This window comes from Asaia platycodi JCM 25414 (genome assembly GCF_000614545.1).
In the GTDB taxonomy this organism is placed as follows: domain Bacteria; phylum Pseudomonadota; class Alphaproteobacteria; order Acetobacterales; family Acetobacteraceae; genus Asaia; species Asaia platycodi.
Map to the genome: position 1 here is coordinate 57,672 of NZ_BAKW01000004.1, position 57,671 is coordinate 115,342.

General features: G+C 60.8%; 43 protein-coding genes and 19 pseudogenes (1 of these 62 only partly in view). 19 read left to right on the forward strand and 43 right to left on the reverse strand.

Features of this window, described 5'->3' with window-relative positions; translation table 11 throughout:
- The 3 genes from JCM25414_RS04735 to JCM25414_RS24525 form a co-directional block, all read left to right on the forward strand.
- Nucleotides 1–739 carry the 3' portion of a hypothetical protein gene (locus tag JCM25414_RS04735; protein WP_148300951.1) on the forward strand. Its footprint begins 701 nt before the window's first position, so 739 of the gene's 1,440 nt are visible here — the last part of the coding sequence; its start codon lies off the left edge, out of view; its stop codon occupies nt 737–739.
- A gap of 80 nt (nt 740–819) precedes the next feature.
- Nucleotides 820–2,631 (forward strand): M16 family metallopeptidase, encoded by a 1,812-nt coding sequence (locus JCM25414_RS17235; RefSeq protein ID WP_242403355.1) that lies wholly within the window; start codon nt 820–822, stop codon nt 2,629–2,631.
- Nucleotides 2,628–3,518, forward strand: coding sequence for a M16 family metallopeptidase (locus JCM25414_RS24525; protein ID WP_242403356.1), 891 nt, complete (start codon nt 2,628–2,630; stop codon nt 3,516–3,518). The genes JCM25414_RS17235 and JCM25414_RS24525 overlap by 4 nt, the downstream gene beginning before the upstream one ends.
- 121 nt (nt 3,519–3,639) lie before the next feature.
- On the opposite strand, the gene JCM25414_RS04745 is transcribed toward JCM25414_RS24525, so the two are convergent.
- The 4 genes from JCM25414_RS04745 to JCM25414_RS04760 are packed head-to-tail and all read right to left on the reverse strand — an operon-like array spanning nt 3,640 to nt 5,921.
- The gene (locus tag JCM25414_RS04745) at nt 3,640–3,867 is read right to left on the reverse strand and encodes a hypothetical protein (RefSeq protein ID WP_025840885.1); all 228 of its coding nucleotides are present in this window, start codon (nt 3,865–3,867) and stop codon (nt 3,640–3,642) included.
- 2 nt (nt 3,868–3,869) lie between these two features.
- Nucleotides 3,870–4,511: a uracil phosphoribosyltransferase gene (upp, locus tag JCM25414_RS04750; RefSeq protein ID WP_025840886.1), complete on the reverse strand. Its 642-nt coding sequence runs from the start codon at nt 4,509–4,511 to the stop codon at nt 3,870–3,872.
- 32 nt (nt 4,512–4,543) lie between these two features.
- Nucleotides 4,544–4,930: a peptide-methionine (R)-S-oxide reductase MsrB gene (msrB, locus tag JCM25414_RS04755; RefSeq protein ID WP_025840887.1), complete on the reverse strand. Its 387-nt coding sequence runs from the start codon at nt 4,928–4,930 to the stop codon at nt 4,544–4,546.
- Between the two features lie 55 nt (nt 4,931–4,985).
- Entirely contained in the window at nt 4,986–5,921 is a 936-nt protein-coding gene (locus tag JCM25414_RS04760; protein ID WP_025840888.1) for a LysR family transcriptional regulator, read from the reverse strand.
- Between the two features lie 128 nt (nt 5,922–6,049).
- On the opposite strand from JCM25414_RS04760, the gene JCM25414_RS04765 reads away from it, so the two are divergent.
- The 4 genes and pseudogenes from JCM25414_RS04765 to JCM25414_RS17245 all read left to right on the forward strand — a co-directional run bounded on the left by JCM25414_RS04765 (nt 6,050) and on the right by JCM25414_RS17245 (nt 10,787).
- Complete coding sequence (locus JCM25414_RS04765; protein WP_025840889.1) at nt 6,050–6,928, forward strand: 3-hydroxyacyl-CoA dehydrogenase family protein; 879 nt, start codon at nt 6,050–6,052, stop codon at nt 6,926–6,928.
- Entirely contained in the window at nt 6,925–7,803 is an 879-nt protein-coding gene (locus JCM25414_RS04770; RefSeq protein ID WP_051535692.1) for an SMP-30/gluconolactonase/LRE family protein, read from the forward strand. The genes JCM25414_RS04765 and JCM25414_RS04770 overlap by 4 nt, the downstream gene beginning before the upstream one ends.
- Nucleotides 7,804–7,969: 166 nt before the next feature.
- Nucleotides 7,970–9,507: pseudogene (gene gpmI / locus JCM25414_RS17240) on the forward strand (2,3-bisphosphoglycerate-independent phosphoglycerate mutase).
- Between the two features lie 8 nt (nt 9,508–9,515).
- Complete coding sequence (locus JCM25414_RS17245; protein ID WP_159101714.1) at nt 9,516–10,787, forward strand: murein hydrolase activator EnvC family protein; 1,272 nt, start codon at nt 9,516–9,518, stop codon at nt 10,785–10,787.
- 141 nt (nt 10,788–10,928) lie between these two features.
- Here the strand turns inward: JCM25414_RS17245 and JCM25414_RS04785 are convergent, their stop codons facing one another.
- Nucleotides 10,929–12,824 (reverse strand): hypothetical protein, encoded by a 1,896-nt coding sequence (locus JCM25414_RS04785; protein ID WP_025840892.1) that lies wholly within the window; start codon nt 12,822–12,824, stop codon nt 10,929–10,931.
- A 324-nt stretch (nt 12,825–13,148) separates the two neighbouring features.
- Between JCM25414_RS04785 and JCM25414_RS17250 the strand changes: the two are divergent.
- Both JCM25414_RS17250 and JCM25414_RS04805 read left to right on the forward strand, forming a co-directional pair.
- Nucleotides 13,149–14,632 (forward strand): annotated as a pseudogene (locus tag JCM25414_RS17250) (S41 family peptidase).
- Between the two features lie 56 nt (nt 14,633–14,688).
- A complete protein-coding gene (locus JCM25414_RS04805) occupies nt 14,689–15,174 on the forward strand; it encodes an RNA pyrophosphohydrolase (RefSeq protein WP_025840895.1) in 486 nt (161 codons plus the stop codon).
- Nucleotides 15,175–15,236: 62 nt separating this feature from the next.
- On the opposite strand, the pseudogene JCM25414_RS17255 reads toward JCM25414_RS04805, so the two are convergent.
- The 3 genes and pseudogenes from JCM25414_RS17255 to JCM25414_RS04830 all read right to left on the reverse strand — a co-directional run.
- Nucleotides 15,237–16,940 (reverse strand): annotated as a pseudogene (locus JCM25414_RS17255) (ABC transporter ATP-binding protein); the annotation flags it as partial.
- A gap of 81 nt (nt 16,941–17,021) precedes the next feature.
- A complete protein-coding gene (locus JCM25414_RS04825; protein WP_242403357.1) occupies nt 17,022–18,269 on the reverse strand; it encodes a CCA tRNA nucleotidyltransferase in 1,248 nt (415 codons plus the stop codon).
- Between the two features lie 45 nt (nt 18,270–18,314).
- Complete coding sequence (locus tag JCM25414_RS04830) at nt 18,315–18,890, reverse strand: DUF1285 domain-containing protein (protein ID WP_025840900.1); 576 nt, start codon at nt 18,888–18,890, stop codon at nt 18,315–18,317.
- 157 nt (nt 18,891–19,047) lie between these two features.
- Here JCM25414_RS04830 and JCM25414_RS17260 point away from each other — a divergent pair.
- From JCM25414_RS17260 to JCM25414_RS04855, 6 genes and pseudogenes are all read left to right on the forward strand, one after another.
- Nucleotides 19,048–20,042: pseudogene (locus JCM25414_RS17260) on the forward strand (AAA family ATPase); the annotation flags it as partial.
- Nucleotides 20,043–20,061: 19 nt separating this feature from the next.
- Nucleotides 20,062–20,988 (forward strand): DUF58 domain-containing protein, encoded by a 927-nt coding sequence (locus tag JCM25414_RS04840; RefSeq protein ID WP_025840901.1) that lies wholly within the window; start codon nt 20,062–20,064, stop codon nt 20,986–20,988.
- Complete coding sequence (locus JCM25414_RS24530) at nt 20,985–21,947, forward strand: BatA domain-containing protein (protein ID WP_242403358.1); 963 nt, start codon at nt 20,985–20,987, stop codon at nt 21,945–21,947. Before JCM25414_RS04840 ends, JCM25414_RS24530 begins: the two co-directional genes overlap by 4 nt.
- Nucleotides 21,948–22,953: 1,006 nt before the next feature.
- Nucleotides 22,954–23,732: pseudogene (locus tag JCM25414_RS24535) on the forward strand (DUF4159 domain-containing protein).
- Nucleotides 23,729–25,787: pseudogene (locus JCM25414_RS17270) on the forward strand (VWA domain-containing protein). Before JCM25414_RS24535 ends, JCM25414_RS17270 begins: the two co-directional pseudogenes overlap by 4 nt.
- An 87-nt stretch (nt 25,788–25,874) precedes the next feature.
- Nucleotides 25,875–26,465, forward strand: coding sequence for an ankyrin repeat domain-containing protein (locus JCM25414_RS04855; protein ID WP_242403378.1), 591 nt, complete (start codon nt 25,875–25,877; stop codon nt 26,463–26,465).
- A 139-nt stretch (nt 26,466–26,604) separates the two neighbouring features.
- Here the strand turns inward: JCM25414_RS04855 and JCM25414_RS04860 are convergent, their stop codons facing one another.
- From JCM25414_RS04860 to JCM25414_RS04870, 3 genes are all read right to left on the reverse strand, one after another.
- A complete protein-coding gene (locus JCM25414_RS04860) occupies nt 26,605–27,693 on the reverse strand; it encodes a site-specific DNA-methyltransferase (protein ID WP_025840903.1) in 1,089 nt (362 codons plus the stop codon).
- Nucleotides 27,693–28,334 (reverse strand): ribonuclease HII, encoded by a 642-nt coding sequence (locus JCM25414_RS04865; protein ID WP_025840904.1) that lies wholly within the window; start codon nt 28,332–28,334, stop codon nt 27,693–27,695. The genes JCM25414_RS04860 and JCM25414_RS04865 overlap by 1 nt, the downstream gene beginning before the upstream one ends.
- 200 nt (nt 28,335–28,534) lie before the next feature.
- Nucleotides 28,535–28,828 carry a CsbD family protein gene (locus JCM25414_RS04870; RefSeq protein ID WP_025840905.1) on the reverse strand — a complete coding sequence of 98 codons (294 nt, stop codon included), beginning with the start codon at nt 28,826–28,828 and terminating at the stop codon, nt 28,535–28,537.
- 264 nt (nt 28,829–29,092) lie between these two features.
- On the opposite strand from JCM25414_RS04870, the gene JCM25414_RS04875 reads away from it, so the two are divergent.
- From JCM25414_RS04875 to JCM25414_RS17285, 4 genes and pseudogenes are all read left to right on the forward strand, one after another.
- On the forward strand, nt 29,093–30,406 hold the full coding sequence (locus JCM25414_RS04875) for an MdtA/MuxA family multidrug efflux RND transporter periplasmic adaptor subunit (RefSeq protein WP_025840906.1): 1,314 nt from the start codon (nt 29,093–29,095) through the stop codon (nt 30,404–30,406).
- 8 nt (nt 30,407–30,414) lie between these two features.
- Nucleotides 30,415–33,593: pseudogene (locus JCM25414_RS17275) on the forward strand (efflux RND transporter permease subunit).
- Nucleotides 33,590–36,867 (forward strand): annotated as a pseudogene (locus JCM25414_RS24540) (efflux RND transporter permease subunit). The pseudogenes JCM25414_RS17275 and JCM25414_RS24540 overlap by 4 nt, the downstream one beginning before the upstream one ends.
- Nucleotides 36,864–38,400, forward strand: a pseudogene (locus JCM25414_RS17285) (efflux transporter outer membrane subunit). Before JCM25414_RS24540 ends, JCM25414_RS17285 begins: the two co-directional pseudogenes overlap by 4 nt.
- A 92-nt stretch (nt 38,401–38,492) precedes the next feature.
- Here the strand turns inward: JCM25414_RS17285 and JCM25414_RS22310 are convergent.
- The 32 genes and pseudogenes from JCM25414_RS22310 to rpsL form a co-directional block, all read right to left on the reverse strand.
- Nucleotides 38,493–38,666 carry a DUF1328 domain-containing protein gene (locus JCM25414_RS22310; protein WP_023978976.1) on the reverse strand — a complete coding sequence of 58 codons (174 nt, stop codon included), beginning with the start codon at nt 38,664–38,666 and terminating at the stop codon, nt 38,493–38,495.
- 529 nt (nt 38,667–39,195) lie between these two features.
- Nucleotides 39,196–40,555: pseudogene (locus JCM25414_RS17290) on the reverse strand (MFS transporter).
- A gap of 297 nt (nt 40,556–40,852) precedes the next feature.
- Nucleotides 40,853–41,277: pseudogene (gene rplQ, locus JCM25414_RS17295) on the reverse strand (50S ribosomal protein L17).
- Between the two features lie 38 nt (nt 41,278–41,315).
- A pseudogene (locus tag JCM25414_RS17300) lies at nt 41,316–42,334 on the reverse strand (DNA-directed RNA polymerase subunit alpha).
- Between the two features lie 156 nt (nt 42,335–42,490).
- Nucleotides 42,491–42,883 carry a 30S ribosomal protein S11 gene (gene rpsK / locus JCM25414_RS04915; RefSeq protein WP_023978981.1) on the reverse strand — a complete coding sequence of 131 codons (393 nt, stop codon included), beginning with the start codon at nt 42,881–42,883 and terminating at the stop codon, nt 42,491–42,493.
- Between the two features lie 93 nt (nt 42,884–42,976).
- Nucleotides 42,977–43,354: a 30S ribosomal protein S13 gene (rpsM, locus tag JCM25414_RS04920; protein WP_023978982.1), complete on the reverse strand. Its 378-nt coding sequence runs from the start codon at nt 43,352–43,354 to the stop codon at nt 42,977–42,979.
- A 224-nt stretch (nt 43,355–43,578) separates the two neighbouring features.
- Nucleotides 43,579–44,154 (reverse strand): adenylate kinase, encoded by a 576-nt coding sequence (locus JCM25414_RS04925; RefSeq protein WP_025840907.1) that lies wholly within the window; start codon nt 44,152–44,154, stop codon nt 43,579–43,581.
- Nucleotides 44,151–45,527, reverse strand: coding sequence for a preprotein translocase subunit SecY (gene secY, locus JCM25414_RS04930; protein WP_025840908.1), 1,377 nt, complete (start codon nt 45,525–45,527; stop codon nt 44,151–44,153). The genes JCM25414_RS04925 and secY overlap by 4 nt, the downstream gene beginning before the upstream one ends.
- 110 nt (nt 45,528–45,637) lie before the next feature.
- Nucleotides 45,638–46,123, reverse strand: coding sequence for a 50S ribosomal protein L15 (gene rplO, locus JCM25414_RS04935; RefSeq protein ID WP_025840909.1), 486 nt, complete (start codon nt 46,121–46,123; stop codon nt 45,638–45,640).
- 1 nt (nt 46,124) lies between these two features.
- The gene (gene rpmD, locus JCM25414_RS26475) at nt 46,125–46,310 is read right to left on the reverse strand and encodes a 50S ribosomal protein L30 (RefSeq protein ID WP_025840910.1); all 186 of its coding nucleotides are present in this window, start codon (nt 46,308–46,310) and stop codon (nt 46,125–46,127) included.
- Nucleotides 46,303–46,889 (reverse strand): annotated as a pseudogene (gene rpsE, locus JCM25414_RS04945) (30S ribosomal protein S5). The gene rpmD and the pseudogene rpsE overlap by 8 nt, the downstream one beginning before the upstream one ends.
- A gap of 6 nt (nt 46,890–46,895) precedes the next feature.
- Nucleotides 46,896–47,257 (reverse strand): annotated as a pseudogene (gene rplR / locus JCM25414_RS04950) (50S ribosomal protein L18).
- Nucleotides 47,257–47,792: pseudogene (gene rplF, locus JCM25414_RS04955) on the reverse strand (50S ribosomal protein L6). Before rplF ends, rplR begins: the two co-directional pseudogenes overlap by 1 nt.
- A gap of 10 nt (nt 47,793–47,802) precedes the next feature.
- Nucleotides 47,803–48,200 (reverse strand): annotated as a pseudogene (rpsH, locus tag JCM25414_RS04960) (30S ribosomal protein S8).
- Between the two features lie 11 nt (nt 48,201–48,211).
- Nucleotides 48,212–48,517, reverse strand: coding sequence for a 30S ribosomal protein S14 (rpsN, locus tag JCM25414_RS04965; RefSeq protein WP_025840915.1), 306 nt, complete (start codon nt 48,515–48,517; stop codon nt 48,212–48,214).
- 115 nt (nt 48,518–48,632) lie between these two features.
- Nucleotides 48,633–49,197 (reverse strand): annotated as a pseudogene (rplE, locus tag JCM25414_RS04970) (50S ribosomal protein L5).
- Nucleotides 49,198–49,207: 10 nt separating this feature from the next.
- On the reverse strand, nt 49,208–49,528 hold the full coding sequence (rplX, locus tag JCM25414_RS04975; RefSeq protein WP_025840917.1) for a 50S ribosomal protein L24: 321 nt from the start codon (nt 49,526–49,528) through the stop codon (nt 49,208–49,210).
- Nucleotides 49,528–49,896 (reverse strand): 50S ribosomal protein L14, encoded by a 369-nt coding sequence (gene rplN, locus JCM25414_RS04980; RefSeq protein WP_025822040.1) that lies wholly within the window; start codon nt 49,894–49,896, stop codon nt 49,528–49,530. Before rplN ends, rplX begins: the two co-directional genes overlap by 1 nt.
- 14 nt (nt 49,897–49,910) lie before the next feature.
- Entirely contained in the window at nt 49,911–50,177 is a 267-nt protein-coding gene (gene rpsQ / locus JCM25414_RS17305) for a 30S ribosomal protein S17 (protein ID WP_035442659.1), read from the reverse strand.
- Between the two features lie 27 nt (nt 50,178–50,204).
- Nucleotides 50,205–50,438, reverse strand: coding sequence for a 50S ribosomal protein L29 (rpmC, locus tag JCM25414_RS17310; RefSeq protein ID WP_025822036.1), 234 nt, complete (start codon nt 50,436–50,438; stop codon nt 50,205–50,207).
- 2 nt (nt 50,439–50,440) lie between these two features.
- Nucleotides 50,441–50,856, reverse strand: a pseudogene (rplP, locus tag JCM25414_RS04990) (50S ribosomal protein L16).
- 47 nt (nt 50,857–50,903) lie between these two features.
- On the reverse strand, nt 50,904–51,581 hold the full coding sequence (gene rpsC / locus JCM25414_RS04995) for a 30S ribosomal protein S3 (protein WP_025840919.1): 678 nt from the start codon (nt 51,579–51,581) through the stop codon (nt 50,904–50,906).
- A 1-nt stretch (nt 51,582) separates the two neighbouring features.
- Nucleotides 51,583–52,013, reverse strand: a pseudogene (rplV, locus tag JCM25414_RS17315) (50S ribosomal protein L22).
- Nucleotides 52,014–52,015: 2 nt separating this feature from the next.
- A complete protein-coding gene (gene rpsS / locus JCM25414_RS05005; RefSeq protein WP_023979000.1) occupies nt 52,016–52,294 on the reverse strand; it encodes a 30S ribosomal protein S19 in 279 nt (92 codons plus the stop codon).
- A 17-nt stretch (nt 52,295–52,311) separates the two neighbouring features.
- Nucleotides 52,312–53,142 (reverse strand): 50S ribosomal protein L2, encoded by an 831-nt coding sequence (gene rplB, locus JCM25414_RS05010; RefSeq protein WP_025840921.1) that lies wholly within the window; start codon nt 53,140–53,142, stop codon nt 52,312–52,314.
- Between the two features lie 16 nt (nt 53,143–53,158).
- Entirely contained in the window at nt 53,159–53,455 is a 297-nt protein-coding gene (locus JCM25414_RS05015; RefSeq protein WP_188426281.1) for a 50S ribosomal protein L23, read from the reverse strand.
- A 41-nt stretch (nt 53,456–53,496) separates the two neighbouring features.
- A complete protein-coding gene (gene rplD / locus JCM25414_RS05020) occupies nt 53,497–54,111 on the reverse strand; it encodes a 50S ribosomal protein L4 (protein ID WP_025840923.1) in 615 nt (204 codons plus the stop codon).
- A gap of 12 nt (nt 54,112–54,123) precedes the next feature.
- On the reverse strand, nt 54,124–54,807 hold the full coding sequence (gene rplC / locus JCM25414_RS05025; protein ID WP_025840924.1) for a 50S ribosomal protein L3: 684 nt from the start codon (nt 54,805–54,807) through the stop codon (nt 54,124–54,126).
- 10 nt (nt 54,808–54,817) lie between these two features.
- Nucleotides 54,818–55,126 (reverse strand): 30S ribosomal protein S10, encoded by a 309-nt coding sequence (gene rpsJ, locus JCM25414_RS05030; protein ID WP_007282720.1) that lies wholly within the window; start codon nt 55,124–55,126, stop codon nt 54,818–54,820.
- A 123-nt stretch (nt 55,127–55,249) separates the two neighbouring features.
- Nucleotides 55,250–56,440, reverse strand: a complete 1,191-nt coding sequence (gene tuf, locus JCM25414_RS05035; RefSeq protein ID WP_025840925.1) for an elongation factor Tu — start codon at nt 56,438–56,440, stop codon at nt 55,250–55,252.
- 105 nt (nt 56,441–56,545) lie between these two features.
- Entirely contained in the window at nt 56,546–57,022 is a 477-nt protein-coding gene (gene rpsG / locus JCM25414_RS05040) for a 30S ribosomal protein S7 (RefSeq protein ID WP_025822017.1), read from the reverse strand.
- Between the two features lie 14 nt (nt 57,023–57,036).
- Nucleotides 57,037–57,408, reverse strand: coding sequence for a 30S ribosomal protein S12 (gene rpsL, locus JCM25414_RS05045; protein ID WP_023979007.1), 372 nt, complete (start codon nt 57,406–57,408; stop codon nt 57,037–57,039).
- Between the last annotated feature and the right edge of the window lie 263 nt (nt 57,409–57,671).

Here is a 57,671-nt window from a genome sequence, read left to right on the forward strand (position 1 = left end):
TGAAACTCTTTCCACCCCCGTGGAACGTGTCGCCTCCTTCATTCTATGGCGCCCGTCACGGCTTGTACGCCTGCCCCTTGCCGATCCAGTGCATACTGGCAGTCCGATTGCCGTTGCCTTGCTGGTTGTCGGTTCGACGCTGATTTTCGGCTGTCTCGCTGAATTCATCGCCTGGATAGCGGATGGAGTCATCCCGTCTCCAATCGCTTTGCGTCATAGGCTGCCCAATCTGTCACGTCAGAGCCTCTTCCTGATTGGCGTGAGTCTTTCCGCATGGATGACCCAGCACGGAGACTGGCCCTTTCTCCTGACGCTCGGGCCTTATGGCGAGAAACGCATCTTTGCCCGCGCCGTCTATCGCCTCCATTTGCAGCGCGCCTTACAAGCCGGTCTCATCGCCGGTACGATGATCGCTCTGACCACATGGTTCGATGAGCGGATGGCTCTCGGACCGGCTCTGGCGGCAGGCTGGGCATGCGGGCTATTTCTAACAGGCGCCAGTTGCCTGCCGACACTCGCGTTTCTCGTTCCGCGGTTCAATCGCCCGCCAACGATCGCCGTTCTCAATATCGGCGCCATGCTACTGGGCATGCAATTCGCAACGACGCTCGTAATGCAGACAGGGTTCTGGTGGCGCTGGCTGCTGACACCCGGCTCACTTCTATTCGCCCTGCTGTGCTTTTTCCTTATCCCACCACGCCTTGCCGCGCAGGACTGGCCTATAGAACCACCCCGCTAACCGCGGGCAACATGGACAGGCTGCGACAAGCTGTTACGCTGCCTGCTTTCTTTCGCGTTTCCTGCCATCAGGAGTTTGTCATGGTCGTGCTGCCTCATCTGCGCAAAATGCTTCTCGCATCGAGCCTGCTCGTCGCCCCAGCGCTTTCTCTCCCCGCTCTGGCAGCGCCCGCCACTCCCCCCGCTCATGCGGCTACCGCGATGGACAGCGCCCTGAAGGCCACTTTGCCGAACGGGCTGCGCGTCGTGATCGTGCCCGACAGGCTTGCCCCCGTGGTGCAGACGCAGATCATCTATCTCGCCGGTTCGGCAGCCGCACCGAACGGCTTTCCCGGCACAGCACACGCGCTCGAACACATGATGTTCAACGGCTCGAAGGCACTCAGCCGCGACCAGCTCTCGACCGTCAGCGCGCGCATCGGCAATGTCAGCAACGCGTTCACCACCGAAGACACGACACAGTTCTATTTTCAGGCGCCCGCGCATTATCTCGATCTCCTGCTCAAGATCGAAGCCGACCGCATGCGCAATGTCCTACTGTCCGATACCGATTGGGGGCATGAACGCGGCGCCATCGAGCAGGAGGTCGCGCGCGACCTTTCGATGCCTTTCCAACGCTACACGATCGCACTGAACCGCGCCCTGTTTGCAGGCACACCCTACGAGCACGACGCACTCGGCACGCGTGAATCCTTCGACAAGACCGACGCGAAACTGCTGCGCGGATTTTATGACAGCTGGTACCAGCCGAACAACGCCATTCTGCTCATCGTCGGCGACGTCGATCCTGCGAGCACGCTTGACAAGGTACGCAGCCAGTTCAGCGCCATTCCCTCGGGCAAGCTCCCTGCGCGCCCCGTGGTCGAACCGGCCCCCGCCGAGGCGCAGACCATCAAGATCGACAGCGACTATGCTACGGGCATTCTGAGCATCGCCTATCGCATGCCCGGATCACAAAGTCCTGACTACGCCGCAGCGCAAATTCTCGCAGATGTGCTGGCCAGCCAGCGCGGCGCGCTTTTCGCCCTTGTGCCCCAAGGCAAGGCGCTTGGGACCGAATTTTCCTATAACGCACGCGTTCATGCCGGTGTCGGCAGCGCTCTGGCCGCTTTCCCCAAGGGTCAGGACCCCAGCGCCCTGCTTGGAGAAGTCCGTGGCATTCTCGAGACGATACGTCAGAAAGGCGTTCCTGCCGATCTGGTCGAGGCCGCCAAACGCAAGGAAATCGCCGCTCTCGAATTCAATGCCAATGGCATCACCGATCTGACCCAGAGCTGGGCCGATGCGCTGGCCTATAGCGGCGTGAATTCGCCCGCCGATCTGGTGAAAGCCTATAACGGCGTCACGCTCGAGCAGGTCAATGCTCTTGCCGCCCGCCTGCTCGACCCCGCCCATGCCGTTACCGGCATTCTGACACCCTCTGGCGGCAAGTCACCCGATATTGGCGGTGCAAAGGGCCCGGAATCACTTTTGCCCCCTCCCAGCAAAAACATCGCCCTGCCTGACTGGGCCGCAACCGCTCTGGCCGATCTGCCCAAGCCCGAGCCGCTCAGCCTGCCTGCGCGCTACACGCTCAAGAATGGCATCACCCTTCTGGTGCAGCCTGAGCATGTCAGCCACACGATCCGCCTTTACGGCTCCATTCGTCACAACAGCTATCTGCAACAGCCCAAAGGCAAGGAAGGCGTCGCCGACCTGACGAGCGATCTCTTCCTTTTTGGTAGCACAAACCACGATCGCCTCGCTTTCGCAGCGGCCCTCGATGCGCTGGCTTCGGATGCGAATGGCGGCGTATCCTTTTCGCTCAGCACGCTCAGCGCCAATTTCGACAAGACGCTTGCCCTTCTCGCTGAAAACGAGCTGCACCCTGCCTTCCCTGCGCAGCTTTCATGATCCTGAAACAGCAGGCCATCGCCACACAGGCCGGCGTTCTGCAATCGCCCGGCTATCGTTTCCAGCGCGCCGTGACCAAGGCCCTCGACCAGGCCGACGACCCCTCACTGCGCGAAACCACGCCCCAGACGCTGTCGTCGATTTCACTGGCTGACGTGCAGAACTTCTACAAGGCAGCCTATCGTCCCGACCTGACCACCATCGTCGTGATCGGTGACATCACCCCTGAAAAAGCAAGAGCTTCGATCGAAGCTGCGTTCGGCGCCTGGTCTGCGACCGGCCCGCAGCCTGTGGTCGATCTGCCTGCACGCCCCCAGAGCAAGCATTCGCAGGCAGTTATTGACGATCCCGGCCGTCTACAGGATTCAGTCTATCTCGCCCAGACCGTCGCCAGTGGTGTGAAAAACCCCGATCGCTACGCACTCGAAGTGGGCAATGAGGTGCTCGGCTCCGGCTTCTCTTCGCGTCTGATGCAGGATCTGCGCGTGCGCACCGGCATGGTCTACACCGCAGGCTCCGACTTTGCCTGGTCGGCCAATCGGGGTGCTTTCATGATCTCCTATGGCTCGGATCCCGACAAGACGAACAAGGCCCGCGATGCGGCCCTGCGCAACGTCACGTCCATGCAGTCCAGCCCGGTTTCCGATGACGAATTGCTCAACGCCAAGGCATCGATCCTGCGTGCCATCCCCATGGAGCGTGCCAGCTTCGGCGGTATCGCCGGGCAGTATCTGTCGCTCATCGATCTCGGCCTGCCCCTGACCGAACCCGATGACCGCGCCAAAGCCGTTTACGCCATGAGTGCAAAACAGGTGCAGGACGCGTTCCATCACTGGGTGCGCCCCGAAGACATGGCCCAGATCATTCGTGGGCCGGCGCCGAAGTAATGGGCAGTCTCGGGGCTTTGCCCCGAAACCTGCAACGGGGTCGGCGCCCTTTGATTACCCGTCGGTCGAAGAAATTGAAGGGGGGTGCCCTTTTCCGGAGAAGGGGCAAAGCCTCGCAGGCCTAGAAGTCCGAGGGAGCTTCGCTCGAAGCTTCCGCAATCGCAGCGGCCTCTTCTTCAAGATAGGCTGCCAGATCGCCACCCGTGGCCGCGTTCAGATCGCGCTCGGCAATGCCGGCCTTCATCGCTGCCGAGAGGCAGGCTTGAGCTGCCTGATCGGGCGCGCCCCAGCTTTGATAGTGCTCTTCGACCCAGCTATCGAGCCACTCGTCGAGATCTTCGCCCGTCATGATCAGCGAGTACCGAAGAGACGGTCGCCTGCATCGCCAAGACCGGGGCGGATATAGCCCTTTTCGTCCAGACCGCGATCGATCGCACAGGTCACGACACGCACATCGGGGTGACGCTCGGCGAGGCAGGCCACCCCCTCGGGCGCGGCAAGCAGACAGACGAAGATGATCTTGCGCACACCGCTGGCCTTGATGCGATCGATGGCAGCCGCCGCGCTGTGACCTGTGGCGAGCATGGGGTCGACCACGATGCAGTCGCGCTCGGCCACGTCGTCGGGAAGCTTCATGTAATATTCGACCGCTTCGAGCGTATCGTGATCGCGGTATAGCCCGACATGACCCACGCGGGCGGCGGGGATGAGATCGAGCATACCGTCGAGAATGCCGTTACCCGCACGCAGAATCGACACGAAGCAAAGCTTCTTGCCAGAGAGCTGACGCCCCTCCATGCGCTCGAGCGGGGTGTCGATCTCGACCGGCTCGGTGCTGAGGTCCCGCGTGGCCTCGTAGCACATCAGCAGGCTCAGTTCGCGCGTAAGCCGCCTGAACCCGGCGGTCGAGGTCGAGACCTGACGCAAACGGGTCAGTTTGTGTTGAACGAGCGGGTGGTCGAGCACGACCAGGGAGGGAGGAAGGGCTGTCATAGCGCGATCCTTAGCGAAAAATCGTTGCGCTGTCAGCTTGGTTCGAAACGAAGCGCCACACCGTTCATGCAAAAGCGCAATCCTGTTGGTTTGGGGCCATCGGGAAAGACATGACCGAGATGACCCTTGCACTGCGCGCAATGCACCTCAATGCGTGTCATGCCGAGCGTCTTGTCGACCGTGGTCTCGGTCATGCCTTCACGTGGCTTGAAAAAGGACGGCCAGCCGCTACCGCTCTCGTATTTGGTCGACGAATCGAACAAAGGCGCCTCGCATCCGGCACAATGATAGACCCCCTCGCGCTTTTCATCGTTGAGCGGGCTCGAGCCGGGGCGTTCCGTGCCATGCTCGCGCAGCACGCGATGCTGTTCGGGGGTTAGAGGCAGGCCACAGCTTGGCATCTGGATATTGTCGCTCATGGAAAAAGTCCTTTTCCGGGCCGGGAAGACAGGAGAATACGCCTGATATGGCACCTCAGCGTATTTTTTCCAGCGCCTCAGCCTGCTTCCGGTTCAGTTTCAGCCGTTCGACAAGGTGGGTGAGAAAGGCCTCGGCGACGGGACGCGTGTGATGTCTGACAGGCTGAGCAGCATAGAGCGTGCCCGAGGGCAGACGATATGCGGGCAGCACACGCACGAGCCTGCCCTCTGCCAGAGGCACGGCACATAATTCGCGGCTGGCCGCAATGATACCGCTTCCGGCACAGGCGAAATCGAGACGGATCGGCGCCGGGGTGGCGGCGATACGGCTGTCGAGCGGGATATCGATCGGTTCTCGGGCCAATGGCCCTTCCACCCCCTCGACCGGCATGAGCGTCCACGCCTGTTCGCCAGGGCGGGTGAGACAGGGAAACGAGGCGAGATCCTGCGGTATCAGCGGATGGCCCTTGATCGCCAGCAATTCCGGAGAGGCAAAAAGCGCAATATCGTACATGCCTATACGCCTGATGCGATAATCGCCTTCGTTCATTTCGTCACGACGATGGCTGAGAAAAATGTCGCACTCTGCACGCTTGAAATCGGGCAGGCTGACGCTTGCCTCAAGCGACACACGCAAAGCAGGATTCTGCGACAGCATCTCCCTGACAATCGGGTTGACGCAGGAAATGAGAATTTCGGGTGGGGCTGCGATACGCAACACGCCACCACCACCTACATCGCGACAGAGCGCGGCCACGCCATGGTCGAGCGTATCCAGCAAGGGCGCCACAAAGGCGCTGAGACGCTCGCCGGCTTCGGTCAGACGCAGCCCCTCAGCGCCTGTCTCGACAAGATTCAGCCCAAGACGGGTCTCCAGCCGCTCGACACCGCGCGAAACGCTCGTTGCATGCACACCCAGCCGCTTTGCAGCGCGCGTGTAGCTCAGACTGTCAGCAACGGCGATGAAAAGACTGTATTCGTTCCGACTCATGCCTGAATTTATGCAGTCACGCTCTGCGTTATTGCAAGATTTCAGCGTGTCGAAGCGCGTTATGATGCCTCGAATTCAATCAAGGTAGCGTCACTTTTTGACGCTTCCTGACTGGAGGGAGAATCTTCGTGACAAACACTGTGACTGAACGAGCCAGAACGCGCCCCGCAACAGTTATCGGCGCCGGAACGCTCGGACGACGCATTGCCCTGATGCTCGCAACGCGTGGCGGACAGGTGCGGCTATTCGATAGAGACGCCGGTGCGACACAGGCCGGACTCGATTATGCACGCGCAGCGCTGCCGGGCCTCGTTAAAACCCTCGAAGGCGGCATAGCCGGTCAGATCGACAGCGTAGCCACGCTTGAGGCCGCCATCGACGACGCCTGGCTGATTGTCGAGGCGCTGCCGGAGCGGCTGGACCTCAAAATTTCTCTTTTCGGTACGCTGTCGCAGAAAGCGGCTCCTGACGCGATTTTTGCCACCAATTCGTCCTCCTATCCGTCAAGCACAATGGTGGCAGAAGTAACGGACAGAACGCGTGTTCTGAATACGCATTTCATGATGCCGCCGGAGCAGCGTGCCGTGGAACTCATGTCCTGCGGCACCACGCGTCCGGGCTTGATGGAAGACCTCGCCGCCTATTTCTCGACGCTGGGGCTTTCGCCCTACATCGCCCAAAAAGAGAGCATTGGCTTTATCGAAAACCGCATCTGGGCAGCCATCAAGCGTGAGGCGCTCTGCGTTGCAGCTGAGGGCGTCGCGTCTCCCGAAGTGATCGACCGCATCTATTGCGAGACGCAGGGAACGCCAATGGGGCCGTTTCGGGCGATGGATCGGGTCGGTCTCGATATCGTGCTGCAAATCGAAGAGCATTATGCGCGCGCCTACCCCCATCTGCCTGAGGCGCCACGCAAGCTTCTGAAGACGATGATCGCCGAAAATCGGCTCGGCCTGAAAACGGGTCGTGGATTTTACGATTACAGCGAAAAGGGACGCGCATCATGAGCAACGATCCGATCCTCTACACACTCGAAACCGCGCCACCGGCCATCACCGCGCTTTCGACCCGTGACGGGCATGTGGTCGCGCGGTTCGATGCCCGGTGGGGGACCCCCGATGGCCTCTGGGTAGACCCCGTTGCAGGCCAGATTACCTGGACGAATATGGGCGCGGATTGGGAGGCCGCCGACGGCACGATCGAACGCGCACGGCTGGATGGCAGTCAGCACGAGGTTCTGGTCGGCAAGGGACAGATCGTCACGCCCAAGCAGCTTGCTGTCGATCGGGCGGAAGGTCATCTTTACTGGTGCGACCGCGAGGGCATGAGGATCATGCGCAGCAATCTCGACGGAACGGCAATCGAGGTGCTGCTGAAACGCGGAAACTATCCGCAGGACATGCCTGATTTCTCGCGGCAATGCGTGGGTATTACTCTCGACCTGATTACCAGACAGATCTACTGGACGCAGAAAGGCTCCCCCAAAGGCGGCATCGGGCGCATTTTCCGCATGCCCATGGCCATGCCCGAAGGCTCCGATCCGTCGAGCCGGACCGATATCGAGACTTTGGCCGATCACCTGCCCGAACCCATCGACCTGCATGTCTGCCCCGGCTCGAATCGCCTTTACTGGACCGATCGCGGTGCGGCACCCGACGGCAACAGCCTCAACATGGCGCGCATTGGGGCCAGGGGGCTGCTCGAACACAAGGTCATTCTGCGTGGTCTCAATGAGGGTATCGGCCTTGCCATCGACAAGACGGAGACATCGGCCTTCGTCAGCGATCTGGGCGGCACGATCAGGGTGGTCGATCTCAAGACCGGAGAGAGCCACGTGCTTCGCCAGCAATCGGCCACGACAGGCATCTATCTCGTCGAGTAGCCGGCGCAATCGTTGAAAATCGTGCTGTGAGGGGCCGACAGAGCGTCGCCCCTCACCTTTCTTGTGATCGCCCCAATGCCGGGAAAATCGCGCTGCGCCCTAGGGGGAGAGTTCGCACGCGCGTCAAAATGCGTCATGATATGCCCAAATTTGCAGGAGACTTCTCATGTCCGCATCGCATTCCGGCACACCGCGCCCGGTCATGCTCGTCATTCTCGACGGGTTCGGTGACAGCGCAACCCGTGAAGACAACGCCGTTGCCCTCGCCAACACGCCAAATTTCGACCGCCTTTGGGCCAGTTCACCCCATGCTTATCTCAGAGCCTGCGGCGAGGATGTGGGACTGCCAGAGGGTCAGATGGGCAATTCCGAAGTCGGCCATCTCAATATCGGTGCCGGACGTGTGGTCATGCAGGATCTGCCACGCATCACACGCGCTGCCCGTGACGGATCTCTGGCTCAGAACCCGTCTCTCTGTGCCTTCATCGACGCGCTCAAAGCCAGCGGCGGCACCTGTCATCTCGTGGGCCTCGTCTCGCCCGGCGGTGTTCATGCCCATATGGACCATATCGCCGCGCTGGCGAAAATCGTGGCCGCAGCCGGTGTGAAAGTTGCGCTGCACGTATTCTCCGACGGGCGCGATACGGCGCCTGATTCGGGCGATGGCTATATCCGCACGCTTGCCGCCGAGCTGCCGGAAGGCGCGTCGATTGCGACCGTGAGCGGACGCTATTACGCCATGGACCGCGATAACCGCTGGGAACGTGTCAGCCTTGCCTATGATGCGATCGTCTCGGCCAAAGGGGAGCACGCCGCCGATGCGCTGTCCGTTCTGCCTGGGAGCCAGGCAAAGGGCGTGACCGACGAGTTCGTCGTGCCGACTGTGATCGGCGATTACGCCGGAATGAAGGATGGCGACGGCATTCTGTCGGCCAATTTCCGTGCGGATCGCATCCGCGAATTGCTCGACGCCATGCTCTTTCCCGATTTCGACGGGTTTGTGCGTTCGAAAATTGTGAAATTTGCCTCTGTCTGCGGCATGACCGCCTATAGCTCGGCTCTGGCGCCGTTCATGAGTGTCATGTTTCCCAAACAGTCGATGGACCATTTGCTGGGTGATGTCGTGTCGCAGGCCGGTCTGGCACAGCTGCGCATGGCCGAAACCGAAAAATACCCGCATGTGACGTATTTCCTCAATGGCGGACGCGAAGCCATTCTGCCGGGCGAAGAGCGTATTCTGGTGCCGTCGCCCAAGGTCGCGACCTATGATCTCCAGCCCGAAATGTCGCGCCCGAACTGACCGATCATGCGGTCAGATCGATCGAGAGCGGCAAATTCGACCTGATCGTGCTGAACTTCGCCAATCCCGACATGGTGGGCCATACCGGCGTGCTCTCTGCCGCGATCAAGGCCTGCGAGACGGTGGATACCGGGCTCGGGCGCATTGTCGACGCCATCGACAAGATGGGCGGCGCGCTGATCGTCACCGCCGATCATGGCAATTGCGAAACCATGCGCGACCCGGTGACGGGTGGGGTGCATACCGCCCATACGCTTAATCGCGTGCCGGTGATCCTGCATGGCGGGCGCGGTGTCACCGCCATTCATGACGGTCGTCTGGCCGATCTGGCCCCGACGCTTCTGACGCTGATGAACCTGCAAAAGCCGGCGGACATGACCGGCAAATGCCTCATCAACGGCTGAGCCAGCCCATGCCGGTCAAAAAACTGCTCCTGACCGGCATTCTGCTGACCGGAGCCTGTCTCGTGGGGCAGGCCCCGGCTCTTGCGGCCTCCCACACAAGACATGCCGCGCCGAGCGCCAGCCAAAAGGCACTCGACAAGGCGAAACAGGACCGCGAGGCCCTGCTCTCGCGCAAGGCAAGAGAAGCCGCGCTGATCGACACCCAGCGTAAGGCGCAGACGAAGGCCGCACAGGAAGCGGCGCTTCAGGCGGAACGCGTACGCCATTTCTCGGCCCTGACGGACCAGGCCGCAGCGGAACTCGCTGCGACAGAAAAACAGATCGACAGTCTCACTCAGGACATTGCCCGGTTGACCGAGCAGCAAACCCGACAACGGGCGGCCCTCGCCCGCAGACGGGCAAGCCTGCAAGCTATTCTGCCGGTGGCGCTGCGCCTTGCGCGCTATCCAAGTACGTCTTTTGTTGCCCTTTCCGGTCAGGCAGACAAGTCCGTTCAGGGACTGAGCCTGATTGCCGGGCTGACCCGCCTCACCACGCGGCAGGCAGACGATCTGCGCGGGCAGCAGGCGCTTCTCGATCAGACCGCGCAGCAGCTCGCCGAGCGCAATGACGCGCTCGAAAAAGCCCAAAAGACGCAGGCGAGATTGCGCGACGTCAATGCCCGCAAGATGGATGCGGCGACAAAACAGCAGGAAGAGGCGGAGTCCCGCCTGAAACAGGCTCGTGCCGAAATCGCCTCTGCTACGGCCAAGGCGGCAACGCTCGACGACGCCCTCACCGCCATAGACAAGACCCAGGCCCGTCTGCGCGCGCGTATGGAGGAAGAAGCAAAGGCCCTTGCGCTGCAAAACCAGAAAGAAAAGTCACAGGCCATGAGCAGCCAGGCCAAACGCCTGAGCGGTTCGACAGGCAGCGGCGTCAGTCATGGCGGCGGCCACGGCCCCGTTGCGGGCAGTATCGCGACCGCCTGGCATCAGGACACCGAGAGCGGCCCCGCCACGGGCATTACCTATGAGGCGCGCGCATCGAGCCCGGTAAGCGCGCCCTGCGCCGGTCAGGTCGATTTTGCCGGGCCGTTCCGTTCCTTCGGCAATATGATCATTCTCGATTGCGGTCGTCATTACCGCTTTGTGCTCTCCGGCATCGGCCAGCTCGCCGTTGCAAGCGGACAAAGTGTCGGCCGCAACGCAACGCTGGGCGCCATGGACGCTGCAGGCGGACGGCTCTTCGTTCAATTACGCTCTGGCAGCAAGATTATCGATCCGCGTCCTTACTTCTAGGTGCCGAACAAATGACGCCTGTTCGACGCCATCTCCCTTACCGGGCATGCCAACGCGACTGGCAGCAGAATGCACGACAAGGCAGGCGACCTCTCGCTCCGTTGACGTCATCTGCTCCGCAGCGGCGCAGAGAGGCGCTGATCAAAATGCCTCCAGCCTGACGCGCTTCCACCGATCCTTGGCAACGCAGACATAGTGATAATTCTCGTCATCCGTGAAATCTCCAGCGGTACAGGGCGCGTTGCCGGAGACCGGTGTGGACAGAACCTCGTGATAATGCCTGGCGGCGAGATCACCCCCCACTGCCAGTTTTCTAGCATCGATCGTGAGCTGCCTCTGGTCTCCCGAATAGATCTGGACAACCTGCGATGGGTTTCTGCCGACGAAAAGCAGCTTGCCACCCGCGAGCAGGATCTCTGTTTTGGCATAAGCGCCCCCGCCGACCAGAAGCGTGCCACGCAAAGAGGCATTCCCCTGATCGGAAAGAACAAAACAAGAGGCACTCTTGTCAGCAACGCTGCGAGCGGGGGGCGTGTCGAGGTCTCCGCAGAGAGAAACACCGTTTTTTGCCCAGCCCGGATTGAAGACGATGCTGCCCCCGGTTCGACCGGCATCGCTCATCCGATAGAAACTATCGCCATAGCGAGGGCCCAGCCACCATGACGTGTCATGCTGGTTTTGCAGATGGCGGGCATCGCCATAACCGTTGCTGTCGACCTGCTGCCACATCTTGAATTGCGACGTCCAACCCGCATCGCGAAACGGCTCTTCGTTGAATTCGAAAACTTCCTGCCTCGCGCCGATTATGGGCGATGGGCCAAGCTTCGGCACGACCTTGAACGCATCTCCGTCGAAATCCATGCTCGAACTCACAAGGTTGACGCGTATGCCTGTCGGCCATTGGCTGGCGATAGCCAATCCGTAGCTGTCCGTGCTCACCTTGTTCGTGAAGCCGCTTCCTATCGTGAGGCCATGCATCGTCGCCTCATAATCGGGGCCGGAATACCAGTTATCGAGTTCCTCATCGCAGGATCGCGACGGTGACAGGTTCTTCGGGTCAGAACGATCCTTCGTTATCTGCACGGAGCATGTGGTGTTTCGGGTGAAATGCTTGACGTAGATACCGATCTCTATGAATGGATGCGTGTAACCGGGCCAATAGGTCGTATCGAGCCTGTCGCGGCTATCCGGTCTCATGGCAATATTGTTCGACCCAATGGCTGGCGCATGTCCCGGATCGACAGCGGTCGCTCCATTGGCAAGCCTGGAGAGAAATGGCTGCCACTGCCCTCTCATGGTCAGAACGGTAAAACTGCCGTTTTTATCCGAGCCCTCGTGCCAGCCAATCAGATCCTGGGCGTAAAGCGGGTTTGAAAGCCCACGATGCGCCTCGACGCCATCGAAAGCTGGCCAGCCATCCCTGAAAACCGGGCCCGCCGCCATATTGGTGATTACATGAGCGCCACCATGCATGAAGGCGCGATAGCTTGCGGGAAGGGCGGGTCTGAGGATCGCCTCGCGGGATGTGAACGAAACCTCATGAGAGACGCCGTTCTCGTCCCTGAAATCGGCGCCGGCGACGTACCAGGGCGGATTGTTGATCGCCAGCGTGTAATCCGCGACGGCTTCATACGCGCCAGCGCCGCAATTGGTGCCGGTCAGCGGTGCGAAAGACATCAGAACCGAAAAGACGCAGCCACCATTATCGCCAGCTCCGTAGGGCAAGGCGGTGAATTTGGAAAAGACGCTGTCCAGCAAGGTGTGCCCACCGACGAGCATGAGTTCGGGCGCCATGTATTTATACTGCACCCCGAATGTGAATTTTCGCGCGGGCTGGTGTACTGCGGGGTTATCCGTCCATCCGAGATTGGGAGCGGGCAGATCGGGTATGCGTGGGGCCTCCATCGCCGAGAGTGACTTCGTGGTGTCGATGGACCGGTCTGTTGTGCCACCGAAAGGTGAAGGAGATGCCTGTTGCGCCGATGCATCTGATGGACAGGCCAGAAGCAGGGCAGCGACGATAGACAGTTTTTTCATGCCTGGTTCTCCCTCACGACATTCCTGCGGTTTCGGGCCTGTTGTTTGTTTCCGGAATCTCCGTGAGCCCTTCGACGCATCGGGGGTCACCGCCTGACGGTCAAGACAAATCCACGAAATAAGCAAGAAGCTGGGCGCAGCTGTCGCCAGAACCGCGCTGTCAACGCAGGATCCCGCTTGGCGATTCTGTGTTGTTTCGACAGAGTGCTTCAAGACGGTTATAGATTTCAGACTTCAGGTTGGACCGGATCCATGGGCTCGGGTTCTGCCGCCAGAAAGATGCTAACAGGATCGGCTCCGGGCCGGATTCAAGGGATGAATTGCATGAAGCTCCGCACTGGTCTGCTGCTCGGAACGGCATTCCTGGCCGGAATCACCGCCGGTCCGACGTTGGAAGCCCTGATGGCGCCAAGCCTTGGCCAGATGATCAGCAGCAAGGCCTTCGCCAAGGAGGTCGCCGCCGACCCCGACAACCACAGCGAAACCCTTCGCCTGCTGACCCTGTTCGGTACCGTTCTCGATCTGGTGCGTGCCGAATATGTCGAGCCGGTCAGTGACAAGGATCTGATCAACAACGCACTCGACGGCATGGTCGGCGGTCTCGATCCGCACAGCTCCTACATGAACGAAAAGCAGTTCAAGGAAATGCAGATCCAGATCAGCGGCAAGTTCGGCGGTCTGGGCGTTCAGGTCCAGCAGCAGAACGGCCATATCCGCGTGGTCTCGCCGATCGATGGCACCCCCGCCTCTCGCGCAGGCTCAAGCCCGGTGACTACATCACCGAGGTCGATGGCAAGTCTCTCGAAGGGATGACGCTCGATCAGGCTGTTACCAAAATGCGAGGCGATCCGGGCACCAAGATCACGCTGACGATCATCCGCGCCAAGGAGCCCAAGCCGCTCAAGGTCACCATGACGCGCGAAGTCGTGCATGTTCAGGTCGTGCGTTCGGCGCTCTATGGCAATATCGGCTATATCCGCATCTCCGAATTCGATGACGACACTGAAACCGCGATGCATGAGCCTTCGACAAGCTCAAGGCCAAGGCGGGCGGCAAGCTTCAGGGCCTCGTGCTCGATCTGCGTCTCAATCCGGGCGGCAAGCTCGATCAGGCGATTTCGGTCAGCGACGATTTCATCCCTGAGGGAGAAATCGTCTCGATCCGTGGGCGTCATGCCGAAAACAACCGTCGCTGGGATGCCAAGGGTACCGATATCACCGGCAAGCTGCCGATCGTTGTGCTGATCGATGGCGGTTCAGCCTCGCGTCGGAAATCGTCGCCGGTGCGTTGCAGGATCATCGTCGCGCCGTGCTTCTGGGCGAGAAATCCTTCGGCAAGGGCTCGGTGCAGTCTCTCATTCCCGTTCCCGGCCATGGCGCCGTACGTCTGACCACGGCGCGCTATTACACGCCATCTGGCCGCTCGATCCAGGCGCTGGGTATCGCCCCGGACATTCTGGTCAAGGAAAGCAAGGACGACGATGGCTACGGCTATCGCGAAGCCGACCTCGCCATATCATCACCAATACGGGCGGCAACAAGAACAAGGCGCCTGTACGCACCGACCTGCCATCGATCTCGACCAGCATCCCCAGCGCACCGCCGGAAAACTGGCCGCGCTTCGAGCTGGCCAAGCCAGCGACGGATTTCCAGCTTCAGCAGGGTCTGCGCGTGGTGCGCGCCATGGCCTCCCTCCCCGATGAGGCTTTCCCTCTCGGTCAGCCGCCTGCCGACAAGCCGTCGGACAAGAAGGATCAGAAACCGGCCCCGGCACCCGCCGCTCCGCCGGCACCCTCACCCAAGCACTGATCTCCCCCTCTCCGGCCCCCTCAGTGGGGCCGGTTCCTTATGAGCCGCATCACGCCATGATCGATCCCGAAACCCTTCCCTATCGTCCCAATGTCGGCATCATGCTGTTTAACCGGGCCGGCGCCCTGTTTCTGGCCAGACGCACCGATCTGAAAGATGTGTGGCAATGCCCGCAAGGTGGCATTGACGATCATGAAGCGCCTGAAGAGGCCGCAATCAGGGAATTGCGTGAGGAGACCGGGTTGCGCCATGCTACACTGCTCGGCAGCTTTCCCGGCTGGCTCTCCTACGATCTGCCGCCGCATCTGATCGGCAAGGCCCTGCACGGCAAGTATCGCGGTCAGACGCAGCGCTGGTTCGCCATGCGCATGACAGAAGCGGACAGCGCCATCGACCTGATGGGCGACGGCACCGAGCCTGCGGAATTCGACCGCTGGGAATGGGTCGCGCCGCATGATGTCACGCAGTTCAATCTGGGCTTCAAGCGCCCGCTCTACGAAAAGCTTCTGCCCGTTCTCGCCGCGCTTGCGCCCGCTTTATAAGGCGCGTTTTCCATCGTCTGCTGCGGCACGCCCTGTAACGACTCCTCGGGCACATCGACGAGGTCGAGTGACTGGTTGCGGACCAGCCGGGCATAAAGCCCACCCTGAGCCTGGAGTTCGACATGGGTGCCGAGTTCGACCGCAATCCCCTCGCTCATGACGATGATGAGATCGGCGCTTTTGACGGTCGAGAGACGGTGCGCCACGATAATGGTGGTACGATCGCGTCGGAGATCGGAAAGCGTCTTCTGAACCTTGGCTTCGCTTTCTGAATCGAGCGCGCTCGTCGCTTCATCGAGCAGCAGCAGGCGCGGATCGCGCAGCAGGGCTCTCGCCAGAGCCACACGCTGACGCTGACCGCCAGAAAGCCGCTGCCCCCCGGCCCTACGCGCGTATCCAGCCCCTGAGGCAAGGTATCGGCAAAATCGACGGCCGCGGCGAGTGCCGCCGCCTCGACTTCGGCACGGCTCGCATTCGGTCGGCCGATACGGATATTTTCCAGCACCGACATATCGAACAAAGTCGTGTCCTGGCTGACATAGGCAATGGCGTCGCGCAGATCGGCCAGACGCAGATCGCGCAGATCCACACCGTCGAGCATGATGGCACCACCCGAGACATCGTGAAGACGAGGGATGAGCGACAGCGCCGTCGATTTGCCGGCGCCCGAAGGCCCGACAAGCGCCACGGTCCAGCCGGGACGCACATCAAAGCTCAAGCCCTTCAGACCGAGGCGTCCGTCCGGATAGCAAAATGGGCGTCATGAAAAACCAGACGACCATGACCCGGCGGCAGGATACGCGCGTCGGGGCGCTCGGCGACGGCAGGCGGCTCGTCGATTATCGAGAAAACACGTTCCAGCCCGCCAAGCCCTTCCTGAAGGGCGGCGTTGAGCGAGCCGAGCGAACGCAAAGGACGCGACGCCGCAAAAAGTGCGGCGATGAAGGCCGTGAAATCGCCCAGCGTGGCGCCGCCCATGGCCGCTCGCCACCCGGCAAAGCCGAGAACGGCAGCAATAGCCGTGCCACCCAACACTTCGAGCACGGGGTCTACACGGGCGCGCCCCCGTGAAATGCGCCAGAAAGCGTTATGCAGCAGGTCGAGCGAACGATCGATACGTGTCGATTCACTCCCTTCCATACGATAGACGCGCACCTGACGCGCCAAGGCGAAGCTTTCATTGAGCAGGGTTGCCGTCTCGCCAATCTGCTCCTGCATTCCACCCGAGGCACGTCGCACGCGTTTGCCGAGTTTCTGGATCGGCACGGCGGCGATTGGATAGAGCACGAGCGCGATCAGGCTCAGTTCCCAATCGGTATAGATCATCGAGCCACAAGCCCGACCACCGTTACGACATCGCCCAGCGCATTGACCGCACGGATCATGGCCTCGCGGATAGAGACCGCATCGGTGGTAAAGCGCGCCGCCCATTGCGCAGGGGCCTCACGCTCGATACGGGCGATATCGGCTGTTAACGCGTGAGAGAACATGCGCGATTGCAGGCCCCGTATCACCACCAGAACCAGACTCTGCACCGAGAGGGTCTGGCCATACTGGCTGGCGGCCTTGAGCCTGTCACCAGAACGACAAGCGCCGGAACCTGATAGAGAATGCGCGGATCATGCACCGCGAACATATCAACCGCTCGCTTGATGACGAGGGGGTAGAGGCGCAGTCAGGCCAGCGGTGAGAACGGTCAGTACCACCACGCCAGCCAGTCGGCCGACATGCTGGCGTACCTCTTCTCGCCAGATGCGCCAGAGCATCTGGCGACCTTGTGTCCCCTGAGGGTCGATCCGGCGCAAACGGGGTTGGCTTGCCTGCTGGGGTCTTTTCATTCCTGCCGTTTACCCCTCACAGCCTTGTGGGGAAAGGGGCAGAGCGTTTTTGAGCTGTGCAAGACAGGCCTCACGATCCGGCAGACAGCCGTTCGCCCGCCACCATCGTGTCACCACACCCATCAGCAGACCGATATCCTTGCCTGCGGGAACGCCCAGCGCCACAACGTCGCGCCCCGAGAGAGGGAAGACCGGCACGACCATGGTGGCGAGCCTCGCCCTGAACATGTCCCAACTCGACTGGTCCCGGTCTCCACATTCAACCTGAGCGAACCAGCTGCGATCCATGAGACTCTCCTTGGGGTGACAGGAGAGAAGCTTTCGCAGCGCATCGTCAGTCAGATCGGGGGCAAGCAGCGCTGCCTCGGGCATTACTGCACCGTCTCCATCGAACGAGGTCAAACGGTTTGCCGGGTTCATCCGTGCCAGACGTTCGCTCTGCTTGCCTGACAGACGGAGCTTTTTTGCCAGATCGGGCGCATCGCTCAACACCCCCAGACGCAGCAACCCGTCTTCAGGCAAGCGATTATCGAGCGCCGCAGCCAGCCGCTCTAGGCGCGCATCCGGAACGATCGGCGCCAGAATGCCAGCCTCATTCATATGCGCGAGCGTACGCATGAGATGCGGGCCGGTCAGAATGCGCAGCATCTCGCTGGCCAGCCTCTCGGCAGATAGCCCGACAATCAGCCCTGCACGGGCTCTGATGGCAGACATCGCCTCTTCATCGGGCTTTGCGCTGCCGAACCGGGCATCGAAGCGAAAGAACCGCAGGATGCGCAGCGCGTCTTCCTCGATACGCTGTCCGGCATCGCCAACAAAGCGCAGACGATGGGCCTTCAGGTCGTTCTGACCGCCAAAATAATCATGAATCGCGCCGTGGCGGTCGCAGAACAGCGCATTGATGGTGAAGTCGCGCCGGGCAGCATCTTCCTGCCAGTCTGTTGTCCAGACCACTTCGGCATGACGTCCGTCAGTGGTGATATCCCGACGCAATGTCGTGATCTCATAAGGCACGCGCGCGATCAACGCAGTGATCGTGCCATGGGACAGGCCGGTGGGAATGGTCTTGACCCCGGCGGCCTCCAGAAGCGCCTGCACCCGTTCTGGCGGCTCGGGCGTCGCCAGATCGAGATCATGCACATCCTGCCCACCAAGCAGCAGATCGCGCACGGAGCCCCCGACCAGTCGGGCCTGAGGCAGGATCGACCAGAGGCGGTCGAGCCCGGAACGGTCAGGCAATCGGTCGAGAATCGTCACATCGGTTCCAGCAGGAAAAGGACAGGAGCAGCCCTGCATGCAGGGCTACGGCATGGGCGCGAGCGGAAAGAAGCAATCCTGGCTCCACACACCCATACAGGGCCGGCAGCCGACATGACCAGGCACGGCCAGAGCGACAAGCTCGTAATAAACCGGACGCGACAGCCGGGCGAGTATGGGCTTGTCGCCATCGCCGCGCCTGACCTGCACATAGGGAATCGCCGCGCACTCATCCGATGGCGGATGCTGCCAGTCGACGATCAGGGGATGGGCCGGACCGACGCAGAGCAATTCATCCATGTTGGTGCGCAGGCAAAGATTTTGCTGTCGACCGCAAATACCTCTGAAATCGAGCTCGCGCACGATGAACGGCGCATCCTCGACCTGGATCGTCCCGTGCTCGGTGGGCGTGCGCAGCCAGTATGTGCCACCTGCGTCGCGTGTGAGCATGGAGCCGAAAAGGCAGAGCATTTCCTTGCGCCGCACCGGAGAGCCTCGATAGAGCCAGGTGCCGTCGCGCCTGATCAGAAAAGGCAGCACGCGCGGCTCTGCGGCCTCGGCCGCGGCTCCGGCGCGACTCTCTGCACCGGCACGATATGCGGCCTCATGCCTGACCTGCATCTCTGCGCAATCCGATGTTACTGCGCAGTCTGACGTCCGTTTTGCCACTCCGTCCTTCAACGCTCTCTCCGCTTGCGGTCCAAAAATCTCGTCTCCTGCTGCAAGTTGGGTCGTCTTATGGCTTGATGAAACCCCCGGAACTGTCAGATTGACAAATATGAGCCAGAACGATCTCTCTTCCTTTTCTTCCGATAGTCCTGCCGATCTCGCCATGGCCGAGCGTCTGACCGCGCAACTCGGCGCTGTCAGAGACGCGATCGGGCAGATTGTGCTCGGGCAGCGTGACGTCATCGACCGGCTTCTGGTCACCATTCTCTCTGGTGGTCACGCGCTTTTGATCGGCGCTCCCGGCCTGGGCAAGACGCTGCTCGTCAGCACGGCGGCCCATGTGCTGGGCCTCGACACGCGGCGCGTGCAATTCACCCCCGATCTGATGCCCTCCGACATCACGGGCAGCGATATTCTCGACGAGGATGAAAACGGCCGGCGCTTCTTCCGCTTCGTGAAGGGGCCGATCTTCACCCAGCTCCTTCTCGCTGATGAAATCAACCGCGCCAGCCCGCGCACACAATCCGCCCTGCTTCAGGCCATGCAGGAATATGAAGTGGCCCAGGCTGGCACCAACCACAAACTGCCTCGCCCCTTCCATGTTCTGGCAACGCAGAATCCGATCGAGCAGGAAGGCACCTATCCGCTGCCGGAAGCCCAGCTCGACCGCTTCATGCTGCGTATTGCCTTGACCTTCCCAGAGCGCGATGCCGAGCGTGACATGCTCTTGCAGACGACAGGCGCCCTCACGGCCGAAGCACCCGTCCTGCTTTCGGCACGCAGCCTGATCGAGGCACAGGCGCTCGTTCGCCGTCTGCCCGTGGGCGAGAAAGTGCTCGACGCCATCCTTACCCTCGTGCGCGGCCTGCGCCCCGAGACCGCCTACAGGCCCGATCTGGCTGGTTCTCTGCTTTATGGCCCCGGACCGCGTGCGGCGCAGGCGCTGATGCTGAGCTGCCGCGCCCAGGCCCTGCTCGACGGAAGCTGACGTCAAGCCTCGACGATGTGGCTGAGCTGGCCGAACCCGTACTCGCCCATCGTATGGCGCTCAGCTTTTCGGCTCGTGCCTCGGGGCTCAAGGTCGAAGAGCTGATCGCCAAGCTGTCGAGGCGCTTCTCTGACCGTGCGCGGTATCTTCGGGAGGTGGGGGCGCCAGAAAGACGCTGCTGCCGCATCGTCACACCGTGCGCCACCGATCACACCGGAGGCGGAGGCTTTGCTTCCCCCTCTGGTGATCGAGGCAGAGCGCATCGGGCGGCAGATACGCGCGGGCGTGCACCATCAGCATCGTGCCGGCGCCGGTGAGGATTTCTGGCAGTATCGCCCCGCCCATGACCACGAGCCCGCCCACCGGATCGACTGGCGCCAATCGGCGCGCAGCGACCAGCTCTGGGTGCGCGAGCGTGAGGCCGAAGGCGCACAGCAACTCACCCTGTGGTGCGACCCCTCGCCCTCGATGGACTGGCAGTCACGCCCCGATCTGCCGCGCAAGAAAGCGCAGGCACAGCTTGCCACGCTGGCGCTGGCTGCGGCGGCGCTGCATGGCGGCGAGCGCGTTGCCCTGCTCAACGGGCCGGAACAGGGACGTTCGGTCAGCGGCCCGCATGCGCTGCCCCGCCTTGCCCAGAACCTCGTTCTGGGCCCGTCAGTCTCTCTACCCTCCCTCGATACCGTGCGTCCCTACGGTCATCTCATTCTGATAAGCGATTTCCTGATCGCGCCCGAGGCCATGGAAAAACTGCTGCGCGATGTCGCCGCACGCCCTGCACACACCGAGTTGTTCTGCGTGCTCGACCCGGCAGAGCGCAGCCTGCCTTATGCAGGTCGCATCGCCTTCGACAGTCTCGAGGCAGAGGGGGCTCTGACCTTACCCGCTGTCGAAACCCTGACGGAATCTTATGAGCGCGAAATGCGCGCCCATCTTGACCGGCTGACCCATATGGCCGAAGCGCATCGGGCGGGCTTTACGCTGCATCACACTGATCAACCCCTGTTGCCTGCCCTGCTCGCGCTTTATGCGCGTCTCACAGGGGGGCGTCTGCACGCATGATCTTTCTTACCCCCCTTGCGCTGATCGGGCTGGTCGCCCTTCCCGTCATCTACTGGCTGGTCAAGGCTACCCCGCCGCCACCGAAAGAGCAGGCTTATCCCTCTCTGCAGATTCTGCGCCGCCTGAGACCGGGGCGGGCCGACACGGCGCGCTCGCCGCTCTGGCTGTTCGTTCTGCGTCTGCTCAGCGTCGCTCTTCTGGTGCTCGGCTTGTCCCAGCCTGTCTGGCTCGGGCGCGATCTCAGCCTGAAGCCGTCTCAGGATCTGGTGCTGATTCTGGATAATGGCTGGGCGGCGGTACCCCATTGGCAGGAGCGTCTGCGTGCGGCGCGCAGCCTCGCCGAAAGACGGTTCCGCGCCGGGCATGAGGTCACACTGCTTCTGAGCGCGCCGGATGCCGATGGCAGCATGGCAGCGCCGTTCACCACACGTGACCGCGCCCGTTTCGAAGAGCGTCTTCTGGCGCTCGTCCCACATTCCTGGCCCGAAGACCGGGCGCAGAGCGCAAAGCAGATCGACGCACTTCGAGAACACCCTACGCAGGGTAGCACGCGCGATATCGTGCTGCTTTCGGACGGGGTTGCGACCGCTGCCGACCCAGCTCTCGCCTCAGCCCTGCATGGCTCGGGCAGTCAGGTAAGCGACATGCGCTGGCCTGGCTGCGACACGATGCTGCTCTCGGCCCGTCAGGGCGATAACGGGTTACTGACCGCCTCATTCAGCGCCCTTCCCTGCCCGTCGCGCGCCCTCACGCTGCGCGTACGTGATGAAAACGGCGGCACGCTCGGCATTTTCCCCCTCACCGGGAAAGACACAGTCGCGACAGAACTGTCCCTGCCGCCCTTGTTGCGCAATCGTGCCAGCGTCTGGTGCTGGAAAGCGAAACCGTGCCTCTGCCCGGTCCTTCTGCGCTCTATCTTCTCGATGCAGGTGAGCGCCGCCATCCGGTCGGCCTTCTGACACCGGGCACACAGGATACGCCCCTGACGGGCCAAGGCTTCTTTCTGGCTCAAGCCATTGAGGCGTCGGCGAGCTTCATCGCGGCACGGTGCCCGATCTGCTGAAGCAGAAGCTCTCGGTTCTCGTCGCGACCGATGGGACGCTCGCCGATGACGATACCCGCAAACGCGTTGCCGAGTGGGTGCGCCATGGCGGCGTGCTGATCCGCTTCGCCGGACCGGTTCTCGCTTCGGACCCGAATGCCTCATCCTCCGACAAAGCCAGGACCCTCCTGCCCGTGCCGCTGATGGGTGGCATGCGTCAGCTCGGTGGCCCCATGTCCTGGGGCAAGCCACAGGTGCTTTCGGCCTTTGCCGAGCATTCGCCTTTCGATGGTCTGGCCCTGCCGAAGGAAGTGACCGTCACCCGTCAGGTTCTGGCCCAGCCCACCCCCGATCTCAGTGATCATGTCTGGGCGAGGCTGAGCGATGGCACGCCGCTGGTAACGGCAAGCGCCCTCGGTCAGGGTGAGCTCGTGCTGTTTCATGTAACCGGCACCGCCGACTGGTCCAGCCTGCCGCTTTCCGGGCTTTTCCCCGCCATGCTCGAGCGACTGGTTCAGCGCTCTGTCGGTCAGAAAGACCAGCCGGAACTGCGTCAGCTCGTTCCCTTCACCATGCTCGCCGCGCATGGGCAGCTTGTTGCCCCGCCCGAAGCCGCGCGCCCGCTATCGGTTGAGGCCTTTGCCACGACCAGACCCGATGTGCAGCACCCGCCCGGTTTTTACGGCCCGCGCCTGTCGCGTCGTGCGTTCAATCTGGGCGACCATCTGCCCCCCATCACGTCAGAGGCCCTGATGGGCTCTGCACTGACGCCCGACCATGTCTCGCCCGATCGTGCGCTTGCACCCTATCTGCTCGGCGCGGCGCTTCTTCTTCTTTTGGCCGATTTCCTCGTCGCGCTCTGGCTGCGCGGGATGCTCGGACGGCTGGCAGTGCTCTGCCTTCTGGTCGCGGCGCCGGCGCTTATGGCGCCGCCCTACGCTCTGGCTCAGGAAGACGACGAGACTCCCAAAGCGCAGGCGGTTACCCATGGCACCGTGCCGGGTGCCGCGCTCGAAACCCGCCTCGGCTATGTGCTGACAGGTCACGACGATATCGACGAGGCGTCACGCGAAGGGCTTCAGGGTCTGTCGAATTATGCGTCCGATCGGTCCTCTGCCGTTATGGGCCACCCCGATGGCGTCACACCCGGCAAGGACGATCTGGCCTATTACCCCCTGCTCTATTGGCCGATCACCGAAGACGTGCAGGAAGATCCGAAACGCTCTGTCGCGCTGAACAGCTTCATGGCCCATGGCGGCATTCTGATGCTCGACACGCAGGGCGTTGGTTCGGAGCTTTCGACGCAGGATGAAGGCCAGACACGCTCGGCACTCAGGAGAGCTACCGCCGGTCTCGTCGTGCCGCCACTCAGCAAGCTCGACGACCATCATGTTCTGGCCCACAGCTTTTACCTGCTTCACGATTTTCCCGGTCGCGTGCAGGGCCTGCCTGTCTGGGTGGCGCGCAGCGGCGATGACAGTAATGACGATGTCAGCCCCATCATCATCGGCGCGGGCGACTGGCCCATGCTTGGGCCATGGATGCACAGGGCAACACACCCTATGCCGTCATTCCGGGCGGTAACGAACAACGCACCCAGGCCTATCGCTTTGGTGTAAATCTGCTGCTCTACGCCCTGACAGGCAACTACAAGGCCGATCAGATGCGTGTCCCCGAACTCCTGAAGAGGATGGAACAATGATCCATCTCACCTTCATGCCGCTCATCCCTGTCTGGCTGCTCGCTCTCGCGGCCGGGCTTGCCGCCCTTGTCGGGGTTTATGCGCTGCTGCGCCGCGTGCCGGGCAGTCTGGCGCGTATGCTGGCCCTGCTGCTGATCGTCTTCTGGCTGGCAGGGCCGCGTCTGAGCCGTCCGTTCTACGAGCCTGCGCCCCAGGACGTGCTGCTGGTTGTCGATCATTCGCCCTCCATGGCGCTGCGTAACCGCCTCGACAGCGCCGAAAAAGCGGCCGCGCAGCTTCAGGAAGAGGCGCGCGCCATACCGGGCCTCACCCTGCACACCGTGACTGTTCAGGGAGGAGAGGGTCATGGCACGCGTCTTTTCGACGCCATCAATCAGGCGGACCTCCCCCCCGGTCGGTTCAGCGGCGCGATTCTGCTGACCGATGGCATGGTGCATGACGCCCCAGCCTCCTTACCCACGCTCTTCAGGCGTGACGGCGCAACCCTGCCGCTGCATGTTCTATTGACCGGCAAGGGAGAGGAAACGGATCGCAGGCTGCGAATCCTTCAGGCGCCGCCTTATGCGCTCGTCGGCAAGGATGCGACCCTGCGCATTGTGGTGGACGATCTCGGTGCGGCCGGAAAACAGCCGGTCACGCTTACCCTGCGTCAGGGAGACGAGCCGCCACGGCAGATTCCGGCCCTGTCAGGTGAGCCGCTCGACCTGAGGTTGCCGATCAAGCACCCCGGTGAAACACTCATCACGCTCTCTGCCGCTCCTCTCTCAGGTGAGGTCAGCCCGCGCAATAATAGTGCCATCGTCCGCATCAATGGTGTGCGCGACAGGCTAAAGGTGCTGCTGGTGTCGGGCACACCCAATCAGGGCGAGCGCGTCTGGCGGCGTCTGCTCAAGGCCGACCCCTCGGTCGATCTGGTTCATTTCACCATCCTGCGCCCGCCCGACAAGGATGACGGCACCCCGCTTTCGGACCTCGCTCTGATTCCCTTTCCGATCAAGGAGCTGTTTCAGGACAAGATCAAGCAATTCGATCTGATCATCCTAGACGGCTTCCATAATGCCGGAATTCTACCGCAGGATTATCTCGCCAATATCGCCGATTACGTGCGTGAGGGAGGCGGCCTGCTGCTGACCGCCGGGCCAGAATTCACACAGGATGGCACGCTTCAGGATACGCCTCTGGCCGATATCCTGCCTGCCATGTGCCTCAACCGGAGTGATCAACGAACGTTTCGTGCCGCAGCTCACCGAATCTGGCAAACGCCACCCGGTCACGGCAGGCCTGCCCCAGCCCTGGGGACCGTGGTATCGTGGGCTTGCCTCGGACTCGGTCCATGGCACATCGCTTCTAAACGGGCCTGAAAACCAGCCGCTTCTCGTGCTCGACACGGTGCGCAAGGGACGCGTGGCGCTGCTTTTGTCCGATCAGCTCTGGCTCTGGTCGCGTGGCGAAGGCGGCGGCGGTCCTCAGGCAGAGTTGCTCAAGCGCCTGTCGCACTGGCTGATGAAAGAGCCCGATCTGGAAGAAAACCAGCTTCGCGCCTCGATCCAGGAAAACAGCCTGCATATCGAGCGCCATAGCGATTCGATCCGCCTGAACGGACCTGCCAGGCTGACCGCGCCCGATGGCAAGGTGACGACCGCGACACTCAAACCTGCAGGGAATGGCGTGTTTGCCGCCAGCATCCCGACCAATGGTCAGGACGGGCTGTGGGTCGTTCGGCAGGACGGCCTTACCGCCGTCGCCGCTCAGGCAACACGCAACCCGATCGAAGATGCCGATCTGCGTGCCACAGCGACCATTCTGTCGCCTCTGACGACGCAGAGCCACGGGGCGACGCTCTGGCTGGGTGAGAAAACCGCGACGCCGCAGATCAGGCAGGTCGCCTCTGGCGCATTGACGGGTTCGGGCTGGATCGGCTTTCCGCGCCAGCTCGTGCCCGTCGCCTCTTCAAGCCGCCTGACCGAACTCTGTCCGCCTTGGCTGGCCCTGTGCGGCACGCTGGTTCTTCTCTTCATCGGCTGGTGGCGCGAAGGACGGCTTCGCCGCCGATAGGGAGTCGCCAGCCTCGTAACGATCGCTTATAGTCTGTCCATGCGCCACTTGAGACGTCACATGAATGTCAAACGACTCTTTCCTCTGATGCTGACGACGGCTCTGGCCGCGTCACCCGTATTCTTCATTCCCTGGCATGCTGCGCATGCACAGTCTGCCGACGATGCGGAAGCGGAACAGGAAGCCGAAGAGGCGCAGAAGAAAGCCGAAGCCCGTCGCGCCGCCAAGGCTGCGGCGCCCCCATCGGCTCTTCCCGGCGCTGACTCCCAGGAATCGGATGCGGGGCACGCCAATGTCGACCTCAATCCGACAGAGGCTCTGTTCGATTCCATCAATCGTGGCTCGCTGAACGCTGCCAAAGAAGCGCTTAATCGTGGTGCGGATATGAACGCCAAGAACGTTTTGTTCCAGACACCGCTCGACATGGCCATCGACCTGAACCGCAAGGACATCATGTTCCTGCTTCTGTCGATGCGTAACTATGGCGATAACGGCTTTGCCACCGAAACCACCCATTCGCAGATCGACACCGATTCAAAGGGCAATGGTCATCTGACCATCAAGGGCAAGGGCCGCAAAGGCGCCTCGGCTATGGCCGTCTCGACCAAGCCCCGTTTCGACGTTTCCGGTGGTCAGCCCCAGCCCGCCATCGGGTTCCTCGGTTTCGGCGGGCGCTGAGCCTCCTTCCGAACCGGCTGTTTACACGGGGCTCTCCCCCGTTCCCCGGAAAAGGGCTCGCCCCTTTCATCCCGATTCACTTCAAACCGATTTGCAAAGGGCGACCGGCCTTTAACGGGGCGCGGGGCTGGGCCCCGCGTTAACCAACGTTGCGAAGCGGCGTCTGAGCCTGCTCGGTGCGCAGGATATCGATTTGCAGCACCTCGCCCTGACGCTCGAAATACCAGAATGTCCAGCCGTTGCAGGAAGGCGCGTTGGTCAGCAGCGCACCCATCTTGTGGATGGAGCCGCGATGAGGGCCGGAAACGAGGCTGCCATCCGGCATGACGGTCGCGCTGAGGCGACGCTGGCGGTCGAACAGCTCGGTACCCGCGGGAAGCGCGCCCTGCTCGACGAAACTGCCAAACGGAATACGCGGCAATTCGCGCTTGGCGGGTGTGATCGCGAGCTGATCATCCGGCAGGCGCGTTTCGGCCTCGACGCGGGCGCGGGCCGCCTCAATATAATCAGGATGCCGCTCGATACCGATGAAGCGTCGGCCTAGACGCTTGGCCATGGCAGCGGTGGTGCCACTGCCCGAAAAAGGATCGAGCACGATGTCATCGACAACGGTGGAGGCGATCAGCACGCGATGAAGCAGGCTTTCCGGCTTCTGGGTCGGGTGAAGCTTCAAACCATGGGCGTTACGCAGACGCTCATTGCCCGTGCAGAGCGGCAGATACCAGTCACTGCGCATCTGCATATCGTCATTGAGCGCCTTCATGGCCTGATAATTGAAGCGGTATTTGCTCTCGGGGCCGCGCGCTGCCCAGATCAGGGTCTCATGGGCATTGGTAAAGCGACGACCACGGAAATTCGGCATCGGGTTGGCCTTGCGCCAGACGATGTCGTTCAGGATCCAGAACCCGAGATCCTGCATGATGGCACCCAGACGAAAGACATTGTGATACGAGCCGATCACCCAGATCGTGCCGTCCTTGGTCAGGAGACGACGGGCCTCGGCCAGCCATTCGCGGGTGAAATTGTCGTAGGTGGCGTAATCGGCAAATTTGTCCCAGGCATCGTCAACGCCATCGACAATGCTCTCATCGGGACGGCGCAACTCGCCACGCAGCTGCAGATTATACGGCGGATCGGCGAAAATACAGTCGATGCTGGCATCGGGCAGGCTGCGCATCGTATCGATGCACTCACCGCACAGGATCTGATCAAGAGGAAAATCCTGCATTAGATGGCTCCGACCGGTTGGGCTGCGCAAGCGAGATGGGCGCGTATGGGGGCAAATTCGCGCCGATGATGGGGGGTAACGCCGGCCAGTTTCAGACCGGCCATGTGCAGGGCCGTGCCGTAACCGGCATTCTTTTCCCAACCATAGGCATTGTGGCGCTCGGAGAGGCGCGTCATGAGCCGGTCACGCGTGACCTTGGCAATAATGGAGGCACCGGCGATCGAAAGGCTCTTGCGATCACCGCCGACCACGGCAACGGACGGGCAGCCCAGATCGGGAAGACGGTTGCCGTCGACGAGCGCGCAATCCGGTACGATGCCCAGATGCTGCAAGGCACGCTGCATGGCGAGATGGCACGCCTTACCGATATTGATCGCCTCGATTTCCGCAACCGAGGCCGCACCAAGCCCGACGCGCACCGATGGCGCCTGCATCAGGGCGGCGTAGGCGGCGTCGCGCCGCTTTGCACTCAGCTTCTTTGAATCATCGATCAGTGCCGCCAGAGCGGCGACGGGAGGTGTCATAAAAAGCAGGGCCGCAGCAATAACGGGACCGGCGAGAGGGCCGCGACCGACCTCATCGAGACCCACCACGCTCTTTTCAGGTGCCCCATTGGCAGATTCGAGCGCGTAGTCTGGCATGAGCGGTCGCAAGATCCTTGACGGAGAAAAACAAGACGGACTGCCCGAGTCGCACAGTCATACGAATCGTATTTGAATCACCCGAATCGCGCTGTAAACCCCCACGGCGCGTCGCTGATTCTTTTTTCTTCTGTCAATACGAAGAAAGGGGACCGCATCACTGCGATCCCCTCCCCGAAATACGGCCTTGTGAGGCGGTATTATTTCTTCTTGGAGCGACCAAAGAAAATCGCGCCGAGGATGGTGCCGACCAGAATGGCGACGCTGAGAGAAATCAGCGGGCGGTCCTGCACAAAGGCGGTTGCCTTTTCGAGCGTGGTCTCGGCATCATCGTAAAGATCGGCGAATTCCTGCTGGGCCATGCCGGAAAGCTGATCGACCTTGCCTTCGGCCTGAAGTTTGGCGTCGCCCGTCAGCCCACCGGCGGCATCCTTCAGACGGCCCTTGGCTTCATCGAGCAGGCCTTCACCTTTTTTTTCAACTGCATCGGCCATTGTCATAATCCTTTCACTAAACGGACTCAAAAACATCCGTGACGGTAAGAGCAACGACGCATAAGCAAAACGGTTTCGTTCGACTACACGCAATATCGAAAGCCATGCGGCGATGCGATGTAACGCAGTGTGTTTTGAATTGTTTCGTCATTGAACTAGAATTTAGCTGACGTCATGATAGGGCGGCCTCAAATAACGTATGTCTCAGACACCAGAATGCGCATGTGACCGCTCCTGGATTTGGGTGATGGAAGACGAGAAGAGATGACTGACCAGACGGGCCCCGATAGGACCCAGCCTGCGCGCCATACTGCGCCCCATGCCTCAGCTTCGCCCGCACCGGGCAAGCCGCGCCGGAGGCGCCGCCTGTTCTTCGTGCTTGGCGGGATAATCATTCTGCTTCTTGCCGTCGCGTTTCTGCGCCCGCACAGCGCAACCCATCACGCAGGCCGAGGCAGCCACAAGAGCGGGGCAAGCGCACAGCGCAACACCGAGGCGAGTCCGGTCGCTGTGGCGGTGGTCAAGACGGGCGACATGCCTGAAATCCTGACCGAGCTCGGCACGGTTGTGCCTATCACCAATGTGACGGTGCAGGCGCGCGTCAGCGGCTACATCATGAATGTCGAATTCAAGGAAGGGCAGCACGTCAAGGCAGGTGACGAGCTGGTGCTGATCGATCCGCGCCCCTATCAGGTCGCTCTCGAACAGCAGCTCGGCACCCTCAAGCAGGACCAGGCGCAGCTCGCCGATGCCCGCATCAATGCCGGTCGTTATGACAAGCTGATCAAGCAGAACTCGATCGCCGCCATGACCGCCATCGACGCACAATACAAGGTCCAGCAGCTCGAAGGCACGGTCAAGCTTGATCAGGCCAATGTCGATAATGCCCGCCTGAACCTCTATTACTGTCATATCATCGCCCCCGTTGACGGGCGCGTGGGTATTCGTGCTGTGGATATGGGCAATTATTTTGCGGCAGGACAATCCGGCGGTCTGACGATTCTTACACAGATGCAGCCCATATCGGTCATCTTCACCCTGCCTCAGGACCAGTTGCCACAAGTCATGGACCGCTTGCGTAAGGTGGGTGAGTTGCCGGTTGAGGCATGGGACAGCGCCAATCTGAACAAGATCGCCACCGGCACGGTCAAGGCCGTCGACAGCCAGATCGACACAGCGACGGGCACGGTGCGTATGCGCGCCATCTTCTCCAATGAGGACGAGCACCTCTTCCCGAACCAGTTTGTGAATGCCCGCCTGCTAGTCGATACGCTGCACGACGTGATCCTGCTCTCGTCCAACGCCCTGCAAACCGGGCCGGACGGGCAGTTCGTCTATGTGGTCAAGGACGACAACACGGTAGAAATGCGCAACGTCACCACGGGCATAGCGAGCAATGACGTGACCGTCATCAAGACAGGCCTCAAGCTGGGCGAGCGCGTGGTGACCGATGGTACCAACCATCTGCGCCCCGGCGCGAAGGTCAGCATCCCGGCTGACGATGCCAGCAAAAACGACGACAAGAGTGACGGCAAGGCCACCGCGCCTTCTGCCCCTGCCGCCAAGCCCGCGCAGTAAGCCCGCCCATGAACCCGTCACGCCTCTTTATCGATCGTCCGGTCGCAACCTCGCTGCTGATGCTGGCGATCATGCTGACCGGGTTTCTCGGCTATCACTTCCTGCCGATTTCGGCCCTCCCCCAGGTCGAATATCCGACCATAACGGTCTCGACCTTCTATCCGGGTGCTGGCCCGGATGTGATGGCCACTTCTGTCACGGCACCGCTTGAGACGCAGCTCGGCCAGATGCCAGGGCTCGACCAGATGACCTCGCAGTCTTCTGGTGGCGCCTCTGTCATCACGCTGCGCTTCGGGCTCGACATGTCGATGGATATCGCCGAGCAGGAGGTGCAGGCGGCTATCAATCAGTCCAATTCGCTGCTGCCCACCGACCTTCCGGCCCCGCCGATCTATGCGAAGGTCAACCCGGCCGACACCCCCGTTCTCACGCTTGGCATCACCTCGCGCACCCTGCCGCTTACCGAAGTGCAGGATTTCGTGAATACGCGCCTGCAACAGCGCGTCAGTCAGATTTCGGGCGTCGGTCTCGTCACCCTTTCGGGTGGCAATCGCAAGGCCATTCGCGTTCGGCTCAATATTCCCAAACTGACCTCCTACGGCATCGCCATCGATACGGTCCGCACCACCATCGGCACGGTCAATATCAACTCGCCGACAGGCACGTTCGACGGACCGCATCGCTCGACCACGCTGCGCATTGACGGGCAGATCTCCTCTGTCGATCAGTTGATGAACCAGATCATCGCCTATCAGAATAACGGCCCGATCCGCCTGCGCGATGTCGGCACCGTAGTTCAGGGGCCCGAAAACGATCAGCTCGCCGCCTGGTCGGACAAGACCCCGGCCCTCATCCTGAACGTTCAGCGTCAGCCCGGCGCCAATGTGATTTCTGTGGTCGATAACGTGCTGGCCGTGCTGCCGGAGCTGCGCAAGACCCTGCCCCCGGGTATCGAGATCACCCCGCTGACCGACCGCACCACCACAATCCGTGCTTCGGTGTCGGATGTGGAATTCGAGCTGGCCATGGCCATGCTGCTCGTTGTCGCGGTGATCTTTGTCTTCCTGTTCAACGTGCCTGCCACGATCATTCCGAGCCTGAGCGTGCCGCTCTCGCTCATCGGCACACTGGCGGTGATGTATCTGCTCAATTTCTCGCTCGACAACCTTTCGCTGATGGCCCTGACCATCGCGACCGGCTTCGTGGTCGATGATGCCATCGTCGTAATCGAGAACATCGCGCGCTATATCGAGATGGGCGAAGATCGCTATACGGCGGCCGTGAAAGGCTCACAGGAAATCGGCTTCACCATCATCTCGCTGACGGTCTCGCTGATTGCCGTGCTGATTCCGCTGCTGTTCATGAGCGATGTCGTGGGGCGCCTGTTCCACGAATTCGCCATGACGCTCGCCATCACCATCGTAATCTCGGCCATCGTCTCCATCACCCTCGTGCCGATGATGTGCGCCCGCCTTCTCAGCGAACGCCCGCATGATGCCGAGCATGGCACACGCTTCCAGCGTCTGGCCGCCAAGGTGGGCAACGGCATCGACCGGGTGATCGCAGGCTATGCCCGCTGGCTAGATTTCGTGCTGCGCCACCAGACTGCCACGCTCATCGTGGCGCTGGGCACTTTCGTGCTGACTTTCGTGCTGGCAATGGCCATTCCCAAAGGTTTCTTCCCCCGTCAGGATACGGGCGTAGTGCAGGGCATTACGGAAATGGCGCAGGCCATTTCGTTCGACAGCATGAAGAAGCATCAGGAAGCGGTCATTGCCGAGGTCCTGAAAGACCCCGACGTTGCGAGCGTATCGAGCTTCGTCGGTGTCGACGGGCAGAACATGACGCTCAATGTCGGGCGTATGCTGATCAATCTCAAACCGCTGGAGCAGCGCACGAGCGGGCTTTCGGCCATTCTTGCCCGTCTGGCAGTCAATGGCAGTTCGACACCTGGCGCGCGCTCTATCTGCAGCCTGTTCAGGATCTATCGCTCGATTCAACGGTTTCGGCCACGCAGTATCAGTTTCTGCTCGAAAACCCTGATTACGAGACGTTCAAGATCTGGGTGCCGAAGCTTCTGACCGCGCTTCAGAGCGAACCCGCTCTGGCAGATGTAACCTCTGACCTTCAGGCAGAGGGCCTTGTGGCGCACGTCAATCTCGATCGCACCAATGGCGCACGCTATTCGATCACGCCGCAGACCATCGACAATCTGCTTTATGACAGCTACGGCCAGCGCCAGATTTCGACCATCTACACGCAGTCAAACCAGTATCGCGTCATTCTCGAGACCGAGCCGCGCTTCCAGCATGATCTGGCGAGCCTGAACCAGCTCTATCTGCCCGGCATTTCGAGCGAAGCCGGCCAAAGCTCTTCAGGCCCTACCCGTCTGCCGACATCGGGTCTCGTGCCGCTGCATCAGGTGACGACCATCACCAAGGGTCTGGCACCGCTGCTCATCACGCATTTCGGGCAGTTCCCGGCAACCACGATCTCGTTCAACGTCGCCGAGGGCTATTCGCTCGGCGCTGCGACGAACGCCATCGATGATGCAGCTTCCAGCATCGGCCTGCCGCCTGCTTTCCAGAGCGCATTTCAGGGTACGGCGGCAGCCTTCCGTTCGTCGCTCGGCAATGAGCTGTATCTTGTCATCGCGGCTCTGCTGGCGGTCTATATCGTGCTGGGTGTGCTCTATGAGAGCTTCATCCATCCCATCACGATTCTGTCTACGCTCCCCTCCGCCGCCATCGGCGCACTGCTCGCACTCTCGCTCTGCGGCATGGATCTGGATGTGATGGGCATTATCGGCATCGTGCTGCTGATCGGCATCGTGAAGAAAAACGCCATCATGATGATCGATTTCGCGCTGGAGGCCGAGCGTCTCGACGGGCTGGCGCCACTCGATGCGATCCGCCGCGCCGCCCTGCTGCGTTTCCGCCCGATCCTCATGACCACACTGGCCGCGTTCTTTGGCGCGCTGCCGCTCGTGCTGGGCCAGGGTGTCGGTTCGGAACTGCGCCGTCCGCTGGGTGTCGCGATCGTGGGCGGACTGCTGCTGTCCCAGCTTCTGACCCTTTTCACCACACCGGTCATCTATCTGCTGATGGATCGCATCGCAGCAGCCACGCGCCGACGTTTCGGTATGCGCAGCATGTCGGAGCGACTTGCTGAACAGGGTGGCGAGTGAACATCACCCGCCCCTTTATTCTGCGTCCGGTCGCGACCTCGCTCCTGACCGTTGCGATGCTGATCGCCGGTCTGCTGGCCTACACGATGCTGCCCGTGGCCGATCTGCCCAATGTGGATATGCCGGTCATCATGGTGCAGGCGCAGCAGGCCGGTGGGTCACCCACCGAAATCGCCAGCACCATTGCAGCCCCGCTGGAGCGCCATCTGGGCGCCATTGCGGGACTGTCTGAAATGACCTCGCAATCGATGGTCAATCAGGCACGAATCATTCTGCAATTCGACCTTTCGCGCGATATCAACGGCGCCGCACGCGACGTCGAGGCCGCCTTGCAGGCGGCACGCGCCGACCTGCCCACCACGCTGCGCACCAATCCGAGCTATCAGAAAGCCAATCCGAATGGCGCGCCCATTCTGGTCATGGCGCTGACCTCACCGACCAAAACCCCGGCCAAGCTGTATGACGAGGCCACCAATGTACTGCAGCAGCAGCTCAGCCAGGTTCAGGCGTCGGCGAGGTCGAGGTGGGCGGTGGCGCGTTGCCTGCCGTGCGTGTCGAGGTCAACCCACTTCTGCTTTACAAATACGGCATCGGCTTTGAAGACGTGCGTGCGTCTCTGGCCTCGGCCAATGCAAACACACCCAAGGGCTTCATCGATTCCAACGGGTTTCGCTTCACGCTCGATACGAATGATCAGGCAGAAAAAGCCCAGGCCTATCGCGATCTGATCATCGCCTATCGCAATGCGCGCCCCGTGCGCCTGTCGAGCGTTGCAGAGATCAATGACAGTGTCGAGAACCTGCGCACTCTTGGCGTTTACAACGGCCAGCGCGCTGTCGTGGGGCTGGTCTTCGCGCAGGCAGGAGCGAATGTCGTCAAGACCACGGATGAGATCAAGGCACGCCTGCCGCTCATCCGCGCTGCCCTGCCGCCCGATATCGATCTGCACATCGCTGTCGATCGCTCTCTGACCATCCGCGCCGCGCTGGACGACACGAAGCTGACGCTCATCCTCGCCGTTGTGCTGGTTGTGCTGGTTGTGCTGGTCTTCCTGCAATCGGCGCCGGCTATTCTCGTGCCGGCCATCGTGGTGCCGACCTCGATCATCGCGACTTTCGCGGCGATGAAACTGATGGGCTATCAGCTCGACAACATGTCGCTGATGGCGCTTACCATCTCGACCGGCTTCGTCGTCGATGACGCCATCGTGGTGCTGGAAAACATCACCCGCTATCTCGAAAAGGGTTTGTCGCCGCTCCAGGCTGCGCTGACCGGAGCTGGTGAAGTCGCCTTCACCGTCGTCTCCATCACCCTGTCGCTGATTGCGGTTTTCGTGCCTATCATTCTACTGGGCGGCATCGCCGGGCGTCTGTTCCACGAGTTTGCCATGACCATCTCGATCACATTGGTGATCTCGATGATCCTGTCACTGTCGCTCACCCCCATGATCTGCGCGCTTCTTCTCCGCCCGGCGAAAGAGCATCACAAGCGTGCCCGTATTGCGATCTTTCTCGACCGACAGATCACCCGCATCACCGATGGCTATGTGGTTTCGCTAGACTGGTCCTTGCGCCATCGCTGGCTGATGCTGCTGAGCCTGCCTCTGACGCTGTTCATCGCCGGGGCCCTGTTCGTGAAAATGCCCAAAGGGTTTTTCCCCGACGAGGATACGGGACTGATGATGGGACACATCATCGGCGACCAGTCGTCATCCTTCAGCCAGATGAGCGAAAAGACCTATGCGGTGGCGAAAACGGTCTCGAAAGACCGGGATGTGGCAGCGATCGTCGGGTTTCTGGGAGGACGACAGGCCAACCAGACCAATCTTTTCGCTTCGCTCAAGGATAAATCCGAGCGCAATGACACTGTAACCCAGACCATCGAGCGACTGGGCCATAAATTCAGCAAGATGGTCGGCGCCGAGATCTTCTTCATGGCGCCGGGTGCCGTGCGTGCCGGCGCGCGTGGGGGCAATGCCTCTTATCAATATGCACTGCAAGGCCCCGACGCCGACGAGCTTTTTGCCCTGACGCCAAAAGTGGTCGAGGCTTTCCAGAAGCTGCCCGAACTGATGGATGTCTCTTCCGATCTCAGCGAAGGCGGCTCGGCGCTTGATGTGAAGATCAATCGCGATCTTTCCTCACGCTTTCAGATCACGCCGCAGCTCGTCTCGAATATCCTGTTCGACGCCTATGGTCAGCGCGCAGCCTCGGTCATCTACAAGCCTATCAACCAGTATCGCGTGATCATGGAGGCTGCGCCTCGCTTCTGGAAAGACCCGACCTCACTCAACCAGGTCTGGATCAGCACCTCAGGCGGCACAGCGGCGGGCAGTGTAGCGACCAACCGTATTCGCGTGGTGACGACCAGCACGGATTCGACCAGCGTCTCGACTGCGGACTCCAATTATCAGAACCAGATGGCCAATAGTCTGGCAGGGGGCAGCAATGCCTCATCGGGCTCTGCCGTAGCGACCAGCAGCGAAACCATGGTGCCGCTTTCTCTCACCTCGCATGTCCTGCCGGGCACGACGGCGTTGAGCGTCAATCATCAGGGGCAGTCTGTCGCTACCACCATCTCGTTCAATCTGCGTCAGGGCGTATCGCTTGGTGACGCCGTGACAGCCATCAATGCGGCGCTGATCAAGCTGCATGTGCCCTCCGACATACAGGGCGGGTTTGCGGGCAATGCGGCGCTGTTCCAGAAATCGGTCAATGACGAGCCGCTTTTAATCCTCGCTGCACTGGCGGCAGTCTATATCGTGCTGGGCGTGCTCTATGAGAGCCTCGTGCATCCCATCACCATTCTCTCCACCCTGCCCTCGGCTGGTGTCGGCGCCATTCTGGCCTTGCAGATCTTTGGCGAGGAATTCTCGCTCATCGCCATGATCGGGGTGATTCTGCTGATCGGTATCGTCAAGAAAAACGCCATCATGCTCATCGATTTCGCCATGCAGGCGCAGCGCGAAGGCGCCACGCCGGAAGAGGCCATCCGCATGGCGAGCGCGCTGCGTTTCCGCCCCATTATCATGACCTCGCTCGCCGCAGCCCTCGGGGCGGTTCCGTTGATCATTGCCAATGGTTATGGTGCAGAACTGCGCCGTCCCCTCGGCATTTCCATTCTCGGTGGTCTGGTGGTCAGCCAGGCCCTCACCCTTTACAGCACGCCCGCCGTGTTCCTGACGCTCGATGCCATGGGACGCGCGGTCAAACGTCGCCTTCATTCTCTCTTCGTATTTTTCCGCCCGCGCCATCAGGATCAGATTCAAGGATGACTACCTTTCCGTCCCGCTCAGCTCGACGCTTCAGCCTCCTTGCCGCATGTTGCACGCCCCTGCTTGCAGGGTGCTTCATGGTCGGTCCTGACTATCACCGCCCCCATGCCGTGATCTCGGCCAAATTCAAGGAAGCCCCCAAGCCTCCGCCGCTGGGGCGTGGCCCAGCCGCAACTGGCCGAGGCCTCGAAGGGCGCATGGTGGGAGATCTATCACGACCCCCAGCTGAACTGGCTTGAGTCGCAGGTCGCGATATCGAACCAGAACGTCAAGCAATATGAGGCGCAGTATCGCAAGGCCGAAGCGACGATCGATTCGATTCGCGCCCAGCTTTTCCCGACGCTGTCAGGCAATTTCAGCTTCAGTCGCAATGCACAGGGCAGCGGCTCGCGCAGTGCCAGCTCTGGCTCTGTCGTGAGCTACTCGTCGACGACGACAGCCAACACCTGGAATACCGGCCCCTCCGCTTCCTGGACACTCGATGTATGGGGGCGTATCCGCAGGCAGATCCAGCAGCAGGTTACCGCTACCCAGGCTAGCGCCGCCGATCTGGCCAATGCGCAGCTTTCCTATCAATCGCAGCTGGCCAACGCCTATTTCAACCTGCGCTATCAGGATAGCCTCAAGAAGCTCTATCTCGATAACGTCGGCTATTTCCAGCAGGCTCTGACCATTGTGCAAAACCAGGTCGATGCTGGCGTCACCGATCCCAGTTCGCTCTGGCAGGCCCGTTATCAGTTGCAGCAGACCCAGGCCCAGGCCACGCAGGCGGGTGTCGCCCGCGCACAATACGAACACGCCATTGCCGTGCTGATCGGCAGGGCGCCTTCCGATCTGACGATCCCCGTTGGCGCCCTGCCGCTGACGCTGCCGACACCACCAGCGGCTGTACCCTCGATCCTGTTGCAGCGCCGCCCCGATATCGCAGCGGCCGAGCGTAACATGGAAGGGTATAACGCCGAGATCGGCTATTATATCGCCGCCTTCTATCCCGAGATTTCGGTCAGCGCGTCTTATGGTTACAGCGGCAATCCCCTTCAGACATTGATCCAGGCTGCAACGCGCTTCTGGTCGCTCGGGGCCGCGTCAACAGAGACGCTGTTCAATGGTGGCGCCCGCACCGCCGCCGTGCGTTCGGCCCGAGCCGATTACGACGCCTCGGTTGCCACCTACCGTCAAACCGTGCTGACAGCCCTTCAGGGAGTGGAGGATAACCTCTCCAACCTGCGTATTCTGGACGAACAGCTGATCCAGCAGGACGTCGCCGTGAAATCCGCTCAGGAAGCGGTTCGCGTCTCGATGAACGAATATATTGCCGGCACCCAGACCTACACGACCGTGCTTACCAGCCAGCAAAGCGCTCTGAATTATGAAGTGCAGGCGCTCGGCATCCACCAGAACATCACCACCTCGCATGTCGATCTGATCGTGGCTCTTGGCGGCGGCTGGGATGTGTCGCAACTACCAAGCAAGGCATCCTTGCAGACGAATAATCCGCTTCTTCCGGAATTCCTGTCGAAAACGAAGCAATAAGCGTCCCTAGGGCAGGAAGATGCCTCACGCATAAAAAAAGGGGAAGGCCAAGCGGCCCTCCCCTTTTTTGTGTCTCACATCCGCTTGGACGGTCAGGTCACGGCCTTGCCAACAAACACCGCGATGACGAGAAACAGCACGAACAGCGCGATGAACAGGAAGAAAAGGATCTTCGCGATACCGGCGGAAGCGGCCGAGATACCGGTAAACCCGAACAGACCCGCGATGAGCGAGATGATCAGAAAGAAAATAGCAAGCTTGAGCATAGGAGAGCCCTCATTGTTCCGTTCGGGGTCAACGCGATCTCGCAATGAAAGTTCGCTTCAGTTCCAGCCTCTTTGATCACCAATCGACGCGTCGGGGCCGGTGGCTCAGCCATAATTTCCAGCACGGGAAAGACATGACTGTGCCAGAGGCTGGTAGCCGGTCGCTCACGCCGCCGAACGGCAGAGCACTGGTCTTATTCCTCTCTTGATGAGCAAGCTTGCAAGAGGGAGATGAGGAAATTTCAGGTTCGGGATCGCATGGCGTCGGATGCTCGAGAGTCTTGCGCCCCCCATCACTGAGCGTTCCTGCCGAAAGCGCTTATGTAGAAGCGTCTCCCAACCTCGATCCATCGCGTGAGGAGAGCAGGCCGTGCGCAGGTGCCATCCCGACTACCCCCAAGGAAGAAACAGGAAGGCCAGGCTCCTCCACCGCGCACCAGGCCAGACTGCATGCCAAGACTAGAAAACCGAAAAGGCGCCGCTGAGTCCCCTCAGCGACGCCTTGGATCACGCAGAATCGGTAAGAGGCTCAGTGACCCACGGCTGTAATGCTCTCGCCCCGCGCCAGGCTTCCTGAGTATAGCGGCGTGCTTCATCAGAAATGCGAAGCGTCACTGTCATGCCCGCAGCGGCAAGATAGATCAGCGCGAAGGCCCAGATGATGCCTTCCATCCCGAAGCCGAACACGCTCCCGCAGATGCCGGCGATGGCCGGGCCGACCCACGTGCTGGCGCCCGCGCCGAGACCGAGGATCGACAGAGCAGCCGCCTTCTCCTTCGGGCAGATCTGCGGCATCAGGCCAGAGAGCGGCACGAACGCGGCGACCGTCGCGCCGTAAAAAATGCCAACAGCAGCAGCCGCTGCGAAATTACCCGGATACCAGACAGGCACATAGTAAAAGAGCGGAATGGAAACGAAGCCCCCAATGCCGCCGAACACAGCAACAATGAAGCGATGACCCAGCGCATCAGCGAGCATGCCTGAAACAAGATTGAAAAGGATGTTGCTGAGGAAGATCAGCGACAGCAGATTCAACCACTGTCCCTGAGTAAAGCCCAGATGGTCGATAAAGAAGGCCGGCATGATGGCCAGGAAGGCGTATTCCGACGAGGTGTCGATCGTGCGTACGACACCTGCGATAAGCGTTTTGGGCTCGCGCCACATGATGCTGATCGAGCCGAAGAAGATATCCTTCGTGCTGACATGATCAGGCAACAGGCGCTTCTCGCCCGTCGGCTCATGCGTAAACAGAAGCGCTACGAGGCCGCCAAGAATGACGAGGCCGAGCGAGCACCAGAAAGTGGCCAGTTCGCCGATAGCGGGGATGGCGTAACGCGCAAATTGTGAACCGAGCGTCGGCAGACCGGCTGAGAAGGAAAACCAGAACCAGCCCGCTGCAGAGCCCAGCATATTGGCGGGTGTCGCCGCAGCGATCCACACCAGGAAGCCATAGGCGAAGAGCGGATAGGCAAACCCGCGCAGCTGTAGAACAGGATGGTCATCGGGAAGTTGTTGGGCCCGAGACCGAGTGTCAGAAGCCCGACTTCGAGCACGGCCCAGAGAATCAGGCCGATCCACATGACCTTTTTCGGCCCGTAGAGATCCGAAAGCGGGCCCGAGAACCAGGCCGAGATCATCACCGTTATGCCATAAGTGGTGAACAGCAGGTTCACGTCACCCTGCGTGTGGCCGTTATGGAGCATGAAGGTGTCGAGATAGCCAGCTTCTACGCCGTCGCCGATCATGAACAGCAACAGACCGACGAAGCCGAAGAAAAGGGGCCGTGGAATGCCAAGGATCTCTGCGATCCCGCGTCTCTGGGTGGTGCTTGCCTCAGACAAAGAAGCTCTCCTGTATCTACACGCAGCGCGAGCCTTACCGGACCTCATTGCCCAGGGCAGCATGGGATGCGTGGTGACTGGTCCTACGAGAGTGCTCGGACCGTATGGGGGGCAGGATCGTTGAACGCGCCTGCGCGTCCAGATATCCGCCCTGACATCGCGATTCCGTGAGAATACGGCACCGCGCTCCAATCTGATCAGAAATCCCACGCTTGACGCTCGGATTGATCAGATTGACTTCCTGCGAAGCTCTTAAACGATTTGAGAGGAATTTGTAAGCCAAAAACAAAAAAGGCCGGACAGTTCCCTGCCCGGCCCTTTCCGCAAAGACTGAAGCGTATAGCCTCAGGCAGCCATCGGCTCTTCACCGGACTGGTTGATCACCGGGCCGCTATCCTTGCCCTTGGCGTCGACATCGCGATCAACCATTTCGACAACGGCCATATCGGCATTGTCGCCATAGCGAACGCCAGCCTTTAGAACGCGGGTGTAACCACCCGAACGACCCTGATAGCGCTCTGCAATGGTCGAGAACAGCTTGGTAACGATGGTCTCGTCACGCAGCTGCGCAAAAGCCTGACGGCGGGCATGGAGTGTGCCACGCTTGCCGAGGGTGATCAGCTTCTCGACAACTGGGCGAATTTCCTTCGCCTTGGGCAGCGTCGTCGTGATCTGCTCGTGCTTGATGATAGCCACGGCCATGTTGCGAACATGGCAGCGCGGTGGGTCGAGGTAACATTGAGCTTACGCCCAGCAACACCATGACGCATGATCGGGTTTCCTTACTCTACTTTCTTCCGGATCGGGCTCAGAACGTCTCGTCGAGACGCTTTGCCAGGTCCTCAATGTTCTCGGGAGGCCAGGCCGGAACATTCATGCCCAGCGACAGACCCATGGAAGTCAAGACTTCCTTGATTTCATTCAGCGACTTGCGCCCGAAATTCGGCGTGCGCAGCATTTCCTGTTCGGATTTCTGCACGAGGTCGCCGATATAGACGATGTTGTCGTTCTTCAGGCAGTTCGCGCTACGAACGGAGAGTTCGAGCTCGTCAACCTTGCGAAGCAGGTTACGGTTGAACGGCAGGTCGTCACGCGGCTCTTCCTGACGGACCGGGCGCGGCTCATCGAAGTTGATGAACAGCTGCAGCTGGTCCTGAAGGATGCGCGCTGCGAGAGCGAGGCTGTCTTCCGGCGTGACCGCACCATTCGTTTCGACCGTAAGCAGAAGCTTGTCGTAATCGGTGACCTGACCCACGCGGGTCGGCTCGACCTTGTACGAGACCTTGCGCACCGGCGAGTAGATCGCATCGATGGGAATAAGCCCGATCGGCGCGTCTTCCGGACGGTTTGCAGCAGCCGGCACGTAGCCCTTGCCCATGTTCACCGTGAATTCCATGCCGAGCTTCACGCCGTCATCGAGCGTGCAGATCACGAGGTCGGGGTTCATGATCTCGATATCATGACCGGCCTGGATCTGGCCTGCACGCACTTCGCCGGGGCCAGTAGCCGTCAGCACCATACGCTTGGGGCCTTCGCCATGCATACGCAGGGCAAGCTGCTTGATGTTCAGCACGATATCCGTCACGTCCTCGCGGACGCCCGGCACGGACGAGAACTCATGCAGCACGCCGTCGATCTGGATCGCCGTCACAGCGGCGCCCTGAAGCGAAGACAGCAGAACGCGACGGATCGCGTTGCCGAGCGTCATGCCAAAACCACGCTCCAGCGGCTCGGCGATCACCGTGCTGTCTGCGTGGGCACGGAGCCGGGCGCGACTTCCAGCTTTTCCGGCTTGATAAGGGACTGCCAGTTCTTCTGGAGGACCAATGTCGTGGCCTTTCAAACAACTTGTCCCGCTGGGACCCAACGGAACATCAACCGCGCCGGAGCGCGGTCAGAACGTGCCGGTGGTCTCTCCCGAGGAAGAAACCACCTACGGACGGGTGGTGACAGACAAGCAGCCCTCGAAAGGGCCGCAGTCAATCAGACGCGACGACGCTTGCGCGGACGGCAGCCGTTATGCGGCACCGGGGTCATGTCGCGGATCGACGTGATCGAGAACCCGACGGCCTGAAGGGCGCGCAGGGCGCTCTCACGGCCCGAACCCGGACCCGAAACTTCGATTTCCAGCGTCTCCATGCCGTGATCGCGTGCCTTGCGGCCTGCGTCTTCAGCAGCGACCTGGGCAGCATACGGGGTCGACTTGCGCGAGCCTTTGAAGCCCTGTGCGCCAGCCGAGGACCACGCAATGGAATTGCCCTGGGCGTCGGAGATGGTGATCATGGTGTTATTGAACGTCGAAAGAACGTGCGCGACACCAGAGATGATGTTCTTGCGCTCCTTCTTGCGGATACGCGGAGTTGCGGCCTTGGCCATAGTGAGGTCGTCCTGTCAATCTTGGCAATGAGCGAAGGGCAGAGGACAGCCTGTTGGGCCGCCACTCGCCACGATCCGCTTAAGATGCGCGAATTAGCGCGTAGCTTTCTTCTTACCGGCAATCGCCACGGCCTTGCCCTTGCGGGTACGGGCGTTCGTGTGCGTCCGCTGGCCGCGCACCGGCAGACCACGGCGATGACGCAGGCCACGATAGCAACCAAGGTCCATCAGACGCTTGATGTTCATCGCGGTTTCGCGGCGGAGGTCACCCTCGACGCGGTAGTCGCCATCGATCAGTTCGCGGATCTTCACGATCTCATCGTCGCTCAGCTCGTTAACGCGCTTCGCTTCAGGTACTTCGAGCTTGGAGCAGATTGCCTTCGCCGTCGACGGACCAATGCCGTAGATGTAGCTCAGGGCAATGACTACCCGCTTGTTCGTCGGAATATTTACGCCGGCAATACGCGCCACGCCACTCACTCCCTGCCTGACCGAAAAGGCCAGGCTCTCTTTTTGCTTCGACCCAAAGCCTGGGCCAGTTCAATCGAAACTGTTCAATCCGCTAAAGAATCGACCGCCACGAAAGCGTCGACCACCGCGTCTGACAGCACCTGTGTCGAGGGCGCGCAATATATCGAGCACCCCCTATGAGTCAAATAAAACCATTCACTTTTACGTGATCGGCCTCACCGTCCTTATTTGTCGAGACCCAAAGCCGCGACAATTGACGCCTGCACAGCGTCGAGGCTCTGCATGCCATCAACGCGACGCAGACGGCCTGCGTCCTCGTAATAAGGCAGGATAGGCGCCGTCTGGTCTCTGTAGACCTGGATACGACGACGTACCGTGTCGGGTTCGTCATCCGCACGACGTGAGCCATCCGGCGCACGACGAGTGGCCAGGCGCGCCACAATCTGCTCGGCATCCACCTCGATGAGGATAACCGCATCGATCTTCACACCTCGCTCAGACAACATGGCGTCGAGCGCCTGTGCCTGGCTTTCCGTGCGGGGAAAGCCATCGAGAATGAACCCTTCCGCACAATCGGCCTTGAGCGTGCGGCTCTTGATCAGATCAATCATCACCGGATCGGGCACAAACTGACCGGATTCGACGATCGCCTTCACGTTAAGGCCGAGAGGCGTCCCCTCTGCCATCTCGCCACGCAGCATGTCTCCGGTGGAGATATGGGCGAGCTTGAATTTCTGCTCAAGCAGATCGGCCTGGGTGCCTTTCCCGGCGCCCGGCGGGCCAAGAAGGATGATGTTCATCGACGACGCATTCCTCTCGCCTGATCCGCCTTGCCGTTACCCCGACCGCGCTGCTTGCGAATCAGACCCTGATAACGATGAGCAACGAGGTGTGACTGTACCTGGGTCATGGTGTCGATCGTCACGGAGACGATAATGATCAAACTCGTACCACCAAAATAGAAAGGCACATTGTAACGACTGATCAGGATCTGCGGAAGCAGACACACGGCCACAAGATAGAGAGCACCGATCGTCGTCAGTCGCGACAGGATTCGATCGAAATAGCGCGCTGTATTTGAGCCGGGCCGGATCCCAGGAACAAAGCCTCCCTGCTTGCGCAGGTTCTCGGCGGTCTCTTCGGGATTGAAGGTTACCGCAGCGTAGAAATACGAGAAGAACAGGATCATCGCGGCGTAGAAGATCATGTAGAGCGGCTGACCCTGACCAAACTCCTGACCGAGCGTGTTCAGCCAGCCAGGCATGTTCTTGCCGTTCATGAAACCGGAGATCGTGACCGGGATCAGGAGCACCGACGAGGCGAAGATCGGCGGGATGACGCCGGCCGTATTCACTTTCAGCGGCATATGAGACGAGTCGCCACCAAACATGCGGCTACCGACCTGACGCTTCGGATACTGGATCACCACGCGACGCTGGGCCTGCTCCATGAACACGATAAAGGCGATGGTTGCCCCGGCCAGTACGAGGAACAGCAGCACGAAGAACGGCGAAAGCGCGCCTGTATAGCCAAGCTGGAACAGGCTCGCGAGAGCGTGCGGCAGATTGGCGACAATGCCTGCAAAGATGATCAGCGAGATACCATTGCCTACACCGCGCGATGTGATCTGTTCGCCCAGCCACATGAGAAACATGGTGCCACCCACAAGGGTAATCACACTGGACAGGATGAAGAACGGCCCCGGTGACACGACCGCACTCGTTCCGCCACTGGTCATGTGTTCGAGCCCCATGGCGATGCCATAGGCCTGGAAAAGCGCAATAAGCACGGTCAGGTAACGCGTATAGGCATTGAGCTTCTTACGACCCTGCTCGCCTTCCTTCTTGAGCGCCTCAAGCGACGGCAGAGCGGTCGAAAGAAGCTGCACGATGATGGACGCGCTGATGTAAGGCATGATGTTGAGCGCAAATACGGTCATACGACCAAGTGCACCACCGGTGAACATGTCGAACATGCCGATGATGCCGCCTTGGTTCTGGTGCAGAAGCTGCCCCATGACCGTCGCATCCACACCGGGCACCGGAATATAGGTACCAAGGCGATAGATGATGAGCGCACCCAGGGTGAACCAGATACGCTTTTTCAACTCGGTCGCCTTGGCGAACGAGCTCAGATTGAGATTGGCGGCAAGCTGCTCGGCTGCGGAGGCCATCCACCGGTCCTTTCAACAAAAACAGCGTCACCGCGCAGGCGCGGGACGCTGTTCATGATTACCTGTGCCCGCCCTGCACCGCAACGGCCCAGGGCGTTCTTATCGGGCGATCAGGCCTCGGCGGGAGCCTCGGCCTTGGCGGCAACCTTGACAGAGCCACCAGCCTTCTCGACAGCCGCGATAGCGGTTGCGGAAGCACCGGAGACTTCAACGGTCACGGCGCGGGTCAGCTCGCCCTTTGCCAGCAGACGGATACCGGCATACTTGCCCGTACCAACCAGACCAGCAGCGCGGAGCGTCTCTTCCGTGATCGTCGCGTCTGCCTGAAGCTTGCCATCAGCGAGTGCACGGTCGATGGCGCCCAGGTTCACCGGAGCAAATTCCTTGCGGAAGATGTTCTTGAACCCGCGCTTCGGCATACGGCGATACAGCGGAAGCTGACCACCCTCGAAGCCGTTCAGAGACACGCCTTCACGAGCCTTCTGACCCTTAACGCCGCGACCTGAGGTCTTACCTTTGCCTGAACCGATACCACGGCCCAGACGCTTCTTGCGGTAACGCGCACCGGCGTTATCGCGCAGTTCATTAAGGTTCATATCAACCCTCCACCTGGATGAGGTGGGCAACCTTGCGGATCATGCCGCGAACCGAAGGGGTGTCCTCCAGCTCACGCTCACTGCCGATTCCGCGCAGACCGAGACCAACAAGGGTATCAGCCTGACCGGGCTTGCGCCCGATAGCGGAAGCGATCTGCTTGACGCGAACAGTCTTGTTCTCAGCCATGGGTCGCCTCCGCTGCATCGTCGGTCTGCGAATCGCGCTTGGCGAACAGCTCGGAAGCTTCTTGCCACGGCGGCTTGCAACAGCGCGGGGGCTGCTGCAACGCTCGAGCGCGTCGAAGGTCGCCTTGACCATGTTATGCGGGTTACGGGTCCCGAGAGACTTCGCAACCACGTCGTTTACGCCCAGTGACTCGAAGACAGCGCGCATCGGGCCGCCTGCGATGATCCCGGTTCCGGCTTCAGCTGCACGAACCACGACCTTACCGGCACCGAAATGCCCGAAAGAATCATGATGAAGCGTGCGGCCTTCCTTCATCGGAACGCGAATCATGGTGCGCTTGGCGCGTTCGGTCGCCTTGCGGATCGCCTCGGGGACTTCACGGGCCTTGCCCGCACCGTACCCAACGCGACCCTTCTGGTCACCAACCACAACCAGAGCAGCAAAAGCGAAACGACGTCCGCCCTTTACCACCTTGGCCACGCGATTGATGGTTACCAGCTTGTCAACCAGATCGTCGCCTTCGCGTTCCCGCTCGCGACCACCACGGCCGCCTTCTCTTGGCTCACGTGCATGTGTGATCCTTCCTTAGAACGAAAGGCCGCCCTCACGGGCAGCTTCGGCCAGCGCCTTGACGCGGCATGATAAAGATATGCACCGCGATCGAACACGACCGCCGTCACGCCAGCGGCGAGAGCGCGCTCTGCAACCAGCTTGCCGACAACCGAAGCGGCTTCGACATTCGCGCCGGTCTTGCCAGCGTCGCGCAGGGTCTTCTCGAGGGTCGACGCGCTGGCGAGTGTCACGCCCTGCGCATCGTCGATGACCTGTGCATAAATGTTCTTGCCTGAGCGGAAGACCGACAAACGCGGCCGGCCACCGCTCTTGCGGCGAAGCTGGAAGCGAAGCCGCTGACGGCGCCGTTCCTGCAATCCATGCTGCGTAGCCATTATTTCTTCTTGCCTTCCTTACGACGGAGAACTTCGGTCTCGTACCGCACGCCCTTGCCCTTATAGGTTCCGGCTTGCGGAAGTTGCGGATATCGAGCGCAACCTGACCAACACGCTGCTTGTCGTTACCCTCGACCGTGATGGCCGTGGGACGGGGCGTGGTGATCTTGACGTCAGCCGGAATCGGATAAACGACGTCGTGGGAATACCCGAGATTCATCACCAGGTTGGAACCCTGAACGCTGGCACGGAAACCCGTTCCTGTGATTTCGAGCGTCTTGCTGAAACCTTCGGAAACGCCCTTGACCAAGTTGGCGACGATAGCGCGGGTCGTGCCCCACATCGTCCAGGTCTCACGCGAACGATTACCGACCGGAAGGATCGCAACCTTGCCGTCTTCGACCTTTGCTTCGACGAAACGCGTCAGCGGCATGGTCAGAGAACCGCGCTTACCCTTGGCCGTCAGCGACCCGTCGGTGATGGAGATATCCACACCTGCGGGAATGACAACCGGATACTTGCCTACTCGTGACATGTGATCCTCCTTAGAAGACGCGGCAGAGGACTTCGCCACCGACATTCGCGGCGCGAGCTCGATATCCGACAGGATACCGCGCGGGGTGGACAGGATCGACACGCCGAGACCGGCATACACGCGCGGCAGTTCCTTGATCTTGGAATACACGCGACGGCCCGGCTTGGACACGCGGTGGATTTCCTTGATCACGGGCTGGCCGTCTGCATACTTCAGCTCGATGCGAAGCTGGGAGATACCGGCGCGCAGCTCTTCCGTGGTGTAACCACGAATATAGCCTTCGCGACGCAGCGCTTCCAGAACGTTCGCACGCAGCTTGGAAGCTGGTGCGATGCAAGCCGCGTGACGGGCACGCTGGGCATTGCGAATGCGGGTGAGCATATCACCCAACGGATCGGATAGGGACATTCGCTTCTACCTTACCAGCTCGACTTGACCATACCGGGGATCTGGCCGGTGGAGGCCAGGTCGCGCAGAGCGATACGGCTCAGCTCGAACTTGCGGTAGTTCGCGCGGGGACGTCCCGAAACCTTGCAACGCAGACGGAAACGAATACGCGACCCGTTGCGCGGCATTTCTGCCAGCTTCAGGGTTGCGTCGAAACGCTCCTCTACCGGAAGGGTCCGGTCCTTGATGATATCTTTCAACGCGGTCCGCTTCGCCTTGTCGCGCTGCGCCATATAGGCGCGCTTGGCGTTGCGGTTCACGGCGGAGATTTTTGCCATGCTAAATCTTCTCCCGGAACCTGTCGGGCCAATCCCAACGGTTTTCCAAACAGCGTGTGTATATAGGGAGCCGGGCCTGCTTTGGAAAGCAAAAAACCCGGCTCAACCCGACAAATCAGGCAGTGAAGGGCAGATCGAACGCTTGAGCAGCGCTTTTGCCTCTTCATCCGTCTTCGCCGTGGTGACGAAGATGATGTCCATGCCACGTACGGAGTCGATCTTGTCGTAATCGATTTCCGGGAACACGATCTGCTCCTTGATACCCATGGCGAAGTTGCCACGACCATCAAAGCCCTTGTTCGGGGGCAGACCGCGGAAGTCACGAATACGAGGCATCGCGATCGTCACGAGACGGTCGAGAAACTCGTACATACGTGTGCGACGCAGGGTCACCTTGCAGCCGATGGGCAGGCCTTCACGGATCTTGAAGCCTGCGATAGCCTTGCGGGCCACCGTCTTGACGGGCTTCTGACCGGAGATGGCTGCCATTTCGGCAACGGCGGCATCGAGCTGCTTCTGGTCGCCGGCGCTTCGCCAACGCCCATGTTCAGGACGATCTTTTCCAGCTTCGGAACCTGCATGGCGTTCTTGTAGCCGAACTGCTCGCGCAGCTGGCCACGAAGGACGTCATTGTAACGCTGCTGCAGGCGCGGCTGAACGCGGATAATGGTCTCGCTCATGGTCGCCCCCTTAGCCTTCGATTACTTCGCCGGTCACCTTGGCGACGCGGACCTTGCGCCCATCCTCGAGCTGACGGAAACCGACGCGAGTCGGCTTGCCGCTCTTCGGATCGACGAGCTTCAGGTTGGACAGATGAACCGGCATTTCCTTGGCGATAATGCCGCCTTCCTGGTTCATGCGGGTTGGCTTCTGGTGACGCTTGGCCACCGCAACACCGCGCACGATGGCCTTTTCGACCTTCGGCAGAACAGCAAGGACCTCACCGCGCGTACCGCGCGACGAGCCGGAGAGGACCAGAACCTGGTCACCCTTCTTGATACGAGCAGCCATTATAGCACCTCCGGAGCCAGGGAGATGATCTTCATGAACTTGCGCGCACGCAGCTCACGAACCACCGGGCCAAAGATACGCGTGCCGATGGGCTCCATCGACTTGTTGATCAGCACAGCCGCATTCTTGTCGAAGCGGATGGCGCTGCCGTCAGCGCGACGAACAGGGTAGGACGTGCGAACGATGACGGCCTGATGGACGTCACCCTTCTTCACCTTGCCGCGGGGAATCGCTTCCTTGACGGACACGACGATCACGTCGCCGACCGAGGCGGTCTTCCGCTTGGAGCCGCCCAGCACCTTGATGCACTGCACCTGACGAGCGCCGGAATTGTCGGCGACTTCCAGATTGGTCTCGGGATGGATCATTTCTCAGTCCCCTCTTACGCTGACGCCTGAGCCGGTGCCGTCGCCGCAACCTCAAGGGCCGCGCCGTTACGGGTGATCACCGTCCAGGTCTTGCGCTTGGAAATCGGAGCACATTCTTCAATGCGCACCGTATCTCCGATCTTGCACTCATTCAGCTCGTCATGCGCCGCATACTTTTTAGAGCGACGAATGAACTTCTTATAGAGCGGGTGCATAATGCGGCGATCAACAAGAACGGTAACCGTCTTGTCCATCTTGTCGCTTGTCACTCGCCCTGTCAGGACGCGCTTGGCATCGTCCGTCTCCTCTCAGGACTCTGCGGTGGACGTTTTTGCGCCCACCTTGTTCTTCGATTGATGCGCAACCGTCTTGATGCGAGCGATCGCACGACGGAGTACGCGAACACGGCCGACTCCTTCGGACTGACCTGTAGCAGCCTGGAACCGGAGGTTCAGCTGCTCACGCTTCAGATCCAGAAGAAGGGCATCGAGCTCATCGGCTGATTTGGCGCGCAGATCGGCAACTTTATATGCGTCAGCCATGATCAAGCCTCCCCAATCCGGGTGATGAACTTGGTCTTGATCGGCAGCTTTGCTGCGCCAAGAGCCAGTGCCTCACGTGCCACTTCAGGCGGCACGCCTTCGATTTCAAACAGCACGCGGCCGGGCTTCACACGGGCCACCCAGAATTCGGGCGAGCCCTTGCCAGAGCCCATGCGGACTTCGGCAGGCTTTGTGGAAACCGGCAGATCCGGAAAGATCCGGATCCACACGCGACCTGCACGCTTCATGGCGCGAGTGATCGCGCGACGTGACGCTTCGATCTGGCGTGCGTGATACGTTCGGGTTCAAGAGCCTTAAGGCCGAACGCGCCGAAATTCAACGTCGTTCCGCCCTTGGCCAACCCATGAATGCGGCCCTTGTGGGCCTTGCGAAACTTAGTCCGCTTCGGGGAAAGCATGGTGTCGTATCCTCATGCGCCTCGCGGCGCTTGTCATAATCTACTGCTCAGCGCTGCGGCGCTTGTTCCGCTGCACGACGGTCCTGAGCCAACGGATCATGGGCAAGGATTTCACCCTTGAAGATCCAGACTTTGACACCGCACGTACCATAGGTCGTCTTGGCAGTGGCGATACCGTAATCGATGTCGGCACGCAACGTGTGAAGTGGCACGCGACCCTCGCGATACCACTCGACGCGAGCGATTTCCGCACCACCGAGACGGCCCGAGCAGTTGATCCGGATACCCTGCGCGCCAAGACGCATGGCAGACTGGACCGAACGCTTCATTGCACGACGGAAAGCCACGCGGCGCTCCAGCTGCTGTGCAATGTTCTCGGCAACCAGGGTCGCATCGATTTCAGGCTTGCGGATTTCCACAATGTTCAGCGCAACATCGGTCTTGGCCAGACGGCTCAGCTCCTTGCGCAGATTGTCGATATCCTGGCCCTTTTTGCCGATGACCACACCCGGACGCGCCGCATAGATCGTGACGCGGGGCTTCTTGGCCGGGCGCTCGATCACAACGCGCGAAACGCCTGCACCCGAGAGCTTGCGACGCAGGAAAGCGCGCAGCTTCAGGTCTTCATGCAGCAGACGGGAATAATCGGTGCCAGCGTACCAGCGGCTATCCCAGGTGCGGTTAATGCCGAGCCGGAGCCCGATCGGATTGACTTTGTGTCCCATATCAGGCTGCCTTCTGCTCTGCTGCGTCTTTGCCCTTGCCCTTCGGCGCAGGCGCTTCTTCTGCAGCGCGCTCGGCAACGACGATCTTCAGATGGCTGAAGAACTTCTCGATGCGCGAGGAACGACCACGGCCACGAGCGTGGAAACGCTTCATGACGATCGACTTGCCAACTTCTGCGGTCTTGACCACGAGCTGATCGACATCGAGCTGATGATTGTTCTCTGCGTTAGCAACAGCGCTCTCAAGGGCCTTGCGGACCTCCTGAGCGATGCGGCGACGTGAGAACGTCAGCGCTGCGATTGCCTTGTCTGCCGGCTGGTTGCGAATCATCGCTGCAACCAGGTTCAGCTTGCGCGGGCTGACGCGGATGTTGCGGGCAACTGCCTGCGCTTCCGTATCAGCAGTGTGCGAATGTGCTTCGGCTTGCTCATGATCAGCCCCGCTTCGACTTCTTGTCGGAAGCATGACCCGGGAACGTGCGCGTCGGCGAGAACTCACCGAACTTGTGCCCGACCATGTTTTCCGTCACCTGCACCGGCAGGAACTTATGGCCATTATAAACGCCGAACGTGAGTCCGACGAACTGCGGCAGGATGGTGGAACGACGCGACCAGATCTTGATCACCTCATTACGACCCGAAGCGCGTGACGCTTCGGCCTTGCCGAACAAGTACCCGTCAACGAACGGGCCCTTCCAGACGGAACGTGCCATCTCTGTTTGCCCCCTTCTTACTTGCCGGTCTTGCGGCGACGGATGATCAGGCTGTCCGTCTTCTTGTTAACACGAGTCTTGTAGCCCTTGGTCGGCTTGCCCCACGGCGTCACCGGATGACGGCCACCGGAGGTACGACCTTCACCACCACCATGCGGATGGTCGACCGGGTTCATGACGACGCCGCGGTTATGCGGGCGGCGACCGAGCCAACGGTTACGACCAGCCTTGCCGAGATGCTGGTTCATGTTGTCGGGGTTCGACACCGCGCCAACAGTTGCCATGCATTCACCGCGCACGAGACGCAGTTCACCGGACTGAAGCTTGACCTGGGCGTAGCCGGCATCCTTGCCGACCAGCTGGCAATAGGTGCCAGCCGAACGGGCAATCTTGCCACCAGCACCGGGCTTCAGCTCGATATTGTGCACGATCGTACCGACGGGCATCGAACCCAGCGGCATAGCGTTACCAGGCTTAACGTCAGTGCGTTCGCCAGCGATAACCTGATCGCCAACCTTAACGCGCTGCGGCGCCAGGATGTACGCCAGCTCGCCATCTTCGTACTTGATCAGCGCGATGAAGGCGGTGCGGTTCGGGTCATATTCCAGACGCTCGACAATGCCGGCAACGTCGAACTTGCGACGCTTGAAGTCGACATAGCGATAGGACTGCTTGTGCCCGCCGCCACGGAAACGCGACGTGGTACGGCCGTGATTGTTACGACCGCCCGTCTTGTTCTTGCCTTCGGTCAGCTGCTTGACCGGCTTGCCCTTGTAGAGCTCGCTGCGATCGATCAGAACCGTGCCACGTGTGCTCGGCGTCGTGGGATTAAAGTGCTTGAGTGCCATGGTATCCTATCCCGCGTCAGCCCAGCTTCGCGGTGAGGTCAATGGACTGACCTTCCGCAAGCTGAACATACGCCTTCTTGATGTCCGAACGGCGACCAGGACGGCCCTTGACCATCTTGGTCTTGCCCTTCTGCACCAGCGTGTTCACGGAGACGACCTTGACGCCGAAGAGCGTCTCGACCGCAACCTTGATTTCCGGCTTGGCGGCCGTCATGGCCACGCGGAAAACAACCTGGTTACGCTCGGAAAGGGCCGTCGCCTTTTCGGTGATGAGCGGCGCGCGAACGATGTCGAACATCGATTCACGCGTCATGCGCAGCGCCTTGTTACGGCGCGCAAGAACGATGCTCGTGGTCATGCCAGGCGCTCCTTGAGACCTTCGAGCCCAGCGCGCGTCAGCACGAGAACGTCGTGGTTCAGAATGTCATACACATTGGCACCGATCGTGGGCAGCACGTCGATCTTGGGCAGGTTGCGCACAGCGCGACCGAAAGCCACATCAACGGCGCCGTCGACGATCAGGGCGGAGGACCACCCGAGTGCTGCCAGCTTTGCAGCGGCTTCACGGGTCTTGGTCACACCGGCTGCCTGATCGATGACGATCAGCTTGCCAGCAGCGGCCTTCTGCGACAGCGCAGAAATCAGGCCAAGGCGACGCACCTTCTTGGGGAGGTCATAGCCATGGTCGCGAACGACCGGACCATGAACAACGCCACCGGTACGGAACTGCGGAGCGCGCAGCGAGCCCTGACGTGCCGAGCCGGTGCCTTTCTGGCGGAACGGCTTCTTGGTCGTGCCAGAAACTTCGCCCATGCCCTTGGTGCGGTGCGTACCGGCGCGGCGCTTGGCCAGCTGCCAGTGGACGACGCGCGCCATGATGTCCGCACGCGGAGTCGCGCCGAACAGTTCCTCAGGCAGGGACACCGTACCGGCGCTGCCATTATCGAGGGTTTTGATATCGTATTCCATCGCCCTCAGTCCTTAACCGGCGGCCGCTGCAGTCGCTGCCGGGTACGGCGCATCTGCATGGCGGGCCTTCTTGATCGCATCGCGGATCATCACCAGGCCATCCTTGGCACCCGGAATCGAACCACGAACCATGATCAGGTTGCGTTCGGCATCAACGGCTGCCACTTCGAGGTTGAGCGTCGTGATACGCTCGTCACCCATGTGACCGGCCATTTTCTTGCCCTTGAAGACCTTGCCCGGATCCTGGCGCTGACCCGTCGAACCATGCGAACGATGGCTGATGGACACGCCGTGGGAGGCTTCAAGACCAGCGAAGTTCCAGCGCTTCATGACGCCGGCGAAGCCTTTGCCCTTGCTGGTGCCGGTGACGTCGATCTTCTGGCCAACGACGAAATGGGCCGCAGAGAGCTTCGTGCCAGCCTCAAGCACGGCATCTTCCGCCACGCGAAACTCGACGAGAGTCTTCTTCGGCTCCACCTTGGTGCGAGCATAATGGCCACGCATCGGCTTGGTGACGTTCTTCACCTTCGCCTTGCTCATGCCGATCTGCACTGCGGTGTAGCCATCACGCTCCTGCGTGCGGGCGTCCACAACCTCGACCTCGTCGAGATGCAGCACTGTGACCGGCACATGTGTGCCATCTTCCTTGAATAGCCGGGTCATACCCAGCTTTTTTGCGATCAATCCGGTACGCATCGTCTGGACCTTAAAGTTTGATCTCGACATCAACGCCAGCGGCGAGGTCGAGCTTCATGAGGGCGTCCACGGTCTGCGGTGTCGGCTCGACGATGTCGAGCAGGCGGCGATGAGTCCGAATTTCGAACTGCTCGCGGCTTTTCTTGTCCACATGTGGGGAACGGTTCACAGTGAACCGCTCGATATGCGTCGGTAGCGGGATAGGACCCCGAACCCGCGCACCCGTACGCTTCGCCGTGTTTACGATTTCCTTCGTGCTGTTGTCGAGCACGCGGTGATCGTACGCCTTTAGGCGAATGCGGATGTTCTGGTTGTCCATCTTACCAATAATCCAACTCGTTGGGGTTCGGGTCTTACCCTGCTCCCTCCTGGCCCCTGGTAAAGCCGACCCCGGCCGGATTGCTCCGACCGGGGCCAGCCAATTCAGGGCCCGTGCTTAAAATCAGGCGCTGATCGAGGAGACCACGCCTGCACCGACGGTGCGGCCGCCTTCACGGATAGCGAAGCGGAGACCTTCGTCCATGGCGATCGGAGCGATAAGCTCGACGTCCATGGCAACGTTGTCACCCGGCATGACCATTTCCGTGCCTTCCGGCAGCTGAACGACGCCCGTGACGTCGGTCGTGCGGAAATAGAACTGCGGACGGTAGTTTGTAAAGAAAGGAGTGTGACGTCCGCCTTCTTCCTTCGTGAGGATATAAGCCTCAGCCTTGAAGTTCCTGTGCGGGGTGATCGAACCCGGCTTTGCGAGAACCTGGCCACGCTCGACGTCTTCACGCTTCGTGCCACGAACCAGCGCACCGATGTTGTCACCAGCTTCACCGCGATCGAGCAGCTTGCGGAACATCTCAACGCCCGTGACGGTCGTCTTGATGGTGTCCTTCAGGCCGACGATTTCAACTTCGTCACCGACGTTCACGATACCGCGCTCAACGCGACCCGTGACAACCGTGCCACGACCCGAGATCGAGAACACGTCTTCGATCGGCATCAGGAACGGACGGTCAACCGGACGCTCCGGCTGCGGGATGTAGGTGTCGACAGCTTCCATCAGCTCGAGCACGCGGTCTTCACCGATCGCGGCGTCGCCGTCTTCGAGCGTCACCAGAGCCGAACCCTTGACGATGGGGATATCGTCGCCAGGGAACTGGTAGGACGACAGAAGCTCACGAACTTCCATTTCGACGAGCTCGAGCAGCTCGGCGTCGTCAACCTGGTCAACCTTGTTCAGGAACACGACCAGGGCCGGCACACCGACCTGGCGAGCGAGCAGGATGTGCTCACGCGTCTGCGGCATCGGGCCGTCAGCGGCGGAAACAACCAGAATCGCGCCGTCCATCTGAGCAGCACCGGTGATCATGTTCTTGACGTAGTCAGCATGGCCCGGGCAGTCGACGTGGGCGTAGTGACGGTTCTTGGTCTCGTACTCAACGTGAGCGGTGGAGATCGTGATGCCGCGAGCGCGCTCTTCAGGAGCCGCGTCGATCTGGTCATACGCACGGTAGGTCGCACCGCCAGACTTGGCGAGCGTCTTCGTGATTGCAGCCGTCAGTGAGGTCTTGCCATGGTCAACGTGACCGATGGTGCCGATGTTGCAGTGCGGCTTCGTCCGCTCAAATTTAGCCTTAGCCATCATTCTCTCCATAACCCACCGCCGAATAAGCGGCGGGGAAGATTGCTAATTCGTACCGGGCGCTCCGTAAAGAGGCACCCGGGGAAACAGGTCAGCTTTTAAAGCTTACCAACGATAGTGGCTGAATGCCTTGTTGGCTTCAGCCATGCGATGCGTGTCTTCGCGCTTCTTGACGGCGGAGCCGCGATTATTGATCGCGTCCATCAGCTCGTTGGAAAGGCGTTCCTGCATCGTGTTTTCACCGCGCTTGCGCGAGGCGTCGATCAGCCAGCGAATGGCGAGGGCCTGACGGCGCTCGGTGCGAACCTCGACGGGGACCTGATAGGTCGCACCGCCGACGCGGCGGGAGCGAACCTCTACGGCCGGCTTCACGTTGTCCAGCGCCGCATGGAACATGGCGACCGGGTCAGCCGTAGCACCGCCACGGCGGCGCACGGATTCCAGCGCGCCGTAGACAATGCCTTCGGCTGTGGACTTTTTACCGTCGTACATCAGGGCGTTCATAAAACGCGTGATGACGACATCTCCGAATTTCGGATCGGGAAGGATCTCACGCTTAACAGCGCGATGACGGCGACTCATGCCTGAATTTCCTCTTACTTCGGACGCTTCGCGCCGTACAGCGAACGGCGCTGACGACGCTTGGCGATGCCCTGCGTGTCAAGCACGCCGCGCAGGATGTGATAACGCACACCCGGCAAATCTTTTACACGGCCGCCGCGGATCAGCACGACGCTGTGTTCCTGCAGGTTATGGCCTTCACCGGGGATGTAGCTCACGACCTCATACCCGTTGGTCAGGCGCACCTTAGCCACCTTACGCAGGGCCGAGTTCGGCTTTTTCGGGGTAACCGTATAGACGCGCGTGCAGACGCCGCGCTTCTGGGGGCAACCCTGGAGGGCCGGCACTTTATTCCGCTTGGCGGCAGGCTCGCGGCCCTTGGCGATCAACTGGTTGATGGTCGGCATACGCCCTTCCCGATCCTTGTTCACTGCGAGACCGGACCAAGGCCCGATCTGCTCGCTTCCAACAAAATGCAGCGCGCGACAGAATGTCGCCCGCTTTGACTCTTTCACTACCGGCCTGAGCCTCACCCGAAGGCGGCGGCACCGTTAGCGTTTGATGCTGTCTATCAACGGCTCAGACGCCTTACGAGACGGGGGTAGCCGAGGGCGCGAACCCTATGACCGCTCCAAACGAAAGTCAAGCATTCTCTAGAGTTCTGCCCGAT

Excerpts from the sequence above, each read along its gene's own strand:
- rpsK (WP_023978981.1), bottom strand. The coding sequence starts at position 42,883 with ATGGCCAAGGCCGCAACTCCGCGTATCCGCAAGAAGGAGCGCAAGAAC.
- rpsC (WP_025840919.1), bottom strand. The coding sequence starts at position 51,581 with ATGGGACACAAAGTCAATCCGATCGGGCTCCGGCTCGGCATTAACCGC.
- rplN (WP_025822040.1), bottom strand. The coding sequence starts at position 49,896 with ATGATCCATCCCGAGACCAATCTGGAAGTCGCCGACAATTCCGGCGCT.
- JCM25414_RS17245 (WP_159101714.1), top strand. The coding sequence starts at position 9,516 with ATGCCGGTCAAAAAACTGCTCCTGACCGGCATTCTGCTGACCGGAGCC.
- secY (WP_025840908.1), bottom strand. The coding sequence starts at position 45,527 with ATGGCCTCCGCAGCCGAGCAGCTTGCCGCCAATCTCAATCTGAGCTCG.
- rplC (WP_025840924.1), bottom strand. The coding sequence starts at position 54,807 with ATGCGTACCGGATTGATCGCAAAAAAGCTGGGTATGACCCGGCTATTC.
- JCM25414_RS05015 (WP_188426281.1), bottom strand. The coding sequence starts at position 53,455 with ATGACGCGTGAATCGATGTTCGACATCGTTCGCGCGCCGCTCATCACC.
- msrB (WP_025840887.1), bottom strand. The coding sequence starts at position 4,930 with ATGAGCGACAATATCCAGATGCCAAGCTGTGGCCTGCCTCTAACCCCC.
- JCM25414_RS04830 (WP_025840900.1), bottom strand. The coding sequence starts at position 18,890 with ATGCAGGTCAGGCATGAGGCCGCATATCGTGCCGGTGCAGAGAGTCGC.
- rplB (WP_025840921.1), bottom strand. The coding sequence starts at position 53,142 with ATGGCACTCAAGCACTTTAATCCCACGACGCCGAGCACACGTGGCACG.
- rplX (WP_025840917.1), bottom strand. The coding sequence starts at position 49,528 with ATGGCTGCTCGTATCAAGAAGGGTGACCAGGTTCTGGTCCTCTCCGGC.
- JCM25414_RS22310 (WP_023978976.1), bottom strand. The coding sequence starts at position 38,666 with ATGCTCAAGCTTGCTATTTTCTTTCTGATCATCTCGCTCATCGCGGGT.
- JCM25414_RS04875 (WP_025840906.1), top strand. The coding sequence starts at position 29,093 with ATGACTGACCAGACGGGCCCCGATAGGACCCAGCCTGCGCGCCATACT.
- rpsJ (WP_007282720.1), bottom strand. The coding sequence starts at position 55,126 with ATGGACAACCAGAACATCCGCATTCGCCTAAAGGCGTACGATCACCGC.
- rpsL (WP_023979007.1), bottom strand. The coding sequence starts at position 57,408 with ATGCCGACCATCAACCAGTTGATCGCCAAGGGCCGCGAGCCTGCCGCC.
- rpsS (WP_023979000.1), bottom strand. The coding sequence starts at position 52,294 with ATGGCACGTTCCGTCTGGAAGGGCCCGTTCGTTGACGGGTACTTGTTC.
- rpmD (WP_025840910.1), bottom strand. The coding sequence starts at position 46,310 with ATGGCTGAGAACAAGACTGTTCGCGTCAAGCAGATCGCTTCCGCTATC.
- rpsN (WP_025840915.1), bottom strand. The coding sequence starts at position 48,517 with ATGGCAAAAATCTCCGCCGTGAACCGCAACGCCAAGCGCGCCTATATG.
- rplD (WP_025840923.1), bottom strand. The coding sequence starts at position 54,111 with ATGGAATACGATATCAAAACCCTCGATAATGGCAGCGCCGGTACGGTG.
- JCM25414_RS04860 (WP_025840903.1), bottom strand. The coding sequence starts at position 27,693 with ATGCAGGATTTTCCTCTTGATCAGATCCTGTGCGGTGAGTGCATCGAT.
- JCM25414_RS04855 (WP_242403378.1), top strand. The coding sequence starts at position 25,875 with ATGCTGACGACGGCTCTGGCCGCGTCACCCGTATTCTTCATTCCCTGG.
- JCM25414_RS04805 (WP_025840895.1), top strand. The coding sequence starts at position 14,689 with ATGATCGATCCCGAAACCCTTCCCTATCGTCCCAATGTCGGCATCATG.
- upp (WP_025840886.1), bottom strand. The coding sequence starts at position 4,511 with ATGACAGCCCTTCCTCCCTCCCTGGTCGTGCTCGACCACCCGCTCGTT.
- rplO (WP_025840909.1), bottom strand. The coding sequence starts at position 46,123 with ATGAACCTTAATGAACTGCGCGATAACGCCGGTGCGCGTTACCGCAAG.
- JCM25414_RS04745 (WP_025840885.1), bottom strand. The coding sequence starts at position 3,867 with ATGACGGGCGAAGATCTCGACGAGTGGCTCGATAGCTGGGTCGAAGAG.
- rpsG (WP_025822017.1), bottom strand. The coding sequence starts at position 57,022 with ATGAGTCGCCGTCATCGCGCTGTTAAGCGTGAGATCCTTCCCGATCCG.
- rpmC (WP_025822036.1), bottom strand. The coding sequence starts at position 50,438 with ATGGCTGACGCATATAAAGTTGCCGATCTGCGCGCCAAATCAGCCGAT.
- JCM25414_RS24530 (WP_242403358.1), top strand. The coding sequence starts at position 20,985 with ATGATCTTTCTTACCCCCCTTGCGCTGATCGGGCTGGTCGCCCTTCCC.
- JCM25414_RS24525 (WP_242403356.1), top strand. The coding sequence starts at position 2,628 with ATGATCCTGAAACAGCAGGCCATCGCCACACAGGCCGGCGTTCTGCAA.
- JCM25414_RS04870 (WP_025840905.1), bottom strand. The coding sequence starts at position 28,828 with ATGGCCGATGCAGTTGAAAAAAAAGGTGAAGGCCTGCTCGATGAAGCC.
- JCM25414_RS04865 (WP_025840904.1), bottom strand. The coding sequence starts at position 28,334 with ATGCCAGACTACGCGCTCGAATCTGCCAATGGGGCACCTGAAAAGAGC.
- JCM25414_RS04760 (WP_025840888.1), bottom strand. The coding sequence starts at position 5,921 with ATGAGTCGGAACGAATACAGTCTTTTCATCGCCGTTGCTGACAGTCTG.
- JCM25414_RS04770 (WP_051535692.1), top strand. The coding sequence starts at position 6,925 with ATGAGCAACGATCCGATCCTCTACACACTCGAAACCGCGCCACCGGCC.
- tuf (WP_025840925.1), bottom strand. The coding sequence starts at position 56,440 with ATGGCTAAGGCTAAATTTGAGCGGACGAAGCCGCACTGCAACATCGGC.
- JCM25414_RS04925 (WP_025840907.1), bottom strand. The coding sequence starts at position 44,154 with ATGAACATCATCCTTCTTGGCCCGCCGGGCGCCGGGAAAGGCACCCAG.
- JCM25414_RS17235 (WP_242403355.1), top strand. The coding sequence starts at position 820 with ATGGTCGTGCTGCCTCATCTGCGCAAAATGCTTCTCGCATCGAGCCTG.
- JCM25414_RS04785 (WP_025840892.1), bottom strand. The coding sequence starts at position 12,824 with ATGAAAAAACTGTCTATCGTCGCTGCCCTGCTTCTGGCCTGTCCATCA.